46 protein-coding genes (2 of these 46 only partly in view) are annotated in these 57,671 nt (G+C 72.0%); 23 read left to right on the top strand and 23 right to left on the bottom strand.

Annotation, left to right across the window (positions count from 1 at the left end):
• From JK364_RS03635 to JK364_RS03650, 4 genes are all read right to left on the bottom strand, one after another.
• Positions 1 to 292, bottom strand: the 5' end (the start) of a protein-coding gene (locus JK364_RS03635) for a purine-cytosine permease family protein (protein WP_201847419.1). It extends 1,202 nt beyond the left edge of the window; the window shows 292 of its 1,494 coding nt (coding positions 1-292); its start codon is at positions 290 to 292; its stop codon lies off the left edge, out of view.
• 73 nt (positions 293 to 365) lie between these two features.
• Positions 366 to 1,373 carry an ADP-ribosylglycohydrolase family protein gene (locus JK364_RS03640; protein ID WP_201847421.1) on the bottom strand — a complete coding sequence of 336 codons (1,008 nt, stop codon included), beginning with the start codon at positions 1,371 to 1,373 and terminating at the stop codon, positions 366 to 368.
• Positions 1,374 to 1,435: 62 nt separating this feature from the next.
• Positions 1,436 to 2,203 (bottom strand): GntR family transcriptional regulator, encoded by a 768-nt coding sequence (locus JK364_RS03645; protein ID WP_201847423.1) that lies wholly within the window; start codon positions 2,201 to 2,203, stop codon positions 1,436 to 1,438.
• Between the two features lie 181 nt (positions 2,204 to 2,384).
• The gene (locus JK364_RS03650) at positions 2,385 to 3,119 is read right to left on the bottom strand and encodes an alpha/beta fold hydrolase (protein ID WP_201847425.1); all 735 of its coding nucleotides are present in this window, start codon (positions 3,117 to 3,119) and stop codon (positions 2,385 to 2,387) included.
• Positions 3,120 to 3,183: 64 nt separating this feature from the next.
• Here JK364_RS03650 and JK364_RS03655 point away from each other — a divergent pair, with 64 nt between their 5' ends.
• Complete coding sequence (locus JK364_RS03655; protein WP_201847426.1) at positions 3,184 to 4,254, top strand: helix-turn-helix transcriptional regulator; 1,071 nt, start codon at positions 3,184 to 3,186, stop codon at positions 4,252 to 4,254.
• Positions 4,255 to 4,297: 43 nt separating this feature from the next.
• On the opposite strand, the gene JK364_RS03660 is transcribed toward JK364_RS03655, so the two are convergent.
• Together JK364_RS03660 and JK364_RS03665 are read right to left on the bottom strand one after the other, a co-directional pair.
• Positions 4,298 to 5,260: a D-cysteine desulfhydrase family protein gene (locus tag JK364_RS03660; protein WP_201848882.1), complete on the bottom strand. Its 963-nt coding sequence runs from the start codon at positions 5,258 to 5,260 to the stop codon at positions 4,298 to 4,300.
• Between the two features lie 54 nt (positions 5,261 to 5,314).
• A complete protein-coding gene (locus tag JK364_RS03665) occupies positions 5,315 to 5,839 on the bottom strand; it encodes a winged helix-turn-helix transcriptional regulator (RefSeq protein WP_201847428.1) in 525 nt (174 codons plus the stop codon).
• 99 nt (positions 5,840 to 5,938) lie between these two features.
• Here JK364_RS03665 and JK364_RS03670 point away from each other — a divergent pair, with 99 nt between their 5' ends.
• Both JK364_RS03670 and JK364_RS03675 read left to right on the top strand, forming a co-directional pair.
• Positions 5,939 to 6,718 (top strand): SDR family oxidoreductase, encoded by a 780-nt coding sequence (locus JK364_RS03670; protein WP_201847430.1) that lies wholly within the window; start codon positions 5,939 to 5,941, stop codon positions 6,716 to 6,718.
• Between the two features lie 83 nt (positions 6,719 to 6,801).
• On the top strand, positions 6,802 to 7,158 hold the full coding sequence (locus JK364_RS03675; RefSeq protein ID WP_201847431.1) for a nuclear transport factor 2 family protein: 357 nt from the start codon (positions 6,802 to 6,804) through the stop codon (positions 7,156 to 7,158).
• A 6-nt stretch (positions 7,159 to 7,164) separates the two neighbouring features.
• On the opposite strand, the gene JK364_RS03680 is transcribed toward JK364_RS03675, so the two are convergent.
• Positions 7,165 to 8,214 (bottom strand): 2-hydroxyacid dehydrogenase, encoded by a 1,050-nt coding sequence (locus JK364_RS03680; protein ID WP_230991289.1) that lies wholly within the window; start codon positions 8,212 to 8,214, stop codon positions 7,165 to 7,167.
• A 330-nt stretch (positions 8,215 to 8,544) separates the two neighbouring features.
• Here JK364_RS03680 and JK364_RS03685 point away from each other — a divergent pair, with 330 nt between their 5' ends.
• Genes JK364_RS03685 through JK364_RS03710 form a run of 6 tightly spaced genes read left to right on the top strand, consistent with a single transcriptional unit; the run spans position 8,545 to position 14,780 of the window.
• Positions 8,545 to 10,059, top strand: coding sequence for an ABC transporter substrate-binding protein (locus JK364_RS03685; RefSeq protein WP_201847432.1), 1,515 nt, complete (start codon positions 8,545 to 8,547; stop codon positions 10,057 to 10,059).
• Position 10,060: 1 nt separating this feature from the next.
• On the top strand, positions 10,061 to 10,990 hold the full coding sequence (locus JK364_RS03690) for an ABC transporter permease (protein WP_201847433.1): 930 nt from the start codon (positions 10,061 to 10,063) through the stop codon (positions 10,988 to 10,990).
• A gap of 14 nt (positions 10,991 to 11,004) precedes the next feature.
• On the top strand, positions 11,005 to 12,003 hold the full coding sequence (locus tag JK364_RS03695) for an ABC transporter permease (RefSeq protein ID WP_201847434.1): 999 nt from the start codon (positions 11,005 to 11,007) through the stop codon (positions 12,001 to 12,003).
• On the top strand, positions 12,000 to 13,013 hold the full coding sequence (locus tag JK364_RS03700) for an ABC transporter ATP-binding protein (RefSeq protein ID WP_201847435.1): 1,014 nt from the start codon (positions 12,000 to 12,002) through the stop codon (positions 13,011 to 13,013). Before JK364_RS03695 ends, JK364_RS03700 begins: the two co-directional genes overlap by 4 nt.
• Positions 13,006 to 14,067, top strand: coding sequence for an ABC transporter ATP-binding protein (locus tag JK364_RS03705; protein WP_201847437.1), 1,062 nt, complete (start codon positions 13,006 to 13,008; stop codon positions 14,065 to 14,067). Before JK364_RS03700 ends, JK364_RS03705 begins: the two co-directional genes overlap by 8 nt.
• The gene (locus JK364_RS03710) at positions 14,064 to 14,780 is read left to right on the top strand and encodes a sulfite exporter TauE/SafE family protein (protein WP_201847439.1); all 717 of its coding nucleotides are present in this window, start codon (positions 14,064 to 14,066) and stop codon (positions 14,778 to 14,780) included. The genes JK364_RS03705 and JK364_RS03710 overlap by 4 nt, the downstream gene beginning before the upstream one ends.
• A gap of 76 nt (positions 14,781 to 14,856) precedes the next feature.
• Here JK364_RS03710 and JK364_RS03715 read toward each other — a convergent pair whose 3' ends face one another.
• From JK364_RS03715 to JK364_RS03725, 3 genes are all read right to left on the bottom strand, one after another.
• Positions 14,857 to 15,189, bottom strand: coding sequence for a hypothetical protein (locus JK364_RS03715; protein ID WP_201847441.1), 333 nt, complete (start codon positions 15,187 to 15,189; stop codon positions 14,857 to 14,859).
• Positions 15,190 to 15,256: 67 nt separating this feature from the next.
• Positions 15,257 to 15,952 carry a DJ-1/PfpI family protein gene (locus tag JK364_RS03720; RefSeq protein WP_201847443.1) on the bottom strand — a complete coding sequence of 232 codons (696 nt, stop codon included), beginning with the start codon at positions 15,950 to 15,952 and terminating at the stop codon, positions 15,257 to 15,259.
• Between the two features lie 179 nt (positions 15,953 to 16,131).
• Entirely contained in the window at positions 16,132 to 17,163 is a 1,032-nt protein-coding gene (locus JK364_RS03725) for a LacI family DNA-binding transcriptional regulator (protein ID WP_201847445.1), read from the bottom strand.
• Between the two features lie 109 nt (positions 17,164 to 17,272).
• Here JK364_RS03725 and JK364_RS03730 point away from each other — a divergent pair, with 109 nt between their 5' ends.
• From JK364_RS03730 to JK364_RS03745, 4 genes are all read left to right on the top strand, one after another.
• The gene (locus JK364_RS03730; protein WP_201847446.1) at positions 17,273 to 18,469 is read left to right on the top strand and encodes a phytanoyl-CoA dioxygenase family protein; all 1,197 of its coding nucleotides are present in this window, start codon (positions 17,273 to 17,275) and stop codon (positions 18,467 to 18,469) included.
• Positions 18,470 to 18,503: 34 nt separating this feature from the next.
• Positions 18,504 to 19,280: an SDR family oxidoreductase gene (locus JK364_RS03735; protein ID WP_201848884.1), complete on the top strand. Its 777-nt coding sequence runs from the start codon at positions 18,504 to 18,506 to the stop codon at positions 19,278 to 19,280.
• 113 nt (positions 19,281 to 19,393) lie between these two features.
• A complete protein-coding gene (locus tag JK364_RS03740; RefSeq protein WP_201847448.1) occupies positions 19,394 to 20,398 on the top strand; it encodes a Gfo/Idh/MocA family protein in 1,005 nt (334 codons plus the stop codon).
• A complete protein-coding gene (locus JK364_RS03745) occupies positions 20,395 to 21,417 on the top strand; it encodes a Gfo/Idh/MocA family protein (RefSeq protein WP_201847450.1) in 1,023 nt (340 codons plus the stop codon). The genes JK364_RS03740 and JK364_RS03745 overlap by 4 nt, the downstream gene beginning before the upstream one ends.
• 18 nt (positions 21,418 to 21,435) lie before the next feature.
• Here the strand turns inward: JK364_RS03745 and JK364_RS03750 are convergent, their stop codons facing one another.
• Positions 21,436 to 22,110: a TetR/AcrR family transcriptional regulator gene (locus JK364_RS03750; RefSeq protein WP_201847452.1), complete on the bottom strand. Its 675-nt coding sequence runs from the start codon at positions 22,108 to 22,110 to the stop codon at positions 21,436 to 21,438.
• Between the two features lie 253 nt (positions 22,111 to 22,363).
• Here JK364_RS03750 and JK364_RS03755 point away from each other — a divergent pair, with 253 nt between their 5' ends.
• The 5 genes from JK364_RS03755 to JK364_RS03775 all read left to right on the top strand — a co-directional run bounded on the left by JK364_RS03755 (position 22,364) and on the right by JK364_RS03775 (position 27,908).
• Positions 22,364 to 22,921, top strand: coding sequence for a (2Fe-2S)-binding protein (locus JK364_RS03755; RefSeq protein ID WP_044567454.1), 558 nt, complete (start codon positions 22,364 to 22,366; stop codon positions 22,919 to 22,921).
• A complete protein-coding gene (locus tag JK364_RS03760; RefSeq protein ID WP_201847454.1) occupies positions 22,918 to 23,910 on the top strand; it encodes an FAD binding domain-containing protein in 993 nt (330 codons plus the stop codon). The genes JK364_RS03755 and JK364_RS03760 overlap by 4 nt, the downstream gene beginning before the upstream one ends.
• Positions 23,907 to 26,057, top strand: a complete 2,151-nt coding sequence (locus JK364_RS03765) for a xanthine dehydrogenase family protein molybdopterin-binding subunit (RefSeq protein ID WP_201847456.1) — start codon at positions 23,907 to 23,909, stop codon at positions 26,055 to 26,057. The genes JK364_RS03760 and JK364_RS03765 overlap by 4 nt, the downstream gene beginning before the upstream one ends.
• 161 nt (positions 26,058 to 26,218) lie before the next feature.
• Positions 26,219 to 27,103: a DNA/RNA non-specific endonuclease gene (locus tag JK364_RS03770; RefSeq protein ID WP_201847459.1), complete on the top strand. Its 885-nt coding sequence runs from the start codon at positions 26,219 to 26,221 to the stop codon at positions 27,101 to 27,103.
• A gap of 133 nt (positions 27,104 to 27,236) precedes the next feature.
• A complete protein-coding gene (locus tag JK364_RS03775) occupies positions 27,237 to 27,908 on the top strand; it encodes a pentapeptide repeat-containing protein (protein ID WP_307841141.1) in 672 nt (223 codons plus the stop codon).
• Here JK364_RS03775 and JK364_RS03780 read toward each other — a convergent pair.
• Positions 27,866 to 28,210 carry a hypothetical protein gene (locus JK364_RS03780; protein WP_201847463.1) on the bottom strand — a complete coding sequence of 115 codons (345 nt, stop codon included), beginning with the start codon at positions 28,208 to 28,210 and terminating at the stop codon, positions 27,866 to 27,868. The genes JK364_RS03775 and JK364_RS03780 overlap by 43 nt on opposite strands.
• A 252-nt stretch (positions 28,211 to 28,462) precedes the next feature.
• Here JK364_RS03780 and JK364_RS03785 point away from each other — a divergent pair, with 252 nt between their 5' ends.
• Positions 28,463 to 29,329 (top strand): AraC family transcriptional regulator, encoded by an 867-nt coding sequence (locus JK364_RS03785; protein ID WP_201847464.1) that lies wholly within the window; start codon positions 28,463 to 28,465, stop codon positions 29,327 to 29,329.
• Between the two features lie 64 nt (positions 29,330 to 29,393).
• Here JK364_RS03785 and JK364_RS03790 read toward each other — a convergent pair whose 3' ends face one another.
• Positions 29,394 to 30,830: an APC family permease gene (locus JK364_RS03790; RefSeq protein WP_201847465.1), complete on the bottom strand. Its 1,437-nt coding sequence runs from the start codon at positions 30,828 to 30,830 to the stop codon at positions 29,394 to 29,396.
• Positions 30,824 to 31,627, bottom strand: a complete 804-nt coding sequence (locus tag JK364_RS03795) for a carbon-nitrogen hydrolase family protein (RefSeq protein ID WP_201847466.1) — start codon at positions 31,625 to 31,627, stop codon at positions 30,824 to 30,826. The genes JK364_RS03790 and JK364_RS03795 overlap by 7 nt, the downstream gene beginning before the upstream one ends.
• A 168-nt stretch (positions 31,628 to 31,795) precedes the next feature.
• Between JK364_RS03795 and JK364_RS03800 the strand changes: the two genes are divergently transcribed.
• The 3 genes from JK364_RS03800 (at position 31,796) to JK364_RS03810 (ending at position 35,747) form a co-directional block, all read left to right on the top strand.
• Positions 31,796 to 32,557 (top strand): FadR/GntR family transcriptional regulator, encoded by a 762-nt coding sequence (locus tag JK364_RS03800; protein ID WP_201847467.1) that lies wholly within the window; start codon positions 31,796 to 31,798, stop codon positions 32,555 to 32,557.
• Positions 32,558 to 32,853: 296 nt separating this feature from the next.
• On the top strand, positions 32,854 to 34,134 hold the full coding sequence (locus JK364_RS03805; RefSeq protein ID WP_201847468.1) for a YeeE/YedE family protein: 1,281 nt from the start codon (positions 32,854 to 32,856) through the stop codon (positions 34,132 to 34,134).
• Between the two features lie 182 nt (positions 34,135 to 34,316).
• A complete protein-coding gene (locus JK364_RS03810) occupies positions 34,317 to 35,747 on the top strand; it encodes a DUF3616 domain-containing protein (RefSeq protein WP_201847469.1) in 1,431 nt (476 codons plus the stop codon).
• A gap of 101 nt (positions 35,748 to 35,848) precedes the next feature.
• Here the strand turns inward: JK364_RS03810 and JK364_RS03815 are convergent, their stop codons facing one another.
• Positions 35,849 to 36,637, bottom strand: coding sequence for a hydrolase (locus JK364_RS03815; RefSeq protein WP_201847470.1), 789 nt, complete (start codon positions 36,635 to 36,637; stop codon positions 35,849 to 35,851).
• A 296-nt stretch (positions 36,638 to 36,933) separates the two neighbouring features.
• On the opposite strand from JK364_RS03815, the gene JK364_RS03820 reads away from it, so the two are divergent.
• Positions 36,934 to 37,341: a RidA family protein gene (locus JK364_RS03820; protein WP_201847472.1), complete on the top strand. Its 408-nt coding sequence runs from the start codon at positions 36,934 to 36,936 to the stop codon at positions 37,339 to 37,341.
• Between the two features lie 95 nt (positions 37,342 to 37,436).
• Here JK364_RS03820 and JK364_RS03825 read toward each other — a convergent pair whose 3' ends face one another.
• The 8 genes from JK364_RS03825 to JK364_RS03860 all read right to left on the bottom strand — a co-directional run.
• Entirely contained in the window at positions 37,437 to 37,817 is a 381-nt protein-coding gene (locus JK364_RS03825; RefSeq protein ID WP_201847474.1) for a winged helix-turn-helix transcriptional regulator, read from the bottom strand.
• Between the two features lie 65 nt (positions 37,818 to 37,882).
• Positions 37,883 to 38,767 (bottom strand): alpha/beta fold hydrolase, encoded by an 885-nt coding sequence (locus tag JK364_RS03830; protein ID WP_201847477.1) that lies wholly within the window; start codon positions 38,765 to 38,767, stop codon positions 37,883 to 37,885.
• 117 nt (positions 38,768 to 38,884) lie between these two features.
• Positions 38,885 to 39,493, bottom strand: a complete 609-nt coding sequence (locus JK364_RS03835; protein ID WP_201847479.1) for a TetR/AcrR family transcriptional regulator — start codon at positions 39,491 to 39,493, stop codon at positions 38,885 to 38,887.
• 71 nt (positions 39,494 to 39,564) lie between these two features.
• A complete protein-coding gene (locus JK364_RS03840; RefSeq protein WP_201847481.1) occupies positions 39,565 to 40,599 on the bottom strand; it encodes an ACP S-malonyltransferase in 1,035 nt (344 codons plus the stop codon).
• Positions 40,596 to 42,032 carry a class I adenylate-forming enzyme family protein gene (locus JK364_RS03845; protein WP_201847483.1) on the bottom strand — a complete coding sequence of 479 codons (1,437 nt, stop codon included), beginning with the start codon at positions 42,030 to 42,032 and terminating at the stop codon, positions 40,596 to 40,598. Before JK364_RS03845 ends, JK364_RS03840 begins: the two co-directional genes overlap by 4 nt.
• A gap of 130 nt (positions 42,033 to 42,162) precedes the next feature.
• Positions 42,163 to 49,071 (bottom strand): SDR family NAD(P)-dependent oxidoreductase, encoded by a 6,909-nt coding sequence (locus tag JK364_RS03850; protein WP_372461910.1) that lies wholly within the window; start codon positions 49,069 to 49,071, stop codon positions 42,163 to 42,165.
• 113 nt (positions 49,072 to 49,184) lie between these two features.
• The gene (locus JK364_RS03855) at positions 49,185 to 55,499 is read right to left on the bottom strand and encodes a type I polyketide synthase (RefSeq protein ID WP_201847485.1); all 6,315 of its coding nucleotides are present in this window, start codon (positions 55,497 to 55,499) and stop codon (positions 49,185 to 49,187) included.
• A gap of 53 nt (positions 55,500 to 55,552) precedes the next feature.
• On the bottom strand, positions 55,553 to 57,671 hold the final stretch of the coding sequence (locus JK364_RS03860; RefSeq protein WP_201847487.1) for a type I polyketide synthase. It continues 8,237 nt past the right edge of the window; only the last 2,119 of its 10,356 coding nucleotides appear in the window; the start codon falls outside the window, past its right edge; the stop codon is at positions 55,553 to 55,555.

Raw genomic sequence — 57,671 nt, forward strand, 5'->3', positions numbered from 1 at the left:
CGCGGGAGAGGGTGAGGGCGGGTGCTCCGCCCCGCTTCCCGGCGATGCTGAGGGCGCCCACCAGGGCGAAGGAGCCGAAGGAGCCGAGGATGGCCACGACGGCCGCCTGCCAGATGTTCAGGCCGCGGAAGCTGACCAGCGCCGCGCCGAGCGGCAGGCCGAGGATGCTGATGTTCGCCGCGAACCAGGTCCAGAACATCTGGCTCGCGTGGCCGTGGCGCTCGGCGTCGGGAACCGGCTCGATGCCTCTGGTCTCCACGGAACCGACGCGGTCGTTCTCTGAAGCCGCCATGGTGGTACCTGTCTTTCTGTCCGGGGGCGCTCCGGTGCGGATGTGGGGGCGGAGGTGTGTGCGGAGGTGTGTGTCATTCGGCCGTGTCGGCGCGCAGCGCGAGCAGGGCCTTGGCCAGCGGTTCCAGGTCGAGGTCGTTGACCGAACGCAGGGTGGCGAGGGCGTCGTCGGGCAGGGCGGACGCCCCGCTGACGGCACCGGCGATGGCACCGGCGATGGCACCGATGGTGTCGCAGTCGCCGCCGAGGTTGGCCGCCAGCAGGCAGGCCCGCCATGGCTCGCCCTCGGCGAGGGACAGCACGGCGAAGGCGGCGGGGACCGACTCCTGACTGGCGACGCTGGTGCCGACCAGGTCGCAGACGCGGTCCAGGGCCTGCCGCTCGGGCAGTCCGCGGACCAGGTCCACGGCCCAGCCGATGCGGGCGGCGATATCGGCCCCGGCGACCCAGTGGCCGCGCTCGGCGCCGGCCGCGGCCGCCGTGATCGCCGCGCCGACGGCGTCCTCCAGGCCACCGCCGTCGATGCCACGGCTCACCGCGGCGGCCACGGCGGCGGCGGAGGCGATGCCGATGGAGGTGTCATGGGTGACCTGGCACGCCTCCGCGACCCGGTCGAGGAAGGGCTCCAGGGGTGTGTCGGGGAAGGCGACGCCGACGGGGGTGATCCGCATCGCCGCGCCGTTGGTGGCACCGGACTTGCCGGCCTCCTCCGGCGGTACGCCGCGGGACACGGCCTCCAGGGCGGCCTTGGTGGAGGGGCCGAGCAGATCGAAGGAGCCCTTGGCCTTCATGGCGCGCTCCCACTCCAGGAGCTCGTGCGCGAGCCGCAGCGGGTCGATCCGGCCACCGGACCCGGTCAGCAGCCGGCCGACGATGACGGCCTGATCGGTGTCGTCCGTGACCGAACCGGCGGGCATTCCGGCGCTCACCGGGTTGTCCTCCGGGCCGGGTTCGAAATCGGTGACGGTGCCGAACCGGGCGACGATGGACCGCCGGGACATGATCTGGGTGGGCATACCGAGGGCGTCGCCCATCGCCAGGCCGTAGAGGGCGCCGAGCGCGCGGTCGTGCTGGTGGTTCATTCGGATTTCCTGTCAGTGCGCGAAGGCGGTACGTGGGGCGTGGGCGGGCGCGGTGTGCGGTCTCATCGGGGCCGCTTCTTCGCGGCTGCCTCATTGCCGCTGCCCAGGGCCGTCTCATCGGGGCTCTCGCCGAAGCCGAGGTGCAGTTGGAAGCGGGCGGGGTCCAGGAGGCTGGTCACCTGCTCGACGATCCGGCCGTCGGGCCCGCGGCTGACCCTGCGGGTGTTGAGCCAGACCTCTCCCACCTGGCGGCGGAGCAGGGTCGCCTCGTCGGCGGCCAGTTGACGCACGGACGCCCACTCGTCCCCGTGTGTGGCCCGGATGCCGACCGCGGCGAGGGTCTTGGTCAGCGAACCGTCGAGGAGCCCGCCGAGCGGGACGTCGGCCAGGGCCGCGACCATCGGGACCCGGCTGCGCTCCAGCGCGACCGGAGTGCCCTCCGGCAGCACCCGCAACCGGTCGAGCGCCATGAACTCGACTCCCTCGATGCCGAGTTCACCGGCCAGCCGGGCATCGCGCACCGCTTCGAGACGGAGCACCTCGGTGGTGACCTGGGCTCCCTGGTCGGCCAGCGCCCTGGTCCACCCCAGCCGGTTGTCCAGCAGGCCGCCGTCGAAGGTGACGAACGAGCCGACACCCGCGTGGGTGGAGATCAGCCCTTGCTTGCTGAGCTCGTCCAGCGCCTGGCGGACGGTGGCCCTGCTGACCGCGAAGCGCCGGGTGAGCGCGTGTTCGCCGGGCAGCCTGCTGCCCGGCTCCAGGGCGCCGCTGTGGATCTCACGGGCCAGGACGCGGGCGATGCGCTGATGCTTGAGTACCTGTTTAGGCATGTCCGGAAGTTAGCCATACATGTTCAGTCCTGTCTAGAGTCGCAAGCACGCGAATCGGAAACTGATCACCCTTGGTCCGGGGACGCCGATGGCAGCGGGAACCGATGGCAGCGGGAAAGCTGATGGCACGGCCCGCCGTGAAGCGGGCCGTGCCATCGGCGAGCAACAGCCAGGGGGCTCGTCAGGCCGCGTCGTGCAGGATCGCCGCCAGCTCACCGGGCCGGTCGAACATCGGCCAGTGCCAGCCGGGCAGCTCCCGGTACGCCGACCCCTCGGTCGCCATATGCCGGAAGGCCGGAACGACGCCGATCCGCGCCCGGACCTCTGCCACCGGGAAGCTGCACAGCACATGCAGCCGCGGCAGCTTCTCCCATGCCCCGGTCAGCCGGACCGGGGTGGTGGCGGTGGCCCACGGCTGCGGGGCGGACAGCCGCACCAGCCGTTCGAGCGTGTCGTCCGGCAGCCCGGACACCTCCGAGGCCAGCTGCCGCCACGGCGGGGGCGGCAGCCGCCAGCCGTCCCCCTCCGTACGAACCAGCTCGGCGTCGCGCGACCGCTCCTCCGGCGGGGAGAACTCCAGGTGGGACATTCCGTCCGGCAGCGGTCCACTGTCGATGAACACCAGGCGGCTGATCCGGTCGGGCATCCGGTCCGCCACGCTCGGGGCCACCACCGCACCGGCATAGCTGTGCCCGACCAGCACCACATCGTGCAGGTCCTCGTAACGGATCAGGTTGAGCACATCGGTGATGTGGGTCTCCAGGTCGGTGTCGGGCCGGGCCAGGTGCGCCCGTTCGCCCATCCCGGTCAGGCTGAGGGAGTGGACGTCGTGCCCACGGCCGCGCAGGTCATCCGCCACCGGGCGCCAGGCCCAGGCGCCGAGCCAGAACCCGGGAAGCAGTACGTAGGTCGCCATGGCTCAGACGCTAGAAGCGATACCGGACAGGGTCCGCCCGGTATTCGCGGAATACTTGCCCGGTATGAACCGACCGACCGCCCGCGTGCTCGCCCTGCTGGAGATCCTCCAGGCCGGTGGCACCCGCACCGTCGCCGATCTGGCCGACCGGCTCGGCGTGGACGAGCGCACCGTCCGCCGCTATGTCGGCCATCTGATCGACCTGGACGTCCCGGTCCGGTCGGTGCGCGGCCGCTACGGCGGCTACCGGCTCGCCCCCGGCTATCGGATGCCGCCGCTGATGCTCACCGACGAGGAGGCGCTGGCCGTGCTGCTCGGCCTGGTCGCCGGCCGCCGGGCCGGGCTGGTGACCACGTCCGTCGCGGCGGCCGAGAGCGCCGCCGCCAAGGTGCGCCGGGTGCTGCCCGAGGCGCTCGGCCGCCGCCTGGACGCGCTGCTGGCGACCGCCGACTTCACCGCCCCCGCCCGCCCGATGGCCATCCCGGAGACGGGCGTGCTGCTGATGCTCGCGGAGGCGGCGCGGGACCGCCGTCCCGTCGCCATCGGCTACACCGCCTGGAAGGGGCGGCGCAGCGAACGCACCGTGCATCCGTACGGGGTCGTCGCGCACTCCGGGCGCTGGTATGTGACGGGGGCGGACTCGGCCAGCGGCGAGGTGCGCACGTTCCGGCTGGACCGGATCGAGACGGCCTCGGTGCTACCGGGGTCGTTCGATGTGCCCGAGGGGTTCGATCCGGCGGCCCGGGTGCTGGCCGGGCTGGCCGGGGTGCCGTATCTGCACGAGGTGTCGCTCCGGGTCCAGGGCACGGTCGAGCAGGTCCGCCACCGGCTCCCGCCCGGGCTCGCCACCGTACGGGAGCTCCCGGCCCGCCCGGCGCGGGACGCGCCCGCCGCCTCCGGGGAGGACGCGGCCGCCGCCTCCGGGGAGGGAGAGGGCACCGCATGGGTGCGGGTCGAGTTGCGGGCCGAGCGGCTGGAGTGGGTGCCCTCCGTACTCGCCTGGCTGGACCTCCCGTTCGTGATCGAGCGTCCGGACGCGCTGCGCGACCAGGTGCGCGCCCTGGCCCGCCGACTCGCCACGTGCGCCGACGCGGTCGCCGACGCCACCGAGGGGGCGGAGCCCCGCGCGGAGTGACACCGGATCGTTGAGACACCCCGGGGTCGTGCCGGTGCGACGCTCAGCCGCGGGGCCACCGTACGGCGGTGTCGGCCACGGCGGAACGCGCCCGCGCCAGTGTCTCGGGGTGCCCGAACAGGCCCGGCAGTCCGCCGGTGTGCACGAAGACCGTGCGCTGCCCGGGGCGCACCTGGCCGTCGTGGACGGCCGCGATGAGACCGGCCAGGGCGCGGCCGGTGTAGACGGGGTCGAGGACGATGCCTTCGGTGCGGGCCGCCGTGGTGATGGCGTCCATGACCGGTTCGGTGAGCGCGGAGTAGCCGGGCCCGACCTGATCCAGGCGCAGCCGCGGGGACGTGGCCGCGGGCCGTCCGGCCAGCCCCTCGACCAGGTGGCCGACGGTGTGCTCGGGATCGGCGACGGCGCCGCAGTGCACCCCCAGCACCCGCTCGGCTCCGAGGGTGTGGACGAGCCCGGCCATGGTGCCGCCCGATCCGACCGCCACGACCGCCGTGGTCAGGTCCGGGTCCTGTACCAGGAGTTCGGTCCCCGCCTCGGCATAGCCCTGGGCGCCCAGCACGCTGGAGCCGCCGAAGGGGATCACCGCGGACCGGGCGCCCCGCTCGCGCAGGTCCCGGGCCACGTCCTCCACCGCCGCCGCGAGTTCCGCCTCGCTCACCTCGCCCGCCCATACGACGCGGGCGCCGAAGAGACCGTCGAGCGCGATGTTGCCGGTCATGCCCTCGGCCGGGGCACCGGCGAGGACCAGGACCACGTCCATGCCCAGCCGGGCCCCGGCCGCTGCCGTCAGACGGGCGTGGTTGCTCTGGGCGGCCCCGCTGGTCACCAGCGTGGTGGCGCCCTCGGCGCGGGCGGCACCGGCCGTCCACTCCAGCTTGCGGACCTTGTTGCCACCGCCGCCCAGCCCGATCAGATCGTCACGCTTGATCCACAGGTCATCGGGGTCCAGCCCGATGGCACGGGCCAGGCGTGGCGCGGGCTCGAGCGGTGTGGGCCGGCTCATCAACTCGGCCCGAGTGGTGTCCTGACGTTCTTCTGACACGATCGCCGCCTTCGTCTACTCAGATGCGGAAGGGTCGGGCTCGGGTCGCCGCCGCTCGAGTTCGGTGTAGCGGGCGCGCATCGCCTCACTCGCGGCCGGGCCCGCGGTGAACACGTACATCTCGCTGTCGTCGAGGCTCCGGCCGGTGCGCGCGTCCACCACGACGGGTTCGGCCTCCTCGCCGGTCCGGGCGTCGACCAGGATCATGGCGCGCTCCTCCGGTGCGAGGTGCTGATTGCCCCAGGCGGCCAGTGCGACGACCACGGGCCGCAGCGAACGGCCGCGCTCGGTCAGCACGTACTCATGGCGGACCGGGTTGGTCTGGTAGGGGCGCCGCTCCAGCAGGCCGTCCGCCACCAGGGTCTTCAGCCGCGTGGTGAGCATGCTGGTGGAGATGTTCAGGCTCTGCTGGAACTGGTCGAAGCGCGTATAGCCGTCGAAGGCGTCGTGGAGGATCAGCAGCGTCCACCACTCCCCCACGTGCTGAACCGTGGTCGACAGCGGGCACTCACGGTCCTCCAGCCTGATCCGGCTTGCCATTGCGACACCCTCCCGAGTTACTGCTAATGTGAAAGTTACTTGCTTCTATTTTAGCAGTCACAAGGGGTGCGCCCTGCGCGCATTCCGGAACGGACAGCCTTGCCCACACCCAATGACTCTCTCTCCGGCCGCCGCGCCCTCGTCACCGGTGGCACCAAGGGCACCGGAGCGGCGATCGCGGCCCGGCTGCGGACGGCCGGTGCGACCGTACTGGTCACCGCCCGCTCCCGGCCCGAGGACGTCCCCGACGACGACTTCGTGGGCGCCGACCTGACCACGCCCGAAGGCGCGGAACACATCGCGCGGGAGGCGCGGCGGCGGCTGGGCGGCGCGGACATCCTGGTCCATACGCTCGGCGGCTCGGCCGCGCCCGCCGGTGGCTTCGAGGCGATGTCCGAGGAGATCTGGCAGCAGGAGCTCAACCACAATCTGCTCGGCGCCGTCCGCCTGGACCGCGCCCTGATCCCGGGCATGATCGAACGGGGCGGGGGCGCGGTGGTCCATGTCTCCTCGATCCAGCGGCGGATGCCGCTGTGGAACGGCACGCTGGCCTACGCCGCCGCCAAGGCCGCGCTCACCACCTACAGCAAGGGCCTGGCCAACCAGGTGGCCCCGCTCGGGGTGCGGGTGAACACGGTGTCCCCCGGGTTCATCCGGACCAGCGCGGCCGACGCACTCATCGACCGCATCGCCGAGCAGACCGGTGACCGGGAGTCCGCTCTTGCGTCGCTCATGGACTCCCTCGGCGGCATCCCCCTCGGGCGTCCCAACCGGCCCGAAGAAGTCGCCGAACTCGTCGCCTTCCTCGTCTCCGACCGGGCCTCCGCCATCGTCGGCGCCGAGCACGTCATCGACGGCGGCACCGTACCCGCCGTCTGAGCACCGCCCCACCGAGAACCCACCGAGAACCGACCGAGAACCGACCGAGAATCCCCATCCGACAGACCATCAGCGAGGCAGCCATGACCGACCACACCACCCCCCTCGACGCCACCGATCTGCCCGACGCCGTCAAGCGGTACCTGAAGGCACACAATGAGCGCGATGCGTCCGCGGCCTCAACCGCGCTGGCGCCGGACGCGACGGTCGTCGACGACGGCAACGCCTACGAGGGAATCCCCGCCATCGAGCGGTGGCTGGGCCGCGCCACCTCCGAGTTCACCTACACCACCACTTTCCTCGGGGCCGAGCACGAGGGCCCGGACCGCTGCACCGTCACCCAGCGGCTCGAGGGCGACTTCCCCGGCGGCACCGTCGACCTTCGCTATCGCTTCACGCTCCATCAGGGCCTGATCAGCCACCTCACCATCGCCCCCTGAGCCGCTTCAGACACTCTCCACCGCGGGGCCGGCGGGCACGGCCCGCACCCGCCCGGCGCGCACCACGTTGCTGAGCGGGCTCCCCGCCTCCAGGCGGTTGATGTTGGCCGCGATATCCGTGGCGCGGGCGGCGAACGTCTCCTCCGTGTGGCCCGAGTTGTGCGGTGTCATCACCACATTGGGCAGTGTGTGGAACGGCAGCCGGCTCGGCGCGTGGGGCGGGCCGGCCCACCACACATCGAGGGCCGCCCCGGCGATGGTGCCGGCCGACAGCGCCTCGTACAGCGCCTCCTCCCGCACGACCGGGCCACGGGCGACGTTGACCAGGAGGGACCGCGGGCCCATCGCGGCGAGTTCGGCCGGTCCGATCAGTCCGCGGGTCGCGGGGCTCAGCGGCACGGTCACCACGACGATGTCGGAGTCCGCCAGCAGTTCCGGGAGCCGGTCCGTGCCACCCACCCAGTCGGGGCGCAGATCGTCGGGGAGCGGGGCCGACGGGTCGCGGCGCACGGCCCGTACGCCCAGGCCGACCGCCTGGCACAGCCGGCCGATCTCCCGCCCCGTCTCGCCGAAGCCGATGACGCCGACACGGCGGCCTCGCAGGGTGTCCCCGAAGGGCAGCGTGGCGTCGACGGCGACGTTCCGCCACCGACCGGCCCGCAGTTCCCGGTCGGCCGTGAGCACCCGCCGGGACAGCATCAGCACGCACATCAGGACGTGTTCGGCGATCGACGCGCCGTGGTGAAAGGTGTTCGCCACGGTCACATCGGGCCCCAGCGCCTCCAGGGGAATGCCGTCGTAGCCCGCGCCGACCACGTGGACGAGGCGGAGGCGCTGGGCCCGGCGCGCGTGGTCCTCGGAGAGCTGTGAACCCACGTACACATCGACGGAGGCGATGGCGTCGGCGATCCGCGCCGCGTCCCAGTCGCAGACGTCCAGCCACTCGTGCCGGTCCTCGGTCCGCTCCCTCAGCCGTTCGCCGAACCTGCTCAGGATCCGGTGGCTGAGCATGATGCGCATCCCTCGGTCACCCTCGGGGGCAGCCTTTCCGGCCATGACCACCGTCCTCATACATAGGCGCTGTCTTCATTTGTGCACGCTCCCCATGAGGCTGTCAATGATCGGGTGGCCGCGACCAAGAACCGCTCTACCTGCGCTTGTTGTCAGATCCCTTGACGCCCCGGCACCTCCGGTTTAGCTTCGGCGTCCACAAATGCAGACCGGGTACGTAAGTGTAGACAGCCATGTCGATCGACTGTCGTTCTCGGGCGGCACCCCGCCAGCACCCTCGGAGATACGCCGACGATGAAGTCCTCCGTACCCTCCAGCCCGCGCCGGGAACGGGGCCGGGCCCATACAGTTCTCGCCCTTCTCACGATCGGCACGATGCTGCTGACCAGTGCGTGCGCCGTGGCGAACAGTGACGCGGCGGGTGACGCCGGCAGCGCGGACGGCCGCACCCTGCGGCTCGTCCTCACCCAGGAGCCCCCGACGCTGGAGCCCTGCGAGTCATCGCTGACCGCGACCGGTGTCGTCGTCCGCTCCAACATCACCGAGCCGCTGGTGGAACGCGACCCCACCTCGGGGAAGCTGGATCCGCTGCTGGCGACCGGGTGGCGGCAGACCAAGCCCACGACCTGGACCTTCGACATCCGCCCCGGTGTGACCTTCCAGAACGGGCAGCCGTTCACGGCGAAGGACGCCGCCTTCTCCATCGACCGCGCCGTCAACTCCGATCTCGCCTGCAACGTGGACGGCTACGTCTTCGGCGACGAGAAGCTCGAAGTACACGCCGTCAGCCCCACCCGGCTGACCGTCACCACCGAGAAGACCGACCCCATCCTCCCCCTGCGACTCAGCTTCGTCGAGATCGTGCCGCGCACCACCAGCACCAAGGCCAAGGTGCGGATACCGATCGGGACCGGCCCCTACGCCGTCACGTCATGGCAGACCGGTGTCTCCATCTCCCTCGCCCGCAACGAGAACTACTGGGGGAAGGCGCCCGCCTATCCCCGGGCCCGGTACGTCTGGCGCAGCGATGCCAGCGTCCGTGCCGCGATGATCGACAAGGGCGAGGCCGACATCGCGACGGCGCTGGACCACACCAGCGCCGACAAGGGCAACACCGTGGCCTACCCCAACAACGAGACCACCGCCCTGCGTCTGGACGGCCGCGAGGCGCCGCTCAACGACATCCGGGTGCGCAAGGCGATCGGCATGGCCGTCGACCGCGAGGGCATCATCGAAGCGCTTCTCGGCGGACTGGCCAAGCCCGCCGCACAACTCGTCCCGCCCGGCGTGGTGGGCCACAACGACGACCTCGCCCCCGTCCCGTACCGCGTGGCCGCCGCCCGCGCGCTGGTGAAACAGGCCGCCGACGACGGTGTCCCCGTGCACCGGCAGATCACCCTCGTGGCGCGCAACGGCATGTTCGCCGGGATCTCGGAAGTGGCCGAGGCCCTGCAGTACGAGATGGACCGGGTGGGGCTGAACGTGCGGATTCGCATGGCGGACACCGCCACCCACCTGCAGTACCAGCTGCGTCCGCTGCCCCGAAACGTCGGGCCGGTGGCGCTGCTGATCATGCACGGCAACCAGGCCGGGGACGCGGCCTTCACCACGAGTCAGTACCTGGTGAGCGACGGCCCGCAGTCCACCTTCGGCACCAAGGAGCTCGACCGGCGCATCGCCGCGGCGGACGCGCTGTCCGGCAAGGCCCGCGAGAAGGCGTTCGCCGAGGTGCTCGGCTACCAGAACGAAACGGTCGCGCAGTACGCCTATCTGGCCCATATGCGCGGACTGCTGGGGCTGTCGCCGAAGGTGCGGTACCGGCCGGACTCCGCCACCGGGGACGAGATGCGGCTGGCCGAGGTCGGCCCCGCGCGGGCGGGGAGGCACTGAGATGACGTCCTTCCTGCGCAAGCGCATCATCTCCAGCGCGATCCCCCTGGTGTTCGTGGTGCTGGGCGTGTTCTGCCTGGCCCGCCTGACCGGCAGCCCCGTCGATCTCTACCTCCCGCTGAGCGCCACCCCGCAGCAGCGGGCCGAGTTCTCCGCCGCCCACGGCTTCGACGACTCCATTCCGGTGCAGCTGTGGGACTACCTCACCAACGCCGCGCAACTCGACTTCGGGACCTCGCTGCGCACCGGGGAGCCGGCCGGCACGATGGTGCTCGACGCCTTCCCGGTCACCCTCCAACTCGCCGGTGTGACCATGCTGTTGGCGATCCTCGGGGCGCTGCTGGTCGGAAGCCTCGCCGCGTACCGGCCCAACTCGCTCATCGACCGGATCGCCGGTCTGCTGTCGATGACCGCGGCCAGCATCCCCGACTTCTGGTTCGCGATCGTGGGTGTGCTGGTCTTCGGCGTGGGCCTGGACTGGCTGCCGACCTCCGGCACCCTGGGCGGTCCGGAGATCTGGGTGCTGCCCATCGCCACTCTGCTGATCCGCCCGTTCGGGGTGCTGGTGCAGGTGGTCCGCGGCAGCATGGTCGGCGCGCTGTCCGCGCCGTATGTGAAGGTCGCGCGCAGCAAGGGGGCCGGCCCCAAGCGCGTGGTGTTCGGACACGCGCTGCGCAACTCCATCACGCCCGTTCTGACCGTCGCCGGGGACCTGACCGTCGGCCTCGTCAACGGCGCGGTGATCGTGGAAACGATCTTCGGCTGGCCCGGGATCGGCAAGCTCATGATCGACTCGATTCTGCAGCGCGACTTCGCGGTGTTGCAGGCCGCCGTCCTGCTCACGGCGGTGACGATCTTCGCGCTGAACATCCTCGTCGACGTCTGCCACGCCCTGATCGACCCCCGAGTGCGCCAGGCGGTGCCGGCGTGAGCGAAGGAGCCACCATGACCGACCCCGCCGACCCCACCGGCTCCACCGACCCCACCGACTCCGCCGACCGGCCCTCCGGCGCGGCAGCCGTCCCGTCGCGCCAACGCCCGCCCCGCTGGTGGCTGCTGCTCGGCCGGGACCGGGCCGCGGCCGTCGCGGCCGTCATCCTCGCCGGGGTGTTCCTGGTCGCGCTGTTCGGCCGGCTGTTCATCGGGGACCGAGCCGTACGGCAGGATCTGCGCGCCTCGCTGCGCCCGCCCTCCCTCGACCACGGCTTCTACGGGCTGCTCGGCACGGATGTGCTGGGGCGCAGCGTGCTGGCCCGGCTGGTGGACGCCGCCGGGACGACGCTGTCCATCGCGGTGCCCGCGGTGCTGTGCTCGCTGCTGATCGGCTCGGCGCTGGGGCTGTGGGCCGGCTACCACGGAGGCATGCGCGAGAACGTCGCGATGCGGGTCGCCGATGTCATCCTCAGCTTCCCGTCCCTGCTGATCGCGGTGGTCGTGCTGTATGTCTTCGCGCCGAGCGCGATGAACATCGTGCTGATCCTCGCCGTCGCACGCGTCCCGGTCTATCTGCGCACCGCCCGCGCGGAGTCGGCCGAGCTGAGGAGCCGTCTGTTCGTGGACGCGGCCCGGACCTTCGGCACGCCGAGCCGGAACATCATCTACCGGCACATTCTGCCGATCGCGCTGCCGACGCTGCTGACCGTGGCCACGCTCGACTTCTGTTTCGTCATGCTGACCGAGTCCAGCCTGAGCTTCCTCGGCATCGGCATCCAGCCCCCCGATGTGAGCTGGGGGCTGATGGTGGCGCAAGGGCGCCAGTACCTCCAGACGGCCTGGTGGATCGCCGTGCTGCCGGGTGTCGCGATCGTGCTCACCACGGTGTCGGCCACGGTGCTCGCCGCCTGGGTCCGCCTGGCCACCGACCCGGCCCAGCGCTGGCGTCTGACGTTGCCCAGGAAGCGGCGCGGCAACCGGGCCGCTGTTCCCTCGGAGATGATCGCGTGACCCCCTCCACCCTGCCCGCGCCCGCCGGGACCGGCGGCCCCGCACTCGAAGTCGAGGGGCTCTGTGTCGACTTGCGCACCCCCTCCGGGACCGTCCGGGCGGTGAACGGTGTCGGCTTCCAGGTGCGCAAGGGGCGCACGCTGGCGCTGCTGGGCGAGTCCGGCTGCGGCAAGTCGATGACCGCGCTGTCCATCGTCGGGCTGCTCGAGCCGACGGCCGAGGTGACGGGCGGATCCGTGAAGGTGTCCGGCACCGATGTGCTGCGGCTGGGCCAGGCGGGGCGCAGGAAGCTCGCCGGGCCCGTGCTGTCGATCGTCTTCCAGGACGCGCTGACCGCGCTCAACCCCGTACAGCCGGTCGGCAGGCAGCTCGCCGAGCCGTTCCGCATCCATCGCGGGATGTCGCGCCGCGATGCCCGGGAGAAGGCGGTCGAGCTGATGACCCGCGTCGGCATCCCCGAGCCCCGGCTGCGGGCCCGCGCGTATCCGCATCAGTTCTCCGGCGGTATGCGCCAGCGGCTGCTCATCGCGATGGCCGTCGCGCTGGACCCCGATGTGCTCATCGCCGACGAGCCCACGACCGCGCTCGATGTCACCGTGCAGGCGCAGATCATGCGGCTGCTGCGGGATCTGCAGACCGAGCGGGACATGGCGCTGGTGCTGATCACCCACGATCTGGCGGTGGTGGCCCAGCGCGCGGACGATGTCGTGGTGATGTACGCGGGCAATGTGGTGGAGACCGGCCCGGTGGCGGAGGTGTTCTCCCGCCCCCGCCACCCCTACACCAAGGGCTTGCTCGACTCGGTCCCCGAACACGCCGTCAGGGGCCGCCCGTTGCCCGCCGTACCGGGGAGCCCGCCCGAGCTCAGCGCGGTCCCGTCCGGCTGTGTCTTCCGGGCCAGATGTCCGCTGGCCCAGGAGCGCTGCGCCCAGGAGCGCCCCCGTCTGGTGTCCGTCGGGGCCTCGCGTTCGGCCGCCTGTCACTTCTCCGAGGAGCTCGACCGTGCCTGAGACGCCCCTCACCGACGCCACCGCCGCCGGCCCGCGGGCCGAAGGCTCCGCCACTCCCCCGCCGCTGCTCGAGGTCCGCGGCGTGACCAAGTCGTTCGGCCATGGCCGCCGGCGCCTGACCGCGCTCGACGGCGTCGATGTGCGGGTCGAGCGCGGGCAGACGCTCGGGCTGGTGGGCGAGTCCGGATGTGGCAAGTCGACCCTGGCCAGAGTGGTGCTCGGGCTGGAGCGCCCGGACTCGGGCACGGTGCGCTTCGACGGCACCGATCCGTTCACCCTCAAGGGCAGGGAACTGCTGGCCTGGCGGCGCCGGGTGCAGATGGTGTTCCAGGACCCCTTCGCCTCGCTCAACGCCCGGATGTCCGCGGCCGACCTCATCGGCGAGCCGTGGCGCACCCACCGCGACATCGTGCCCACGGCACAGGCGCGGCAGCGACGGATCAGTGAGCTGCTGTCCCTCGTCGGACTGCGGGAGAGCGACGCCGACCGCTACCCGAACGAGTTCTCCGGCGGGCAGCGGCAGCGCATCGGCATCGCCCGCGCGCTCGCGCTGGACCCCGACCTCATCGTGTGCGACGAGCCGGTGTCCGCGCTCGACCTGTCGGTGCAGGCCCAAGTGCTCAATGTGCTCTCCGAGTTGCGTGAGCGGCTCGGTGTCTCCTACGTCTTCATCTCCCATGACCTCTCCGTGGTCAGGCATGTCTCCGACCGGGTGACCGTGATGTACCTGGGCAAGGTCATCGAGCACGGCCCCGCCGAGGACGTCTTCGACCGGCCCGTGCATCCCTACACCGCCGCCCTGATGTCCGCCGCGCCCACCCTCGACGTCTCCGGGCAGGCCCAGGACGACGAGATCCAGCTGCGCGGGGAGATCCCGTCCCCGTACGACATTCCGTCGGGCTGCCGGTTCCGCACCCGCTGCTGGCAGAGCGAGGCCCGGTGCGCCGAGCTCGCTCCTCCTGTCGTGATCCGCGACGGCACGGCGGACACCGGGCGGGAGCCGCACGAGGGCCTGTGCCACTTCCCGCTGGGCGCCGGGCCGATGGAAGCATGAGCCCGCCGGAGTTCACCCTGCTCTTCATCACGGTGGCGGTCGGGGCGCTGCTCCAGGTCTCCATCGGCTTCGGGCTCGGCCTGCTGGCCGCCCCGGTGATCGCGATATTCGACCCGTCGCTCACCCCGGTGGTGGTCCTGCTGCTCGCCACCGGGGTCACGGCCGCGGTGCTGATGCTGGAGGGCGGCCACCTGGACCTGCGGGGCGCGGGGTGGGCGCTGATCGGCCGGGTGCCGGGGGTGCTGGGCGGCGCGGCGCTGGTGGCCGTGCTGCCCGCCCGGTACCTCGCCCTCCTCGTGGCCGCGGTCGTCCTCACAGGCGTGGCGGTGAGCCTGCGCGGCTTCGTGCCCGCGCCGCGGCGGCGGTCGGTGCTGCTGGCCGGTCTGATGTCGGGGCTGATGGGCACGGCGACCGCCATCGGAGGGCCGCCGATGGCCATGGTCTGGCAGCGCCTGAGCGGACCGCGGCTGCGCGCCACGATGAGCGGGTTCTTCCTGGCCGGTTCGGTGATGAGCCTGGCCACCCTGGCGGCGACGGGAGCGGTGCACACGTACAGCCTGTGGCACACCGCCCTGCTGGCCCCGGCCGCGGCGATCGGGGTGCTGCTGGCCCGCCCGCTGTCGAGCCGGCTGGACATGCGGCGCACCAGGGCCGTCGCCATGGTGCTCGCGGTGGCGAGCGCGACCGTGCTGGTGGTCCAGCAGTTCCGCTGAACCGGTCGGCTTCCGTTGAGAGTTGGCACTGCCGCTGACCGGGCCATCGGCCCGGTTCCCTCATCGGCGTCTCCGGTCAGCTCTCCGCTGCCACGGGGACGGCGCGGCGCTGTCCGGTGACCTTGGAGGAGGGCAGCCGCCCGGCCTTGGAGGTGCCGGTCATCGTCTCGCCCTCGACCGTCATGGTGAACGCGAGGTTCAGCCGCATCGGCTTGGTGATGGTCTGACGCCAGATGAGCTCGTCACCGTCGAGCGCCACATCGGCCAGCGGGACCTCCTCCCCCGCACCGTGGGCCGTACCGGTCAGGGTGCCGCCCTTGTCGCGGAGTTCGATCACGGCCTTGATCCGGCCGATGGGTGTGGAGATGGACAGATCCCAGGTGCCTTCGACGGAGTCTGCGACGGGCATGGTGGTGTGTTCCTTACGGTGGGTCGGGGCGGATGGCGGTGGGGCGGGTGGCGGTGGGGCGGTGTGGTCACAGGGCGACGGGCGACGGCCCGTGGTGGCGCCAGGGGGTGCCACGGCGCTCGTAGGCGAACAGTTCCTCGACGGCGTGGGCGATCCGCGGCCCCAGTTCGCGCTCCAGCAGATACAGGCCCAGATCGAGTCCCGAGGTGACACCGGCGCCGGTGACGAGATCGCCGTCGTCGACGACCCGGGCCCTGATCGCGTTGACGCCGGTGGCATCCAGCATGTCCAGGCCCATGTGGTGGGTGGTGGCGTAGCGGCCCTCCAGCAGACCGGCCATGGCCGGCACGAGCGAGCCGCCGCACACCGTGGCGACGGTCACCTCCGGGCGGTCCATGGCGGCCTTCAGCAGCCCCGGCAGCCCGGTGTTCAGGGTGCGGCCCAGCAGGACGGGGATGAGCTCGTCCTCCCGCCACTCACCCGGGTCCGCGTCCGCGTCGTGGTCGGGGACCTCGCCGGGCTCGCCGACCCGGCCGGCGGCACCGGGGACCACCACCAGGTCCGCCCTCGCCGGATCCAGTGCGGCCGTGGCGGGCAGCGGTACGCCGCCGACCCCGCTCACCACCTCACGCGGCCCCTCGGCGGACACCAGCTCCGCGCGCAGCGCTCCTCCGGAAGCCATGCCACCGGCGTGCAGCACTTCGTAGGGGGCGAGTACATCGAGGAGGTCGAAGCCGTCGAACAGGACGATCTGGGCGAGCATGAAAATGTTCCCTCACATGCGGTGACGGCCAGTCCATCTGGCCCTTTTCCGACGCTATGCGAGGGCGGAAACGGCTCCCAGTGGCACGAGCGACATGGTTCAACGGGATCTCGCCAAGCGGGCCGGAGGGTGCCGGCAGATGCCCGGCAGATACCCCGCAGATGCCGCGATCAGGTGTCTCAGACCACGTCGGACGGCATGTTGTACGGCGTGACGACCTGGATGGGCGAGGGCAGGGAGGGGCCGTCGTCGGGGAGGGCTCCGTGGGCCCGCATGATGATCTGGCAGGCGCGGCGCATGTCCTGGCGCAGGTCGTGGTGGAGCACCGCGGACAGCCGGCGTTCGCGCAGCAGCCGGGTGTTGTCGTGGTCGAGGTCGTGGGCGATGAACACCTCGTAGCCGCGGCCGAGTTCCTCGAAGGCTTGGATCGTCGCGGTGTTGCCGCCGCCGATCGAGTAGACCGCCCGGATGTCCGGGTCGCGTCGCAGCGCCCGCAGGACCAGGTCGCGCTGGGTGGCGTCCAGGCCGTCGCTGTCGGTGACCTCCACGAGCGTGCGCCCGGGGTGTGCGTTGCGCAGCGCGCTGCGGAAGCCCATCTCGCGTTCCTCCTCGCCGCGGAAGAAGCCCCGGCTGATGGTGGTGAGCACATTGCCGGGGCGGTCGCCGAGCCACTGGCCCATGAGATACGCGGCGGTGGCTCCGGCGGCGCGGTTGTCGATACCGACGTAGGCCCGGCGTGCGCTGCCGGGCAGGTCGGTCACCAGGGTCACCACCGGTAGCCCGAGGGCGGTCAGGCGGCCGACGGCCGCCGTGACCTCCGGGGTGTCGGGCGCCTTCAGGACGATCCCCTGGCAGCCGCCGCGTTGGGCGACGCGGTCCAGCGTGGCGATCAGCTCCTCCACCGGACCGGTCTCGCGGAAGTGGAAGCGCGACCGCAGCACCGCCGGGCGCAGCGAGGGCAGCTCCGCCTCCAGGGCGGCGCGGACCGCCGAGGAGAAGCGCTCAGGGGCCCGCATCACGATGTCGATCATGAAGGTACGGCCGCCGATGCGGACCTGGGTGCGCTGCCGGTCCAGGTCCTTGATGGCCTGGTGGACCTCCCGGGTGGTGCTCTCGCGCACCCCGCCCCGGTTGTTCAGCACCCGGTCGACGGTGGCCTCGCTCAGGCCCGCCTGCCGGGCGATCTCCCGGATGGGATACGGATGGGCCATCGGCGCGCCTCCCTGAGGGGTTTTTGATGGGCTGCTGAGGATTGCCCGATGCTCGGCCGATCACAACACTGACAGAAAGCCGCAGCCCACGGGAAGGATCGGTTAAGCAATGCCCCTCATCGCTCCGAGGTCTCCGAGGTCTCCGAGGTCTCATACCTGGCTCAGTGAGGCCGACTGCTCCCTCGATGCCTTCCGCACCCTGGTCGAGCGGACCACCGACCCCGGCGACCACCCCGGTGCCGACGCCGTGGAGCACAACGTCCCCGTCTACGACGGCGACCGCCTGCGGGCCCGCGCCGCCACGGCGCCCGGCCGCCGGGAGGCCCAGGCGGAACTGGTCCACGCCCTGCTGGACGGCCCCGGCATCGTGGTGTTCAAGGGCGCCTTCCCCGACGCGTCGGTCCTGGACCGGGCCACCGAGGCGTTCACGGCGCTGATCGAGCGGGAACGGGCGGCGGGCCCCGCCCGCGGTGATCACTTCGCCAAGCCCGGCGCCAACGACCGGGTGTGGAACGCGCTGGAGAAGCTGGCCCTGAGCGCACCGGAGGTCTTCGCCGACTACTACGCCAACGACCTCATCGCCCTCGTGGCCACCGCCTGGCTCGGCCCCGGCTACCAGGTCACCTCACAGATCAACCAGGTCAACCCGGGCGGCGCGGCGCAGAGCGTGCACCGCGACTACCACCTCGGCTTCCTCTCCGAGGCGCGGGCCGCGGCCTATCCCGCCCATGTCCACCGGCTCTCCCCCGTGCTGACCCTTCAGGGCGCGGTCGCCCACTGCGCCATGCCGGTCGAGTCCGGCCCGACGCTCTACCTGCCGTACTCACAAGCGTACGAGCCCGGCTATCTGGCCTGGCGCCGCCCGGAGTTCATGGCCTACTTCGCCGAACACCACGTCCAGCTGCCGCTGGAGGCGGGCGACGCGGTCTTCTTCAACCCCGCGCTCTTCCACGCCGCCGGACACAATCGCTCCACGGACATCCGGCGGATGGCGAACCTGCTGCAGATCTCCTCCGCCTTCGGCCGCGCCATGGAGACCGTCGACCGCGAGGCGGTGGCCAACGCGGTCTTCCCCGTACTGCGGCGGCGCAAGGCCGAAGGCGCCACCGAGGACTGGCTGCACAACGTGATCGCGGCCTGCGCCGAGGGCTACCCCTTCCCCACCAACCTCGACCTCGACCCGCCGGTCGGCGGCCTCGCCCCGGACTCCCAGGCCGACACCCTCCGGCGCGCCCTGGAGCGGGACTGGACCCCGGAGACCCTGCGTACGGAACTGCGGGCCGGCGCCGAGCGCCGCCAGAGCTGAAGGAGACGGACCGCTGATGGGACTGGTTCAGGAGATGGGACTGCTTCAGGACAAGATCGTCCTGGTCAACGGGGGCAGCCGGGGAATCGGCGCGGGCATCGTCCGCGCCGCCGCCCGCGAAGGGGCCACGGTGGCATTCACCGGACGCCGCCCCGACGCCGGTGAGCAGCTGGCCGGGGAGCTCGCCGCGCAGGGAGCCACGGCCGCCTTCCTCCGCGCCGACCTGGCCGATCCCGCGCAGGCACGCGGCAGCGTGGAACAGGTGGTGGCGGCCCACGGCAGGATCGACTGCCTGGTCAACTCCGCCGGGCTCACCTCGCGCGGGACACTGCTGGACACCACCCCCGAGCTCTTCGACGCGCATGTCGCGATCAATCTGCGCGCCCCGTTCTTCGCGATGCAGGCCGCCGTCGCCGACATGGTGGCCAGGAAGGCCCCGGGCACCATCGTCAACATCATCTCCAACTGCGCACACGGCGGATATCCGTTCCTGGCGCCGTACTCCGCCGCGAAGGCCGGGCTCGCGGGCCTGACCCGCAACGCCGCCCACGCCCACCGCTGGGACCGCGTCCGCGTCAACGGCCTCAACCTGGGCTGGACCGACACCGAGGGCGAGGACGCCATCCAGCGCGCCTTCCACGGCGCGGGCGACGACTGGCGCGAGGAGGCGGCCCGCGCCCAGCCGATGGGCAAGCTCGGCCAGGTCGACGAGATCGCCGATTTCGTCGTCCTCCTCCTCTCCGACCGCAGCGGGGTCGTCACCGGCTCGGTCATCGACTGGGACCAGAACGTCCTCGGCGGACTCGGCTGACCCGCCGCATCGCCAGAAGCAACACCCACCCAGAAGCCACACCACCCAAAAGCCACATCACCCATAAGCCTCACCGTCAGCACCCGCACCATCAGAAAGGGACACAACTCCCCATGCGTATCGGCATCATGGGCCTGGGCCGGATCGGCGCCTTCCACGCCGAGACCCTGTCCACGCTCGACGCGGTGGACTCCCTCGTGGTCACCGACCCGGTCGCCGCGGCCGCCGCCACCGCCGCCGAGCGCTTCGGCGCCCACGCGGTCGACTCGCCGGAGGCCGTACTCGCCGCCGGTGTGGACGGCGTCGTGATCGCCGCGGCCACCGACGCCCACCCCGAGCTCATCGTCGCCGCCGTGCGGGCGGGCGTACCGGCCTTCTGCGAGAAGCCCGTGGCACGCACGATCGAGGAGAGCCTCGATGTCCTCCGCGCCGTGGAGGGCGGTGGGGTGGAGGTCCAGATCGGCTACAACCGGCGGTTCGACCCCGGGTACGTGGCCGCGCGGGCGGCGGTGGTCAGCGGTGAGCTCGGGCCGCTGCACACCGTGCGGTCCACCACCTTGGACCCCGAGCCGCCCCCGGCCGCCTATGTGGCCGTCTCCGGCGGCATCTTCCGCGACTGCGCCGTGCATGACTTCGACACCGTCCGCTGGATCACCGGCCGCGAGGTCACCGAGGTCTACGCGACCGGCGCCAACCGCGGCGCCGAGTACATCGCGGCCGCCGGAGACGTGGACACCGCCTCCGCCCTCCTCACCCTGGACGACGGCACCCTCGCCGTGGTCTCCAACACCCGGCACAACCCCCGCGGTTACGACGCCCGCCTGGAGCTCCACGGCATGACGGACAGCGTGGCCGCGGGCCTGGAGGACAGGCTGCCGCTGCGCTCCGTCGAACCGGGCGCCACCTTCCCGGGCGGCACACCGCACCACTTCTTCATAGACCGCTTCGCCGCCGCCTACCGGGCCGAGCTCACCGCCTTCACCGAGGTCGCGGCGGGCCTGCGGCCCTCCCCCTGCACCGTCGCCGACGCCGTCGAGGCCGGCTGGATCGCCGAGGCCTGCACGCTTTCGCTGCGCGAACACCGCCCCGTGACCATGGAAGAGGTACGCAAGGCATGACGACAGCCGAGCCGCTGCGCATCGGGGTCCTGGGCGCCGCCCGGATCTCCGAGCTCTCCCTCGTCGGCCCCGCCCGTGCGGGCGGCCACCGCCTCGTCGCGGTGGCCGCCCGCTCCCGTGGCCGGGCCGACGCCTTCGCCGCCGAGCACGGTGTCGAGCGCGTCCTGGACTCCTACGCCGATGTGATCGCCGACCCCGATGTGGAGGTCGTCTACAACCCGCTGGCCAACAGCCTGCACGGGCCGTGGAACCTCGCCGCGCTCGCCGCGGGCAAGCATGTGCTGACCGAGAAGCCCTCGGCGAGCAACGCCGAGGAGGCCGCCGAGGTGCGCGACGCGGCCGCCAAGGCGGGCACCGTGTTCATGGAGGGCTTCCACTACCTCTTCCACCCCGTCACCCGCCGCCTCCACGAACTGCTCGACTCCGGGGAACTCGGGGAGCCGCGGCACATCGAGACGATGATGTCCATGCCCGCCCCGCCCGGGTCCGACCCCCGCTGGTCCCTGTCCCTGGCCGGAGGCGCCCTGATGGACCTGGGCTGCTACAGCCTGCACGCGCAAGCCACCCTCGCCCCCTGGGCCGGTGGTCCCCCGCGCCTGGTCACCGCCCGGGGTGGCGCCCGGCACGGCGCACCGGAGGTGGACGAGTGGCTGGACGCGGACCTGGCCTTCCCCAGCGGCGCCACCGGATCCGCCCGCTGCCATATGGCACATGAGGAGTGGCGGATGAGCCTCAGGGTCATCGGCTCGCGGGGGGAGGCGACGGCAATGAACTTCGTCCAGCCGCATCTGGACGACCGGGTCGTGGTGCGTACGCCCGCGGGTGAGCGTACGGAGGAGCTGGGCAAGCGGTCGTCGTACACCTACCAGCTGGACGCGTACGCCGCGCACCTGCGGCACGGCACATCGCTTCCGCTGGACGCGGAGGACGCGCTGACCACCATGTCCCTGATCGACGCGTGCTACCGCGCCGCCGGGTTCCCGCCCCGGCCGCGTACCGTGCTTCCGGTCCCGGGCTGATCCGCGGGACAGCCCGCGCTACGGAGCCACGGAGCTACGCAGGCCCCCGCCCGCCGATGCACGGGGGCCTCCGGCCGGCTCAGCTCTCCCCGTCGGCTGCCGCCCCCGGCCCGCCCCCGGCCCGGGCGCGCCCGTGCGCAGCCCGTCCATGACCAGGTCCAGCAGCCGTCGGGCGCGTGCCTGCCCGTTCTCGTCGGGGCCGATCTGCCACAGGCCGGCGATGGCGAGCAGGAAGTCGTCGGTGGTGACGCCCGGGCGGATGGTGCCGACCTCCTCGTTGGCCCGCAGCAGGAGCGCCACGGCCTCGGTCATCTGGCCGTGCCCCGGTTTCTCCTGGCCGCAGGACGCGCTGATGGCCTTGTGCAGCGCGTCGGCGAGCCCGGCCTTGGCCATGGCGAACCGGGCCAGGTGCCCCATCCACTCCCGCAGGGCCTGATCCGGCGCGCGGGTACGCAGCAGCTCGGCCGCGGTGTCGGCCACCTGCCGCATCTCGTGGCGGTAGATCTCCAGGACGAGGGCCTCGCGGCTGGGGAAGTTGCGGTACAGCGTTCCTTGCCCGACGCCCGCCTTCTTCGCGATGGCGCTCAGCGGGACGTCCGCCGAGCGTGTCAGCTCCACCAGCGCCACTTCCAGGATGCGCTCGCGGTTCGCCTGCGCGTCCGAGCGCAGACGCGCCTCCCTCTCTGCCCGCACTCCCCCTCCTTCCGGGCCCCGCCGTAGCGCCGACCTTGCTCACCGGACAGCTGTCCGCTAAGTTTCATGGACAGCGGACACTTGTCCGTTTAGGTCCACCTTACCGGCTGATACGGCCAGTGTGGATGGCCGAAACCGAGCGCCGACGGGTATTGTCCCGCATCCCCTATCCCCGGGACCCCCTCCCCAGGGCCCCGGGCCCCCTCCATCGGACGACTTCAACGCGCCCCACACCCGCGAAAGAAGGCTGATCATGGCCCCATCGACGTCCAGCGTCATCACGCTGACCATCAACGGCGAGAAACACACGCTGCCCGTCGACCACCGCACCACCCTGCTCGACGCCCTGCGGGAGCAGCTCGACCTCACCGGTACCAAGAAGGGCTGCGACCAGGGCCAGTGCGGTGCCTGCACGGTGCTGATCGACGGCCGCCGGGCCGTCTCCTGCCTCCAGCTCGCGGTGGCGGCCGAGGGCCGTGAGGTCACCACGATCGAGGGCGTGGCCGAGGGCGACGAACTGCACCCGGTGCAGCAGGCCTTCCTCGACCTCGACGGCTACCAGTGCGGTTACTGCACCCCGGGGCAGATCTGCTCCGCCCTCGCCGTGCTCGAGGAGCACGCGGCGGGCTGGCCGAGCGCCGCCACCGCCGACGTCCGCCCCGAAGCGGGACCGCCGCCCCTCAGCCCGGACGAGATCAGGGAGCGGATGAGCGGCAACCTGTGCCGCTGCGGCGCCTATGTGTCGATCGTGCAGGCGGTCGCGCGGGCCGCCGAGGCGCGCACGGCCGGGACCGAGGAGGCCCTCGCATGAAGGAGTTCGGCTACCAGCGGGTCCTCGAGGTCTCCGAGGCGGTCTCCGTGCTCGGCGCCGACCCCGACGCGCGTTTCCTCGGCGGCGGCACCAATCTGGTCGATCTGATGAAGACCGGTGTCGAGCGGCCGGGACGCCTGGTCGACGTACGCGAACTGCCCCTGGACCACATCGAGGTGACGCCGGACGGGGCCTTGCGCATCGGGGCCACCGTCACCAACAGCGATCTCGCCGCCCACCCCGAGGTGCGGCGCCGCTACCCGGCCCTCACCCAGGCCGTCCTGGCCGGTGCGTCCGGGCAGCTGCGCAACATGGCCACCGTCGGCGGCAATCTCCTCCAGCGCACCCGCTGCGGCTACTTCACCGATGTGGCCGGGCCCTGCAACAAGCGCCTCCCCGGCAGCGGCTGCCCGGCCATCGAGGGTGAGCACCACAACCACGCGATCTTCGGCGCCTCCGAGCACTGCGTGGCCACCCACCCCTCGGACATGGGGGTCGCGCTCGCCGCCTTCGACGCCGTCGTACGGTACGAAACCACCGACGGGCCGGGCGAGTTGCCGCTCGCGGACTTCTATCTTCCGGTGGGCGACACCCCGCACCTGGAGACCGCGCTGCCGTCCGGCGCGCTGATCACCGGTATCACCCTGCCCCCGGCCCCGGTGGCCGCCCACTCCCGCTACCGCAAGGTCCGCGAGCGCGCGTCCTACGCCTTCGCGATCGGTTCGATCGCCGCCGCCCTCGACGTCCGCGACGGGGTCGTCCACGAGGTCCGCCTCGCCTTCGGAGCGGTCGCCTCCCGGCCGTGGCGGGCGCTGGAGGCCGAGCGGGCGCTGACCGGAGGCCCGGCGACCGCCGAGGCGTTCGCCGCCGCCGCGGACGCGGAGCTGGCCGCCGCCGAGGCACTGCCCCACAACGGATACAAGGTGCCGCTGATGCGCAACCTCGTCGTGGCCCTGCTGACCGAACTCACCGAGGAGGCCGCCCGATGACCACGACGACCGGAACCACCACGACGACGGGCGCCTTCGGCACCGCGCGCACCCGCGTGGAGGGCCGGGAGAAGGTCACCGGAGCGGCCCGCTACGCGGGCGACATCCCCCTGCCCGACCTCGCCCACGGCTGGATGGCGCTGTCCACCGTGGCCCGCGGCCGTATCACCGCGGTCGAGTCCGAGCCGGTGCTCGCCATGCCCGGAGTCCTCGCGGTCATCCACCACGAGAACGCCCCGCGGGTCAACCTGGACTACATGGGCATGATCGGGAAGCCCGACCCGATCCTCGGGGTCTTCCAGCACGACCGGGTCCCCTTCATGGGCTGGCCGGTGGCGCTGGTCCTCGCCGAGCGGCCCGAGCAGGCCAGGGAGGCCGCGGAAGCGCTGGTGGTCCGGTACGACCAGGAGCCGCACGACATCGGCTTCACCGCCGGACACCCGGATATGTACACCCCGCCGGATTCGCCCTTCGGACCGGCGGTGGCGACGAAGGGCGACGTCGAGGCCGAACTCGCCGCGTCCACGTTCGTCGTGGACTCCGAGTACACCACCCCGGAAGAGCACCACAACCCCATGGAGCCGCACGCGGCGACGGCCCACTGGGACGGCGGCCGGCTCGAGGTCTTCGACTCCAACCAGGGCAGCACGATGGTGGCCGCCGAGCTCGCGCAGATCTTCTCCCTCGACGCGGAGTCGGTGCGGGTGCGGTCGGAGCACGTCGGCGGCGGCTTCGGCTCCAAGACCACCCGCCCGCACCAGGTGGCCGCCGCCATGGCCGCCACCGTCCTCCATCGCCCGGTGCGCGTCGTCATGACCCGCCGCCAGATGTTCTCGACGATCGGCTATCGCAGCCCCACCGCGCAGCGGGTCAGGCTCGGCGCCGACGAGTCGGGGCGGCTGCGGGTGCTCGACCACCGGTCCGAGTGCGTCACGTCGACCGTCCACGAGTTCATCGAGCGGAGCGCCACGGTGGCCCGCGTGATGTACGACGCCGACGCGCACTACACCAGCGACCGGGTCGTACGGCTCGATGTGCCGAGCCCGACCTTCATGCGCGCGCCCGGCGAGGCACCGGGCTCGTTCGCGCTGGAGTGCGCCATGGACGAGCTCGCCGAGAGGACCGGCATCGACCCGATCGAGCTGCGCGTCCGCAATGAGCCCGACCGGGGCCCGGTCTCGGGTCTGCCGTTCAGCAGCCGCAATCTGGTCGCCTGCTACGAGGAGGGCTCCCGCAGGTTCGGCTGGGCCGACCGGGACCCCCGTCCGGGGATGCGCCGCGAGGGGCGCTGGCTGCTCGGGACCGGTATGGCGGCGGCCAGCTTCCACTCCGGGGCCGGCCCGTCCACGGCGGCCGTGACGGCGGAGGCGGACGGCACCTTCACCGTGCGCATCAACGCGGCGGACATCGGCACCGGTGCCCGGACCGCCATCAACCTGATCGCCGCGGACGCGCTGGCGGTGGATCCGGAGCGGGTCCGGGTGGTCATGGCGGACAGCGACCTCGGCCCGGCGATGCTCGCCGGTGGCTCGATGGGCACGCGCTCCTGGGCGTGGGCGGTGGGGATCGCGGTGAGCGAACTGCGCGAGCGGCTGGCCCTGGGCGGCGACATCCCGCCCGAGGGGATCACCGCGCGGTCCGACACCACCGAAGCCATCGGCGCCCTGACCAGTAAGGAACGCCACTCCTTCGGCGCGCAGTTCGCCGAGGTCGCCGTGGACGTCACCAGCGGAGAGGTCCGGGTGCGACGGATGCTCGGCATCTTCGCGGCGGGCCGGATCGTCAACCCGCTGACCGCGCGCAACCAGCTCGTCGGCGGAATGATCTGGGGCATTTCCATGGCCCTGCACGAGGAGGCGGTCAGGGACCGGGCCTCGGGCGGCCTCGTCTCTCCCGACCTCGCGGGCTATCACTTCGCCGCGAACGCCGATGTGCCGGTCGTCGAGGCGGACTGGGTGGACGACCCGGACCCGGACGATCCGGTCGGCATCAAGGGCGTCGGTGAGGTCGGCATCGTGGGGGCCGCGGCGGCGATCTCCAACGCGGTGTGGCACGCCACCGGCGTCCGCCACCGCAACCTGCCGATCCGCCCGGACCGGGTCCTGTCGGCGGGGACCAACGTGCCGGAGCCCGGCCACGCGGGCTGACCCCTTCACCGTCGGGTGCTCGGCGCCGGCCAGGTTTCCCACCTGGCCGGCGCCGATGTCGTACGTGGTGTGACCTTGTGGGGCGAGTCCGTTCGACCATACGGGCGGCATGGGAGGTCCAGTCCGATTATGTGATCGGGTGGCACGGTACCGACAACGTCATGGCCACTCCCCCCGATCCCCCGCAGAACGCGGAAACCGCGAGCCCCGCATCCCTGGTGGACCGCGAGGGCTACAACGAGCGCTTCCTGGGCCCCTCCCTGCCGCTGCCCCGCCCGACCGGCCCCGACACCGCGACAACGGTCCTGCCCTACACCAACTTCAGCGTCGTCTTCCGCCCGGACCGCCGGCTGGCCGCGGCGACGGCCGTCACGATCGACGGCGCGCACCTCGTCGATGTGCCACGCGAGGACGAATGGCGCTTCGACCCCCGCCTGCCCGAGACCCAGCAGGCCGGTCACCCCGTCTACCAGGACAACCCGCTGGACAAGGGACATCTGGTCCGCCGCCTCGATCCGGTATGGGGTCCGGAGGCGTCCATGGCGAACGACGACACCTTCCACTACACCAACGCCGCTCCCCAGATGAACGTCTTCAACCAGGGCAAGAAGCTCTGGCAGGGGCTGGAGAACTTCCTGCTGGACCACGCCGAGGAGTTCGACCGGAAGCTGACGGTGTTCACCGGGCCCGTGCTCGAGGACTCCGATCCGCCCTACCGGGGCATCCAGGTGCCGCTCCGGTTCTGGAAGGTCGCCGCCTTCATGCAGGACGGTGAGCTGGCGTCCACCGCCTATGTGCTCGACCAGAGCCCCGACCTCAGACGGGACGCCGCCGCCCGGGTCATGGCGGAGGCCGCGCGAGCCGGAGACCCTCCCCCGCTCGGGGCGTTCCGCACCTTCCAGGTGCCGGTCTCCGACATCGCCCGCCTCACCGCCCTGGACCTGGGCCCGCTCCCGGCGGCCGACCGGCTGACCGCCGGAAGGCGCGCCGCACCCCGCTGGACCCGCCTGGAGTCCTACGACGACATCACCGTGCACGCCGCATGAACCCCTCGCCCAAGCCGAGGAGAGCAGAGAGGGCACCGATGAGCGACGACTTCGTGCTGGACGTGACCAGGATCCGCGACGACGCCCGCCGCAAGTGACCACGCGGTGGCCCCGCTCGCTCTCCTGCCTCGTCGTGACCGCCGCCCTGTCCTCGGCCCTGCTCGCCGGGTGCGGGAAGGACGACGACCACGGCCGGAGCTGCTCCGGCCGTACGGGCAAGGACCTGTCCAGCCGCACCGTGGCCGGTGGCGATCTGTGGCAGAAGAAGCTGCGGTGCGTCAACCTCGAACGCTCCACCCTGACCGGGCTGGTGTCCGAGGCCAATCTGCGGCGCGGCAATCTCTACGCGGCACGGCTGGCCGCGGTGTCGCTGGAGAACGTCGATCTGCGCGGCGCCGACCTCCGGCGGGCGGACCTCACCGCCGCGACCCTCTCGCAGGTCGATCTGCGCGGCGCCGATCTGAGCGGCGCCAGGCTCGGCAGGGGGCTGCTCACCGATGTCAGTTTCGAGGGCGCGCAGTTGGACGGCGTGTATCTGCGGGCGGCGTCCCTCACCCATGTCGGCCTCAACGGAGCGGATCTGAGCGGCGCCGATCTGGCCGGAGCCGAGGTGTCCGACTCCGATCTCCGCGGCGCGCGGCTGCGGGATGCCGATATCTCGACGACGAGTTGGGAGAACGTCCTCTGCCCGGACGGCTCCCGGTCGAGCGCACGGGTCTCCTGCGCCGACCATCTGGACCGGGCGGCGGACCGGGCCTCGGGTCAGCTTCCCCCGCCGTCGGCCGCCTTGTCGGTCTCCCCCTGAGGGGTCTTCCGGGCGGCGCGGTGCGCCTGTTCGAGACCTTTCATATAGGCGTCCAGGTAGTCGGCGTCCGACAGCCGGGCGCAGGGCGCGGGGACGGGGTGGGAGCGGACCGCTCCGCCCTTGTGGGCGGCGGCCCGGTCGGCGATGGCATCGACACAGGCCCGGGTGGTCTCGGCCTTCCCGGCGGCGGCCGGGGTGCTGCTCGGGGTGGTCTTGTCGCGCACGTCACCGCCGTTGGCGCAGCCGGTCAGGAGCAGGGTGATGGCGATGACTGCCGCGGCTTCGACGGTGCGGGTGCCCATGTGTCTCCCAGGTGCATGGATGGTGGGGTGCATCATCCGGCGCGGGCGCGGCGAAGTGGGAGAGCCGTGTATGCGTTGTGATGAAATGGTGACCGAACGTACGTACGGATGAACCTACGGTAGAACCCGGGCAAAGAGACGGCCGGGACGGCTCTCGGCGAACTGGCATACCCGACCGGACCGGGCACAGGATGTCGGGTCCGGCAGGGTGCCGGCTTCCTAACGTGATCAGCGTCAAGGAAGGAGACCGAGGTGCTGGAGCGGCTGAACGAGGCCCTGGACCACATCGAGTCGCGGCTGGATCAGCGGATCGAGGTGGCCGAGTTGGCGCGGATCGCGATGACGTCGGAGTACCACTTCCGGCGGCTGTTCTCCGCGCTGGCGGGGATCTCGCTGTCGGAGTACATCCGGCGCAGACGGCTCACCCTCGCGGGGGCCGAGGTGCTCGCCGGGGAGCGGACGCTCCTGGAGATCGCGGTGCGCTACGGCTACGGCTCGGGGGAGGCGTTCGCGCGGGCCTTCCGGGCCATGCACGGTGTGGGCCCGGGTGCGGCCCGGCGGGCGGGTGCCTCGCTGAGCTCCCAGCCGCGGATGTCCTTCCGCCTCGTCGTCGAAGGGAGCAGCAGCATGCGATACCGGGTCGTGGAGAAGGAGCGGTTCCAGGTGGTCGGCAAGAAGGTCCGTGTTCCGCTCGTCCATGAGGGGGTGAATCCGGGGATCGCGGAGTTCATCCGGGGGATCGGCCAGAAGGGGATACGGCGGATCGCCGCTCTGTCCGACCAGGAGCCGGAGGGGATCCTGGGGGTGAGCGACAACCTCGACCCGAGCCGGGCCGAGGGAACCGAACTCGACTACTACCACGGGGTGGTGACCGGGGCCGCCGCGCCGGCGGACCTGGACACGCTCGCCGTCCCCGCGGGGACATGGGCCGTCTTCGAGAACTCCGGGCCGTTCCCGCAGGCGCTCCAGTACCTGTGGCGGGACGTCTTCACGCAGTGGTTCCCGTCCAACCCGTACCAGAGCAGGCCGGGTCCGGAGATCCTGCGCACCCGGCTGTCGCAGGACGGGGCGCGGGCGGACGCGGAGCTGTGGATCCCCGTGGAGCGGACGGCGGTCTGACGTTCCGTACCGCGGTCCGGTCCGGCCGCCCGTGCCTTGCCCGGGCGGCCGGACCGGGCGCTTCTCAGCTACGCTCCCGCGCGCCGCGGTCCCCCCGGACCAGGCCCGCGACGAGGGCGAGGAAGGGGATGACGCCGAGGACGACGCTCGCGCCCACGCCGACGCCGGTGACGAGGGTGAAGTTGGAGAAGACCAGCCACAGCGCGGTCAGCAGTCCGGCCACGGCCAGCACCGGCGCGATCCGGGTCTGCCAGACCCTGCCCGAGGCGAGCCCGGCCTCGTGCGCGAAGAAGGCGACCACGGCGATGGACGTGATGAGCATGAGCAGGATCATGCCGACCGTCGCCACCCCCGCCATGGAGCCGAAGACGCCCACCAGCGGATCCAGTCCGGCGACCGCGCAGCACACGACCAGGACCAGCGCGGTGACGGTCTGGACGACCGAGGAGACGGACGGCGAGTGGTGGCGCGGATGGACGGCGCCCAGCCGTGCGGGGAGGAGGTCCTTACGGGCGAGGGTGAAGGTGTAGCGGGCGATGACGTTGTGGAAGGAGAGCACACAGGCGAAGAGGCTGCTGAGCAGCAGCACCTGCATGACGTCCCGCAGCGCGGTGCCGACATAGGCCTGGGCGGTGTCCATGAGCATGTTGCCCTGCCCGTCCAGGGTCTTCTGGGCCACGGCCGGGGCGTCATCGGTGCCCGCCGCCAGGACCAGCGCCCAGCAGGACAGCGTGTAGAACCCACCGATGATCAGGACGGCGAGATAGGTGGCCCGGGGGATGGTCCGCTCCGGGTCGCGGGCCTCGTCCCGGAAGACGGCGGTGGCCTCGAAGCCGATGAATCCGGTGATGGCGAAGAGCACGGCCACGCCCAGCGGTCCGGAGAGGGCCGCATGCGGGGTGAACGACTCGACGTCGACACCGTGGGCGCCGCCCCGGGCGAAGATCCCGGCGTCCAGGACGAGCACCACCGCGATCTCCAGGACGAGTGCCACACCGAGCACCTTGGAGCTGAGGTCGATATGGCGGTAGCCGAGGAAGGCCACGATGGAGAGCGCCGCGAGCGCCCACACCCACCAGGGCAGGGACGGCCCGCCGAAGGTGTGGAGGACGTCGTTCACGGCCCATCCCAGATAGCCGTAGACGCCGACCTGGATCGCCGTGTACGCGACGAGCGCGACGGCGGCCGTGCCCACTCCGACCCGGTCCCCCAGGCCACGGGTGGCGTACGCGTAGAACGCCCCGGCCTGCGGAACGTGGGGCGTCATGGTGACGAAGCCGACCGCGAACACCAGCAGGACCAGCGAGGCGAGGGCGAAGCCGACGGGGGCTCCGGCGCCGGGTCCGCCGGCGATGGCGAGCGGGACGTTGCCGCCGACCACCGTGAGGGGCGCGGCGGCGGCGATCACCATGAAGACGATGGCGCCGGTGCCGAGCCGCCCCGAGAGATTCGTCCGGGTCGGTTGCGCGGTGGGTTCGTGCACATCGGGGTCGGTCAGCATGACGGGTCCTTGGTGGCGCGGGCGGACGGGGTGAAGAGGTCCGGCCGGAGGTCGGCCAGATACGGATTGGTCTTGCGCGCTGTCCGGACCGTGTGCGGTTCCACGGTGGCGAAGAGCAGCCGGTTGCCGTGTTCGACGCTGTCCAGCACGGTCGCCGACGGGCTCACGATGGAGCTGCGGCCGACGTAGCGCAGTGAACCCTCGTCGCCGTCATGGTTGACGTAGGCGATGTAGATCTGGTTTTCCCAGGCCCGCACCCTCAGCAGGTGCTCGGCGATGAACTCGTACGGTTGCATCTGGGCGGTCGGGACCGCGACGAGGTCCGCGCCGGCGAGGGCGGCGGCCCGTACGTTCTCGGGGAACTCCACGTCGTAGCAGATCAGCATCGCGATCCGGACGCCCGCGTAGTCGATGACGGGAGCGGTCCGGTCGCCCGGTGTGAAGTACTTCCGGTCGAGTTCGCCGAAGAGATGGGTCTTGCGGTGGCGGCCGAGGATCGCTCCGGCCGGGTCGATGAAGAAGGCGCTGTTGTAGTAGGCGCCGTCGTCGTACTCGGGGGCTCCGAGGACGAGCGCGATGCCGTGGGCGGCGGCGATCTCCCGGGCCGGGGAGAGCGGATCGGTGCGGGCCAGGTCCCGGACGGCGTCGCCGATGTCGTAGCCGGTGATGAACAGCTCGGTGGTGATCAGGAGTTCGGCGCCTTCGGCACGGGCCCGGCGGCATGCCGCGTCCAGTTCGCGGAGGTTGGCGTCGACGTCGCCGGGCGTTCCCGCCGTCTGCAGTCCGGAGATCTTCATCAGTGCCTTCGGCAGTGGGCGTCCAGGGGTGAATGCGAGCCATGAAAACATGCTCACTTTGATCAGGTAAACCCCCGGAGGTCCCCCGGAGGTCACGGTTCCGCAAAGCGGCGGCCCCCGTACCGGGACCGTGGGGAGGCCGCGGGGCGGGATGCCTACGCTGAGGGAATGGCGACCCAGGAACCGTCCGGCGCACCGAGCGCCCTGACCAGCAGCGCCCTCGCCGCGATCCGCCGGACCAGCGCCGTCGACACCGTGCGGGCCCGGATCTCGCTGGCGGTGGACCTGGGCCTGCTGGCGCCCGGCGAGCGGCTGCCCAATGTCCAGGCCACGGCGGCGGCGCTCGGAGTCGGCGAGATCACCGTCCGCCGGGCCCTCTCCACCCTGGAGCGCGAAGGCGTCGTCCAGCGGCGCCCTGGGCGTACGGGCGGGACCTTCATCGCGGAGCGGCCGCGCCGCCGCACCGTGGCGCAGGTGGCCGCGTACCGCGAGGACAGCGCACGGGTGCACCGGCTGATCGACGAGCGCATCGTGCTGGAGGCCGGTTTCGCCCAGCTGGCCGCCGAACGGCTCGATCAGCCGGGGCTCGACCGGCTCGACGAGTGCGTCCGGGAGATGGACGCGGCCGAGAGCTGGGCCGAGTTCCACGCCAGCGACAAGCGGTTCCACCTGGCCCTCGCCGAGGGCGCCGGACTGCCCTCCGCGCTGGGGATGTACGAGCGGATCACCGCAGAGCTGTACGCGTACTTCCTGCCGTATCCGCTGGACTACCTCCGCGGCAGCAACGAGCAGCACAAGGCCATCCGGGCGGCGCTCGCCGCGCGGGACGCCACCTCGGCGGCCACCCTCCTCCGGGACCATGTGGCGGAGCTGCACCACTCGATGTACGTCGGCCTCGCGGACACCGCCGAGCGGGGCGAGGGCGGCTGACCCGAGGTCATCCGCGGCTGTGGCCGAATCTGTGGCTGACTCCACAGATCGCATGGTGAGACCGGGGTCCACTTATTGAAATCCGGACCATATGCTGGAGTACATGTCCGCACCCGCCCGGCTGCTCTGTCTCGCGCTGTTCGCGAGCTCGGCGTGGTGCGTCGACGATGGCCTCTGTCGCCGCTGAGCCGGAACCAGCCGGTTTCCCCCACCGCGCGCCGCCTCGGTGCCGCGCCGTCCGGCCGGGCCCTCCCGCCCAGCGTCATCCCCCTCCCGCCCAGCTCCGGAGTCCGCACGTGACCACCGCTCCGCCCGCCGATGCGGCGAAGACCGCCGCACTGCTGTCCCCCTCCCCCACCTCCGTGCCGCGGCCGGAGGCACCCGCCGCGCCGCCGGTGCGGCCGGTGCCGCTCGCCGTGTCCGGGCTGCTCGCCGCGGCGCTGACCGCGTACGTATGGTCCGCCCACGGGGCCAAGCCCGGCGTCCTGCTGCTGCTCGGCCTCGCCCTGGGCGTCGCCCTTTTCCACTCCCGCTTCGGCTTCACCTCCGCCTGGCGGCAGTTGGTGGCCGTCGGCAACGGCACCGGGCTGCGCGCCCACACCCTGCTGCTCTCCACTACGGCCACGCTGTTCGCCCTGCTCATCGGCACGAAGACCGGGCTGTTCGGATCCGTGCCGGCGCCCTCGGCCGGGCCGCTGGGGTTCGGGCTGCTGATCGGCTCGTTCCTCTTCGCCGTCGGCATGCAGCTCGGTGGGGCCTGCGCCTCCGGCACCCTCTTCGCGGTCGGCTCGGGGCAGACGTCGATCGTGCTCACGCTCGGCGGTTTCATCGGCGGCGCCACCCTCGCCGCCTGGCAGTTCGACCTGTGGAAGGACCTGCCCTCGCTGGAGCCGGTCGTCATGGCGGACCACATCGGCTGGTTCGGCTCGTGGGCGGTGACCATCCTCGTGCTCGCCGCCATCGTCCTGGTCAGCCGTCGCGTCCAGGCCCGCCGCAACCCGCCGCCGATCGGTCCGGTGCCCTCCGCGCGCGGCGCCGCCGCCCGTGTGCTGCGCGGCTCCTGGCCACTGGCGGTCGGCGCGCTGGCGCTGGCCGTACTGGGCGCCGGTGTGCTGCTCGTCTCCGGTGGCGCGTGGGGCGTCACCAGTGCCTTCAGCCTGTGGGGCGCGGAGCTGGTACGCGCGCTCGGCGGCCATCCGGAGAGCTGGAGCTGGTGGCAGCAGCCCGGGAACAAGGAGATGCTCGCGGGGCCCGTGCTCGCCGACAAGACCAGCCTCACCGACATCGGCATCATGATCGGCGCGGCGGTCGCCGCGGCGCTCGGCGGCACCTGGACCCTGCACCGCGGTGTGCCGTGGCGTACGGCGACCGCGGCGGTGCTCGGCGGGGTGCTGATGGGCATCGGCGCCCGGCTCGCGGGCGGCTGCAACATCGGCGCCTACCTGGCGGGCATCGCCTCCGGCAGCCTGCACGGCTGGGTCTGGGGTGCCTTCGCCCTCCTCGGCACCTGGGCCGGGCTGAAGCTGCGGCCGTTCTTCGGGCTCGGGAACCCGAAGCCGGGCGACGGCGTCTGCTGACGGCGGTGGGCCCGTGGGCCTGGGCCGTGGGCCGGGCCCGTGGACCGGGGTCGCGGGGAGTCCACGGGCCGTGAGCGGTTCGTGTTCGATGATCGTTCATGCTCACGCCATGTAGATGATCCATCGTCAGGGCGGTGTGCCGGTCCGCCGATCGGCCCCGCAGCCGACGAAGGGTACTCACGATGGTCCCGTCCCATGCCGCTCCCCCGCGCCGTATCCGCCGGGTCCTCCCCGCCGCCGCGCTGGCGCTCGTGGCCGGCGCCGTGACGCTGTCCGCGCTCCCGGGCTCCGCGATGGCCGGGAGCACGGGCTACGGCACGCCGACCATCAAGCTCACCACCGCGTACCTGTCCGGCGCCGTCGGCGCCACCGGCGACCCGACGGTGACCGTGAAGGTCGGCCAGAGCGGCGCCGAAGCGGGCGCGCTCACCGTGTCCGCCACCGCCACCACCCGCGGCTCGGTCGCCCAGGCCGGGGACGTCACGGTGACCGGCACCGGCGCCACCCGCGAGGTGGCCGTACGGGCACGCGGCAAGGGCTACGCCGACCTCACCCTCAAGGTGACCGGCCTCGGCGGCAAGAGCGCCACCACCACCCTGCACTACGCGGCCTCCGGCGCCGTGCGGAACGCCGCCGACACCCGCTACCTGACCGGCTCCAGCGACTCCTCCGCCGCCGTGGACGTCGGCGGCGGCTACATGGTCGTCGCCGACGACGAGTCCAACGTCCTGCGCCTGTACCGGCGCGACGCGTCCGGCGCGCCGGTGCGCACCTGGGACGTCGGCTCCGACCTGAACGTCGACAAGGAGATCGACATCGAGGGCGCGGCCCGCGTCGGCGACACCATCCACTGGACCGGCTCGCTGGGCAACAACAAGGACGGTGAGCCGAAAGAGGACCGCTTCACCCTCTTCACCACCACCGTCTCCGGCTCGGGCGCCGGCACCGACCTCGAGGTCGACGGCTCGTACCAGGGCCTGCGCGACGACCTGGTGGACTGGGACAAGGCCCACGGCGACCGGCTCGGCTTCGCCAAGGGCACCGCGGACGGCCAGGTGCCCAAGCAGATCGACGGATTCAACGTCGAGGGCCTGGAGTTCGCGCCCGGCTCGGGATCCACCGCGTACATCGGCTTCCGGGCGCCGCTGGTGCCGCCCGCCGACGGCGGCAAGGCGCTGCTGGTCCCGGTCACCAACGCCGACAAACTGGCCCGGTCCGTGGGCGACAAGGACACCCACGCCACCTTCGGCGACCCGATCACCCTCGACCTCGGCGGCCTGAGCGTCCGCGACATCCGCCGCAACGACAAGGGCCAGTACCTGATCGTGGCCGGTTCCTGGGCCGCCGAGGACAACAGCGCCCCGTACGCGCTCTACTCCTGGGACGGCGTCGCCGGACACCAGCCGGTCAAGCGGCTCGACCTGCCGACGACCGACCCGGGCGGCTGGGAGATCGTGGTGGACGTGCCCGACCTCGCGGCGCCCGGCGCCCGCGCCCAGGTCATCACCGACGGGGGCTCGGCCGACCTGTACGGGGACGGCACCGAGGCCAAGGACCTGGAGCACGAGGAGTGGAAGAAGTCCCGGTCGGTCAGCTTCCCCCTGAACCCCTGATTCCCTGAACCCCTGAACCCCTGAACCCCTGAAGCCCTGGACCTCCGCACCCCTGATCCGATGGGTCCGGCGGGAGCCCGGACACGGTTTCTGACGGCTGGTCAGCAGCCGATACGGGAGGTGCCGACGGCCACGTCGTCGTACCAGAGGGTGTCGTCGCCCTCGCCGTAGCTCTCCCAGCCCAGCCGCAGATCGGCCGGGGCGGGCCGCCACCCGCCCCGGTTCAGCCACTGCTGGTCGACGTCCTGGGTCGGCGTGCCGTCGACCACCAGGCCGGTGACGAGCCCACCGTTCACCCAGGTGTCCAGACGGCCCGCGGTGCGGTCGAGCCGGAACTCCAGACAGGTCCAGGTGTTGACGGGCAGCGGGGTACTGAGCGCGACGCCCGCCGGGCTCTGGGCGGGGAGGGTGGCGTCGTCCGACTCGCGGTTCCACTGGAGCGCCTTGTTCTGGCCGCCCATGCGGAGGTCCTTTCCGTTGTCGTTGGTGTCGCGCAGGGCGGCGAACGTGACGTGCTGGGCGGGCAGCGCGGTGGTGTGGCGGACCCAGAAGCGGGTGTAGAGGTCGCCGCCGGACGGCAGGCCGGACAGCGAGGTGCCGGCGAAGGCGTGGTTGCAGTACCCCGCCTTGCCAGTGATCCGCACAGACTTCGTGCCGCCGTGCGCCATCGTGGTGTCCACGGTGGCGGTGCCGGTGCCCGAGCAGTTGGCGACGGCCGTGGTCCAGCGGCCCGCGGGGGTGGTCCCGGTCTGGGACTCGAAGTCCTCGCAGAAGCCGTTGGCGGCGCAGGCAGCCGGTTGTGCCGAGGCCCGTGGCGCGGCCGGGGCGGTCAGCGCCACCGCCACGGCCACCGCGGCGACGGCCAGGGCGCGGTGTGGTGTGGGGGTCATGGGAGATCCTTCGGCTGGTCGGGAGGATCGGGAGCGCCTGGAGCTTGGGAGCGCTCCCACGCATCCCTCGCACTGTAGCCCGTACATGACAAGCCCGGAAGACCGGACGCCCGCGCGAGCGGTGCGCGAGCCGCTTCACCCCGTCGGTCACCAAAAGGTTCCTCGGTCACCGAAAAGTGCGTTCTTCCATGTCAGAGGCCACTCTCTTACGGTTTCCGAGTAACTACCAGAGAGCGCGGACTCTTGGATTCCGTGGCAGCGAGCCCGTGGGCTCCCCTGACGAGAAGGCAGGCAGCATGGCCATCACCCTGGTAAACCCCAGCGGACTGCCGGAGATCGACGTGTACCGGCAGGTGTCGATCGCGACCGGGTCGAGGCTGATCCACATCGCCGGACAGGTGGCCTGGGACGCCGATGGGGTCACGGTCGGCGAAGGCGATCTGGCCGCTCAGGTCGAGCGGTGCTACCTCAACATCGCCACCGCCCTGGCCGAGGTCGGTGGCTCCTTCGACGATGTGGCGAAGCTGACCGTCTACGTCGTCGACTGGACCCCCGACAAGATGCCCCGGTTCCTGGAGGGGGCCGCCCGGGCGGCGGCGAAGCTGGGGGTCACCCCGGTCCCGCCGGGCACACTGCTGGGCGTCGCGGCGCTGGACGTGCCCGAGCATCTGGTCGAGATCGAGGCCACCGCGGTCCTCGACTGAGCGTGGCCGCGCGGTGGCCCCCACGTCCATGGGGCCACCACGCGGCTCGGGCGAGTGCTCCGCTTGTGCTCCGCCCGGGCGAGTGCCCCGCTCGTTCAGGTGCCGAAGCGGCGGCGGGATTCCTCGATATGACCGAGGTACGTATGCGTCCAGCCGCACATTCCATCGACCGTCGCCCGCAGGGCCCGGCCCGCCTCGGTGAGGGTGTACTCGACCCGTGGCGGCACGGTGGGGTGCACCTTCCGCTCGACCAGGCCGTTGCGCTCCAGCATGCGCAGGTTCTGGGTGAGCATCTTGTGGCTGATGCCCTCGACCTCGTTCCGCAACTCGCTGAAGCGCAGGGTGCGTTCACCGAGGAACTCGATGATCAGGAACGCCCACTTGTTGGCGACATCCGCGAAGATCTCCCTCGCCAGCGAGTCCGCGCGCATCAGATCGGCGTCCTCGGGCGAGCCCGTGTACTGCTTGGTCCCCATAAGGTCACTCTCCTACAGTCCCCGACTCACCACAAGAGAGCACGGACACGGGGAGCCGACCCGGATCAGGCGAGCCGGTCGGTCAGGAACGTCAGCAGCACCTCGGCCACCTCGTCCGGCACCTCCTCGGCGAGGTCGTGTCCGGCCTCGAAGACATGGCCGGTGACGTCATGGGCGAGGAGCCGCATCTGGGCCTCGTTCCGGTCGCCGATGAACGCGTCGCCGCCGAGCGCCAGCACCGGGATGTCCAGCTTCGTCCGCGCCGCCTCCCGGTTCTGCTCGGCGTCGACGAGCATCGCCCGATAGACCGCCAGCATCGAGCGGATACCGCCGGGCATGGAGTAGCAGCGCACATATTCCTCGATCGCGTCCGCGGTGGCGGTGTCGGGGTAGCTGCGCTCGTCCTTCAGCATGTAGGTGATGAGCTCGCGCTCATGCCCGGCGATCAGCATCTCGGGTACGTCCGGCTGGAAGTAGAAGCCCAGATGCCACAGGAACATCCCGCCCGAGACGTTCTCATGGGTCAGGGCGGTGTGGTCCTCGAAGCCGAACCCGGGCAGCAATGCCTCGGCGAACACCAGGGCCTCGACGTGGTCGCGGTGCCGGGCGGCGAGCTGATAGCCGACCACCGCCCCCCAGTCCTCCCCCATCACGGTGTAGGTGTCGTGCCCCAGATGGGCCATCAGCGCGGCGATGTCGTCGCTCATCGTGGCGCAGTCGAAGCCGTCCGCGGGGTGGGCGGAGTCGCCCAGACCGCGGAGGTCCGGCACGACGACGGTGTGCCGTGCCGTCAGCTTCGGGACCAGATGCCGCCAGTGATAGCCGGTCTTGGGCACGCCGTGCAGCAGTACCACCACCGGGCCGGAGCCGGCCGTTCGGTAATGCAGCTTCGTCCCGTTGACGGCGACGCGGCCGGTGCGGACGGGTGCTCCACGATGGTCGGAAATCATTGCTTCTCCATAATCGATCCCAGGGTTTCGGGACTGAGTAGTCTCGAATGAACGCAGACATGAGCCATTGGCGACCACAGACGTCTTCCGCGTTCGCGCGGCCGCGGATCGCCGCCGTCAGCCGGTGCCGGCGGCCGCCGGTGGGGTCAGCATCGCCATGACGGCGTCGACGGAGGTGGTGATGCGGTCGCGCTGGTCCGCGCCCGCGCACGACAGCACCTTCAGGCCGCTGTTGAGCGAGGCCAGCATGGTCGCCGCCGATCGCGGATCGACGCCGGGGGCCAGCTCGCCCTGCGCGTGGGCCCTCAGCAGCGCGCCGTAGAGCGCGGTCTCCAGGCGGCTTCGGTTGCCCTCGAGGCGCCGTGCGATCTCGGGGTCGGAATCGCCGTGCTCCACCGTGGCGTTGACCGCGAAGCAGCCCTGGGGGGTGTCCGGTTCCGGGGCCGCCGCGCTGGTCTCCAGGAGGTCCCGGACGGCGTCCAGAGCCGATGTGCGCGACGCCAGGATGTCGGCCGGGCTCGGCCCCGCGGCGCCGGAGAGGAAGCGGTCGAGCGCGGCCAGGTACAGTCCGCGCTTGGATCCGAAGGTCCCGTACAGACTTGCCCGTGCGATGCCCAGCTCGTCCACCAGATCGCTGGTGGACGTCCCCTCGTAGCCATTGCGCCAGAACAGCCGCATCGCGGCGTCCAGCGCGACCTCCGGATCGAATTCCTTCCTCCGTGCCATACCGGCACGCTAACTCTTTTGAGATCGATCAGTCAATTACACGGGGGCGCTGCCCGGGGGCAGCGCCTCCATCACCGCCTCGCCCGGCGGGCACTCCTCTGCCGGACGCGCGGGCGCATCGCCTTGCGGGCGTCGATGGCCACGACCTCGAAGTTGTCCACGGTGCGGTTCACCCGGCCGAAGAGGTTGTCCGGACCCGCGATGCAGACCTTGGTGATGCCGTGCTCCCGCATCGTGTCCACCATGTCCGGCCAGCGGATCGGGCGGTTGAAGGTGTCGAGCAGCATGGTGCGCACACCCTCCGCGTCGGTCAGCAGCGCGCCGTTCTGGTCGGCGACGACCGGCAGCTTGGGGTCGGCCACCTCGAAGGTGCCGAGGACCTCCTCCTCCGCCTTGCGGCGCAGGGCGCCGAACGCCGGGGCGTGCACGGGCGGCCACATGGTGTACATGTTGTACCCGCCGAGCTCGCCGATCCGCTTCTTGAACCGGTCGAGCACGGGCTCGCGCAGGGACACGAGGTAGAAGCCCTGGTCGATATAGCCGGAGACGTCGTGCCACTCCTCCTCGGCGTCCAGTTCGGCCAGCGCCTCCTGAAGCCGCTCCTCGGGGGTGTGGATCACGCAGTGGGTGACCGCCTCCCGGTGCTCCTGCCGGAAGTACTCCTCCTCGCAGCGCGCCAGCTCGGCGGTGAGCCGCACGGTCTCCTCGAACGGCAGGGACCCCGCGTAGGTCACCGCGGCCCGCTGGCCGAAGCTCGGCCCGGCGCACAGCTCGGGCCGCTCTCCCAGCTCCTCCTCCGCCCAGTCGGCGAGGGAGAGACAGACGGTCAGGAAGGCGATCTGGGTGTGCGCGGCGTACTGCGCCTCCTCATCGGCGTCCGACTGGCGGTACCGGTCGAACACGGAGTACCCCACGACCTCGTCGGCGATCGCGAGCCGGCGCCGGGCATGGGGGTTGGTCAGCAGGAACTCGCCCACGTCGGTGAAGCGGAAGGGGCCCATCCCGGGGAAGACCACCGCCGTACGGCTGGTCTCCGGATCGGATGGCCCCGGATCGGATGTCCGCGCCTCTGTGGCCTGTGGTTCGGTGATCTGCCGCTCTGTCATGCCTTCGCTCCCGGCGCCAGGTCGAGAGCCAGCTGCTCGAGCTGTCGTTTGTCGGGCTTGCCGTTGCGGTTCAGGGGGAATCGCTCCAGGACGTGAATGCGGTTGGGGTGCTCGAAGTCGGGCAGCAGGGCGTTGATCGGCTCCCGCCAGTGCCGCGGCTCCCGCTGCTGCTCGTCCTCCACGAAGAAGAGGAGCTGGCAGCCGCGCTGTTCGTCCGGGACGGGGACGACCTTGACGAGGCAGCCGCCCGCGGCCAGCTTGTGCTCGATGATCTCGGGGTAGAGCGTGTGGCCGTTGCGGTGCACCGCGGCCTTCCTGCCGAGGACGAAGAGGTTGTCCCCGCCGTCCAGATAGCCGAAGTCGCCGGTGGGGTACCAGTCGGTCTTGGCCGGGTCGACGGGGGCGACCGTGCCGTCCTCCGCCAGGTAGCCCTCCATCAGGTCGGGCGAGTGGACCTGGATCTCCCCGACCTCGCCGGAGGTGAGCACGGCGCCCTCGTCGTCGACGATCCGCAGCTTCAGACCCTCGACGGCCCGCCCGCAGGCGACCACGTTGTCCTCGGTCGCGAAGGCCACGTTCCCGGCCTCGGTGCTGCCGTAGCTGTCCAGCAGGGGCAGTCCGAACCGCTTGACGTAGTCGGCGACCAGGCCCGGGTCCAGCGGGGCGGCCCCGCTGCAGAACATGCGGACACCGGAGAGCTCGTCCCCCAGGGCGGGCTTGCGGCCGATCATGTTGAGCATGCTGCGGTAGCTGGCCGGGGTGGCGTCCACCACCGTGGCCCCGCATGTGCCCGCCATGGTCATCGCCCGGTCCAGCCGCCGGTAGGGCGCGATGACCAGCGAGCACTTGACCAGCCAGGCGATGAGCACCATGGACAGCCCGTACTGGTGGGAGAAGGGCAGCAGCGGCAGCAGGACGTCATCGGGGCCGTGGCCCACCTGCTGGGCGTTGCGCTCCAGGTTCTTCAGGAACTTCGCCCCGGTCTTGACGACGCCCTTGGGCTCACCGGTGGACCCGGAGGACCACATGATCAGGCCGTCGGGCAGCTCGCACCAGGTGTCGAGGGACAGCCGCTGCTCGGCGGGGGTCTGCTCCATGGACGCCACGAGCAGCTCGTAGACGGTGACCCGGGCCGGGCCGCTCTCGGGCATCGGGGTGTCGTCGTCGACCACGCAGATCTTGACCCCGGCCCGGTCGCAGATGCGCTGGGTGGCCTCCGCCCGCTCCTGGTGGTCGACCATGACGATCGACGCGCCGGTGTGCATCAGGGCGAGGAGGGCCCCGACAAAGCCGGCGGAGTTGCCCGCCTTCAGCATGACCCGGGTGCCGTCGCTGACGCCGCGCTCGCGGAGCGCTTCGGCGATGGCCAGGGCCCTCTGTTCGAACTCGGGAAGCGAATGCACCGCTTCCGTCGCAAAGACCTTTGCGGTCATCGGGTTTCACTGAGCCTTTCTTCTTCTTGAAGTCTCTTGGGGTGAGAGCCACCCGCGACGCCGACGCACTGCGAGATGTGGCCCGGCACCGCGAGTCCCCCCGGAGGTCTCCGGGGGGACTCGCGGGTCGTCAGCTATCGAGATCCCCGAGCATCATGTCGATCAGGTCGTCGTCGTCCATCGCGTCGATGGAGTCCGTCTCCTTCTCCTCGGTGTCCTTCTCGTCCCGGTCCTTGCCGCTCGCCAGCTCGGTGAGCGTGTCGAGCAGACCGGCGCGGCGCAGCCGCTCCAGCGGAATCGACGCCAGAAGGGCACGGATCCTGGCCTCTTCCGGATCCAGGTCCGACTCGGCCGGGCCGTCCGTCGCCACCCGGCCGCGCAGATACTCGGCGAGCGCCGCGGGCGTGGGGTTGTCGAAGATGAGCGTGGAGGGAAGGCGGAGCCCGGTGGCCGAGTTCAGCCGGTTACGGAACTCCACGCCCGCCAGTGAGTCGAAGCCGAGGTTCTGGAAGGAGCGGTCGGGCTCGATGGACTGGGCGCCGCTGTGCCCCAGCACCATCGCCGCGCTGCCGCGCACCAGGTCGAGCAGCGCACGGTCGAGTTCGGCCCCGGACAGACCTGCCAGCTGCACCTTGGCCGACTCGGGAGCGGCCGCCTTCCCGTCGGCCGCCGCCTTGCTCCGCACCCGGACCACACCCCGCAGCAGGGTGGGGATGTCGGTCTGGCCGCTGAGCGCCGAGGTCTCCAGCCGCATCGGCACGAGCAGGGCGTCCTCGCTCGTCCCGCCGGCGTCCAGCAGACGCAGACCGCCGGCCATGGACAGGGCCGCCATGCCCTCGCGCGCCATGCGCACCATGTCCGCCTGGCTGAGCGTGCCGGTCATGCCGCCGCCCTGCTCCCACGGGCCCCAGGCCAGCGAAACGGCGGGGAGGCCGAGGGTGCGCCGGTGTGCGGCGAGCGCGTCCAGGAAGGAGTTGGCCGCGGCGTAGTTGCCCTGTCCCGGACTGCCGAACACACCGGCGACGGACGAGAACATCACGAACTCCGCCAGGTCCAGATGGCGGGTCAGCTCGTGCAGGTTCCACGCCGCGTCGACCTTCGGCTCGAAGACCGCGTCGATCCGCTTCGGCGACAGGGTGTCGATGACACCGTCGTCGAGTACGCCCGCCGCGTGCACGACCGCGGTCAGCGGGTGGTCGGCGGGTATGCCGGACAGCACCCGCTCCAGCGAGGCGCGGTCGGCCACGTCGCAGGCCGCCAGCGTCACCGACGCGCCCGCCTCGGTCAGTTCGGCCTTGAGGTCGGCCGCGCCCTCCGCGTCCGGCCCGCGCCGGGAGACCAGGACCAGGTTGCGCACTCCGCGCTCGGCCACCAGATGGCGTGCCACCTCGCTGCCCAGGCCACCGGTGCCACCGGTCACCAGCACCGAACCCTCGGGGTTCAGGGCGTGGGGCATGGTGAACACGTTCTTGCCGATGTGCCGGGCCTGGCTGATGTACCGCACCGCGTCCGGGGCCCGCCGCACGTCCCACGCCGTCACCGGGATGGGGTTCAGCGCGCCGCGGTCGAAGAGGGCGACCAGTTCGACCAGCATCTTCTGGACCCAGTCGTAGTCGGCCGCGACCAGGTCGTACGCCGTGTACTTCACTCCGGGGTGGTCCTGCGCGACGACCTCGGGGTCCCGCACATCGATCTTGCCCATCTCCAGGAACCGCCCGCCCCGGGGCATCAGCCGCAGGGAGGCGTCCACGAACTCGCGGGCGAGCGAGTCCAGCACCATGTCCATGCCCTGGCCGCCGGTGGCCTCCGTGAAGCGGCGCTCGAACTCCAGGTCACGCGACGAGGCGATGTGCTTCTCGTCGAATCCCATCGCCCGCAGGGTGTCCCACTTGCCGGGGCTGGCCGTGGCGTACACCTCGGCGCCGAGGTGGCGGGCGAGTTGCACGGCCGCCATGCCCACACCGCCGGTGGCGGTGTGCACCAGGATGGTCTCGCCCTCCTGGAGGTTGCCGAGCTCCACCAGGCCGATGTAGGCCGTCAGGAAGACCACCGGCACCGACGCCGCCTGCGCGAACGTCCAGCCGCGCGGCATGGGGACGATCTGCCGCCGGTCGGCGACCGCGACCGGCCCGAACGATGCGTTGATCATGCCCATGACCCGGTCACCGGGTGCCAGGTCGGTCACTCCCGGGCCGACCTCCAGGACCACACCGGCGCCCTCGCCGCCCATCGTGGCGTGGTCGTCGGGGTACATGCCGATGGCGATCAGCGCGTCACGGAAGTTCAGACCGGCGGCGCGCACCGCGATGCGGACGTACCCGGGTGCCAGCGGCTCCTCCGCCGCCGGGTCGGGCTGAAGCGAGAGGTTGTCCAGGGTGCCGCCGCCCGTGGTGCCGAGCTTCCACGCCGAGGCGCCGGCGGGAGCCTCGAGCACCCGCCCGGCGGCGTTCCTGGCGAGCCGGGGAATCAGCCCCTGGCCCACGCGGAGCGCCACCTCGCGCTCGCCCGCCGCGATCGCGGCCGTCACCACGCCGGCGGCCGCGTCGGCCGACTCGGCGTGGCGGTCGATGTCCACCAGCTGGATCCGGCCCGGGTTCTCCGTGGCCGCCGAGCGCACCAGGCCCCAGACGGCGGCGTTGGACAGTCCGGCGACGCCCTCGCCCGGACCCGTCGCGACCGCGTCGGTGGTGACCACCACCAGCCGGGACCCGTCGAACCGGTCCTCCGCGAGCCAGGACTGCAGCAGGGCCAGCGCCCGGTGGGCCGCCTTACGAGCCGCGTCGGCGAGGTTCCCCGCGTCCGGCCCGGCGGGCTCGGCGCCACACCAGGCCCAGACCACGTCCGGCACCGCGGCACCCTCGTCGACGGCGGCGATGAGCGCGTCCACGCCGGTGTACTCGGCGTATTCGACACCGGAGGTGGTGAGCACCTCGGCCACCCGCGCCCGGTCGGCGCCGATCACCGCCATGGACGCACCGTCCACGGACCGCTTGCCGTCTCGCGCGGCGCCGAACACATCCCAGTTGGCCCGGAACAGCGTTCCGTCGCTGCCGGTGGCGCGCGGCCCGGACGCGAACCGTTCGGCCGCCACCTCCCGCACCACCAGCGACTCCACCGAGGCGACGGGAGCGCCCGTGGCGTCGGTCACCAGCAGCTCGACCGTGTCCTTGCCCCGCGGGCGCAGCCGCACCCGCACCCGTCCGGCGCCCACCGCGTGGAGGGTCACCCCGGTGAAGGAGAACGGCAGCGTCACGCGTCCGCTCTCGCCGCCGAAGTCGCCCATCTCCATGGCGTGCAGAGCGGCGTCGAGCAGGGCGGGGTGCAGGCCGAACCGTCCGGCTTCCTGGGCGGCCGAGTCCGGCAGCGCCACCTCGGCGTAGACGTCGCCGTCCAGCCGCCAGACCGACTCCAGCCCCTGGAAGACCGGACCATATCCGTAGCCGACCTGGGCCAGGCCCTCGTAGAAGTCCTCCATCGGCACCTGCTCGGCGCCCGGGACGGGCCACTGCAGCAGGCTGTCGGTGACCGCGGCGCCGGTGTCGGCCTCGAGGACGCCCTGGGCGTGGCGCACCCACTCCTCGCCCGGCTCGTCGCTGTCGGAGCGCGAGTACACGCCGAGGGGCCGTACGCCGGACTCGTCGGTGGGGCCGACCACGAGCTGGACCCGGACGCCGCCCTGCTCCGGCAGCAGGAGCGGGGTCTCGAGGGTGAGTTCGCCGAGCCGTCCGGCCCCGGTCTCGGTGCCCGCGAGCAGCCCCAGCTCGACGAATCCGGTGCCGGGGAAGAGCACTCCGCCGGCCACGGCGTGGTCGGCGAGCCACGGGTGGGTCTGCAGCGACAGGCGCCCGGTCAGCACCGTGCGGTCGCCCTCGGCCAGTTCGGCGAGGCCGCCGAGCAGCGGGTGGTCCACCCTGCCGAGGCCCACGCTCCGGGCGTCGCCGGACACGGCGCCGCCCGACTCGAGCCAGTACCGCTTGTGCTGGAAGGCGTAGGTCGGCAGGGCGACCCGGCGGGCGCCACGCCCGGAGTACACCGCGTCCCAGTCCACGCCCACACCGTTCGCGTACAGCGTGGCGACCGCCTCCGCCAGCGTCTGGGCCTCGGCGCGCCCGGAGCGGGCCAGGGGCACGAAGGCCGCGTCGGCGTCGATGGCGTCCAGGCAGTCCTGGCCCATCGCGGTCAGCACGGCGTCGGGGCCGAGCTCCACACAGGTCGTCACGCCCTGGTCGGCGAGCTGCCGCATGCCGTCGTCGAAGCGGACCGCCTCCCGAACGTGGCGGACCCAGTACTCGGAGGTGGCCAGTTCGGCACCCGCCACCTCGCCGCTGACGTTGGAGATGACCGGGATCGCCGGGGCCGAGTACTCCAGGCAGGCGGCGATCTGGCCGAACTCCTCCAGCATGGCGTCCATCCGGGGGGAGTGGAACGCGTGGCTCACCCGCAGCCGCTTGGTCTTGCGGCCCTGGGCCTCCCAGTGGCCGGCGAGTTCGAGCACCGCGTCCTCGTCGCCGGAGAGCACCACCGAGGTGGGGCCGTTGAGCGCCGCCAGCGACACCTGGTCCTCGCGGCCCTCCAGGCTCTCGACCACCTCCTGCTCGGACGCCTGGACGGCCACCATGGCGCCGCCCTCGGGCAGTTCCTGCATCAGCCGTCCACGGGCGGCCACCAGGGCGCACGCGTCCTCCAGGGACAGCACCCCGGCGACGTGGGCCGCGGCGATCTCGCCCACCGAGTGCCCCATCAGGAAGTCGGGGCGCACGCCCCAGGACTCCAGCAGGCGGAACAGGGCCACCTCGAAGGCGAACAGCCCGGCCTGGGTGAACATCGTCCGGTTGAGCTCGTCACCGGTCGCGGCCGCGTCGTCGTCCTCCGGGCCGAAGACCACGTCGAGCACGGAGGTGCCGAGGCGCACCTCGAGGTAGTCACACGCCTCGTCGAATACGTCGGCGAAGACCGGGTAGGTCTCGTAGAGCTCGCGGCCCATGCCCAGCCGCTGAGCGCCCTGACCGGTGAACAGGAACGCCACGCGCTGTGCCGTGGACCTGCCCAGCACCAGGCCCGGCGAGTCGGTCTCCTCGGCGAGCGCCGCGAGGCCGCGCAGCAGCCCCTCGCGGTCGGAGGCCACCACCACGCCACGGTGCTCAAGCGCGGCACGCGTCATGGCGGACGACCATCCGACGTCGACCGGCCGCGCGTCGGGGTGACGCACCACATGCTCGCGCAGCCGCGCGGCCTGCGCCCGCAGCGCCTCCTCGCTCCTGGCGGACACCAGCCACGACACCGGCTGGGAGGCCGTGTCCGCGTCGGTGTCGTCGTCCGTGGCGGGGGCGAGATCCTGCGGCGGGGCCTGCTCGATGATGGCGTGGGCGTTGGTGCCGCTCATGCCGAACGAGGAGACACCGGCACGGCGTGGCCGCCCGGTCTCCGGCCAGGCGCGCTGCTCGGCGAGCAGTGCCACGCCGCCCGACGACCAGTCCACGTGCGGGGTGGGCACCTCCACGTGCAGCGTCTTGGGCAGGACGCCGTGGCGCATGGCCATCACCATCTTGATGACCGCGCCCGCACCGGCCGCCGCCTGGGTGTGGCCGATGTTCGACTTGAGGGAGCCCAGCCACACCGGCTGCCCCTCCGGGCGGCTCTCGCCGTAGGTGGCGATCAGCGCCTGCGCCTCGATGGGGTCGCCGAGCGAGGTTCCGGTGCCGTGCGCCTCGATCACGTCGATCTGGTCCGCGGCCAGTTCGGCGTTGGCCAGCGCCTGGCGGATGACACGCTGCTGGGAGCGGCCGTTGGGGGCCGTCAGACCGTTGCTCGCGCCGTCCTGGTTGACGGCGGTGCCGCGCACGATCGCCAGCACCTCGTGGCCGTTGCGCCGGGCGTCCGAGAGCCGCTCCACCAGGAGGACGCCGACGCCCTCGGCCCATGACGTGCCGTCGGCCTCGGCGCCGAACGCCTTGCAGCGCCCGTTGGAGGAGAGTCCGCGCTGGCGGCTGAAGAGGATGAAGTCACCCGGGGTGGGCATCGTGGCGACACCGGTGGCGAGCGCCAGATCGCATTCGCCCTGGCGCAGCGAGTGCGCCGCCTGGTGCAGGGAGACCAGCGACGAGGAGCACGCGGTGTCCACGGTCCACGCCGGGCCCTCGAAGCCGAAGGTGTAGGCGATGCGCCCGGAGGCGACGCTGCCCGCGATGCCGGTCAGCGCGTAGCCCTCGAGGCCGCTCTTGGTGCTCTGCAGGTGGGGACCGTAGTCGTGGTGCTCCGCGCCGGTGAACACGGCGGTCCTGCTCCCCCGCAGCTTGGTCACATCGATGCCGGCCCGCTCGAAGACCTCCCAGCTGGTCTCCAGCAGCAGCCGCTGCTGCGGGTCCATGGAGAGGGCCTCACGCGGCGATATGCCGAAGAACTCGGCGTCGAACTCGGGGGCGTCGTGGATGAACCCGCCCTCGGTCGCGTAGCTGGTGCCGGGCTGGTCCGGGTCCGGGCTGTAGAGCGCCTCCAGGTCCCAGCCCCGGTCGGTGGGGAACGGGGTGATGGCGTCCACGCCCTCGGAGACGACCTTCCACAGGTCCTCGGGGCTGTTGACGCCGCCGGGGAAACGGCAGCTCATCCCGACGATCGCGATGGGGTCGTCCGAGCCCACGACGGCACGCGCGGGGGCGGTGTCGTCCGTGGCCACGGGGAAGATCTGCCGGTGGAGGTGGTCCACCAGTTCGCTGGGCGTCGGGAAGTCGTAGGCGAGCGACACCTCGAGCGTGAGCCCGGTGGCCGCCACCAGTCCGCGGTGCAGATTGACCGCCGCGAGCGAGTCCAGCCCCAGGTCGAGGAAGGAGCTCTCGGCGTCGAGCGTGCGCGGCGACTCGGACCGCAGCGCCGCGGCGACGTGTGCGCGTACCAGGTCGAACAGGACCCTGCGCTGTTCGAGGTCCGGCAGTTCCCTGAAATCCGGACCGAGTGACGGCAGTTCGGGACCCTCGTCACGATCCGGCCCAGTCTGCGCGATCGACTCTCCCGAGTCGCTGGACCCGTTCAACATGGTGCTCACCTAACTCCTGCCTTAAGGAAGACCCTGCGTCAAAGCTGTGTGTGCCGCGCCGACCGCGGCTTCGGCGTGGGCGCCCGCCCGGCATTCATCGGTGCCGGGCGGGCGCGTGGCCGCTAAAGGTTGGCCACCCAGTCCTCGACGGCCTGGGCGGTGGTGTCCGCGTGCTTCTCCATCATGCTGAAGTGGTTTCCGGGCACGTCGACGGTGGAATCGGCGGGCCAGTCCGCCTGCCAGTTCTGCGCCGCCGAGTCCGGGTCCGTCCGCAGCACCGTCTCGGTCGCACGAACGTGGAGACTGGGGACCGAGATCTCCGGCGGCTGCCACAGCGCCAACAGATGCGAGTACCAGCCCATGGCGGACATCCGGACGCCCTCCATGGAGACGAGCTCGTCCCGCTCGTACATTTCGCCCACCCAGGCGTCCTCGAATTGGCCGAGCTTCGTGGTGTCCGGACGGTAGGTGTCCAGCAGGACGACTCCGGCGGCCGGTGTGCCCTCGCGCTCCATGGCGGCGGCCACCGAGTGGGCGAACATCCCCCCGGCCGAGGAGCCGCACAGTACGACCGGGTCGCCTTCGGCATACTCGGCGACGACCCGCGCCTGCAAGCGGAACAGCGCGTCCAGAGTAGCCGCAAGGCGCTCACCCTGGACGGACCCCACGGTGCCGAGGGCCGCCACGTCCCGGTTGCCACGGAACAGCGCGGCGAACCGCGCGTACTGGTGAACGCCGCCCAGGGCGACGTGGGAGGCGAAGCACATCAGCCGGGGACGCCCAGGGCCCCGGGAGAGCCGCGCGGGCCTGATGTTCCCCTCGAAGTCGGCCGGGTCCTCGAAGGTCGGACGGATCCGCGCCGCGTTCACCAGCAGATCCATGCCGAGCTTGTGCTTGCCCTGCTCCGCCGCCTGCCGGTAGAGAGCGCCGAGGGTGTCGGACGCGTCCGCCTGCGGCGCCGGGGGAACGGGCGCGGCCACGGGCGCGGCGACCGGAACGGCCGGGCCGGGCCGCTCCTGGACCTGGCGGGCGGCGGGACCGGACGCGGCCTCGGCCGCGAGCCGGGGCCGCAGATGAGCCACCATCTCGCCCGGGCTCGGGTAGTCGAAGACGACAGTGGTGTTCAGCCGGAGGCCGGTGATGGCGGCGAGCTGGTTACGGAATTCGACCGCGGAAGTGGAGTTGAAGCCCATCTCCATGAACTCGTGGTCGGTGTCGATGTCATTGGGCGATGCGAACCCGAGCACGGCGGCGGCCACGGTACGCACCACTTCGAGAAGCACCTCGTCCGTCCCGGCCTCCGACAGCCCGGCCAGCTGCTGCCGCAGCTGGGTGGACTGGTCCACCTCGGACTTCGCCGTCCGGGCCGCTCGGCGGACGGGGGAATCCGGGACGAGGGAGCGGAACACGGTGGGCAGCGCGGCGCCCTGGGCGCGCAGCGCGCCCAGGTCCAGCCGGGCGGGAACCACCACGGCCGTGTCGGAGATGACACCCGCGTCGAAGAGCTCCATACCCTCCGCGGCGGAGAGCGGTGCCAGAGCGGTGCCCGCCGCATCGTCCCGCCCGGGCGGTGTCACGCCGCTGTCCTGGGCCCACCGGCCCCACGCCAGCGAGACACCGGGCAGTCCTCGAGTGCGACGCCACGACGCGAGGCCGTCCAGGAACACGTTCGCCGCGGCGTAGTTGCTCTGCCCGGCCGCGCCGAGCAGACCCGCGGTCGACGAGAACAGCACGAACGCCGACAGGTCCATGTCCGCGGTCAGCTCATGCAGATTCCAGGCCGCGTCCGCCTTCGCCCGCAGTACCGCGGTCGCCCGCTCGCGGGTCAGCGATGCGAACGGCCCGTCGTCGAGCACCTCGTCCGCATGCACCACGGCGCTCAACGCGAGTTCCGCGGGCAGTTCCGCCAACACCGCGGCCAGCGCCGCACGGTCCGCGGCGTCACCCGTCGTGACGGCCACCTGGGCGCCCGCGGCCTCCAGTTCGGCCCGCAACGCGGCCGCACCGCCCGTCTCCGCACCACTGCGGGACAGCAGCACGAGCTTCTTGACACCGTGCCGGGCCACCAGGTGCCGGGCCACCAAACCGCCCAGGGCACCCGTGCCCTCCGTCACCAGCACGGCACCGGAACCGAACACCCCCGGCTCGGGAGCGTCGCCCGCGGGCAGGGAGCGGGCCAGCCGCGGCAGGCGGACCTCGCCCGAACGCACCACCAGCTGCTCCTCACGAGTGGCCAGCACCCCCGCGAGAAGTGCCACCGCACGCTCGACATCATCCGTGTCGACAAGCACCAGCCGTCCCGGGTGCTCCGCCTGCGCCGACCGCACCAAGCCCCATGCGCTCGCGGCCGCCAGATCCGTCACACCGTCGCCGGTGTCAACGGCGCCCTGTGTCAGCACCACCAGCGGAGTGTCCGCGAACCGGTCGTCCGCCACCCACGACTGAACGGTCTCCAGCACCTCGCCGACCCGGGTGTGAACCTGGTCCACCACGGCGGGGCCGTCGGAGGCCACCGGCAGGACCACCATTCCGGGCATGTTCGTGCCCGCCGCCACGGTGTCACTCAGCGCCGCGGGGTCCGTGTACACGTCGGCGGGGAAGAAGCCCGCCGCCTCCAGGGCGTCGCCCACGCCGAGGCAGTCGTCGACCAGCACCGCCCACCAGCCGGGCGCCACGCCCTCGGCGGGCTGCGCGGCGTCCGCCGTCCACTCCATGCGCAACAACGCGTCACCGGCCGTCCGGCCCACCTGTCGCAACGCGGCGGCCTGCACGGGCCGGAGAACGAGGGAATCGACGGAGGCCACCGGTCGGCCGGAGGTGTCGGCGATGGCCAGCGACACGGCCTGCCGACCGTCCGGGATGATCCGGACACGCAGCGCCCCGGCACCGACGGCCTCCAGGGAGAATCCCCGCCACGAGAACGGCATCAGAGTCCCCGCGCTCGGCGCGTCGTCACCTCCGCGCAGCGCGTTGTTCGCGCCGATCGCCTGGAGGGCCGCGTCGAACAGGGCCGGGTGCAGACCGAAGTACTTCGCGATGCCGCGCTGATCCTCGGGCAGCTCCACGTCGGCGAACACCGCGTCGCCGCGCTTCCAGGCGCGCCGCAGCCCGCGGTACGCGGGACCGTAGTGCAGCCCGTACTCCTCGGCGTGCTCGTAGCCGCCGGAGACGTCGACGGGCTTGGCCCCGGAGGGCGGCCACTTCGCGAAGTCGAAGGAGGCCGCCGGGGCGGGCGGCGTGAGCACACCGTGAGCGTGCCGCACCCACGGCTGCTCGAGGTCGGCCTCGTCGTCGGCCGGCTCCACCCGTGAGTACACGCTGACGTCGCGATGGCCCAGGGCGTCGGCCTCCCCCACCTCGACCTGGATCTGCACCCCTCCGCGCTCGGGCATCGCCAAGGGCGCCTCCAGCACGAGCTCTTCGACGCGGCCGCACCCGACCTGGTCCCCCGCTTGTGCGGCCATCTCCGGGAAGGCCGTCCCCGGCACCAGCGCCACGCCCTGCACCGCGTGGTCGGCGAGCCAGGGGTTCGTGGCCAGCGACAGCCGCCCGCTGAGCAGCACTCCGCCGCCGCCCGCCAGCGAGACCGCGGCGCTCAGCAGGGGGTGCGCCACCGCCCTGAGGCCCACCGATCCCACGTCGCCGACGGCTCCAGCCGAGTCCAGCCAGTAGCGCTGGCGCTGGAAGGCGTAAGTCGGCACGTCGACCCGGTGGGCGCCATGGCCTTCGAGCGCCTTCCGCCAGTCGACTCCGACGCCGCTGACGTGGAGTTCGGCGGCGGAGGTCAGGAACCGCTCGGGCCCGCCCTCATCCCTGCGCAGTGTGTCCACGACCACCGCCCGCGCCTCGGCGGCCTCCACCGTCCGCCGCACCGGCCGGGCCACCACCGGATGGGGGCTCACCTCGATGAACACGGTGTGCCCCGCATCGAGCAAACGACGAGTCGTGGACTCCAGCTCCACGGTCTGCCGCAGGTTGCGGAACCAGTACTCCGCGTCCAGGCCGGCCGTGTCCACCACTTCACCGGAGACCGTCGAGTAGAACGGCACCTTCGAGGAGCGCGGCTCGATGTCGACCAGGACCTTCAGCAGCTCCTCGCGGATCTCCTCCACGTGGGCGGAGTGCGAGGCGTAGTCCACCGGAACGCGATGAACCTCGACCTTCTCGTCCTCCAGCCGCGCCACCATCTCATCCAGCGCACCCGGGTCACCGGAGACCACGACGGAACCGGGGCCATCGACCGCGGCGACCGAGATCGCGCCATCCCAGGCGGCGATGCACTCCTTGGCCTCGTCCGCCGACAGGCCGACCGACACCATGCCACCACGACCCGCAAGGCCCCTCGCGATCGCCTGCGACCGCAAGGTCACCACCTTCGCGGCGTCCTCCAGCGACAGCGCACCCGCGACACACGCCGCGGCGATCTCACCCTGGCCGTGACCCATCACGGCATCGGGCTCGACGCCCACCGAACGCCACAGCTTCGCCAGCGACACCATCACCGCGAACAGCACCGGCTGAACGACATCCACCCGGTCAAAACCAGGGGCACCGTCAACCCCACGCAGCACATCCGTCAGCGACCAGTCCACATACGCCGACAGAGCCGACTCACACTCGCCGATCGCCTCCGCGAAGACCGGCGAGGACTCCAGCAGCCCCACCGCCATACCGGCCCACTGCGCCCCCTCGCTCGGGAACACGAAGGCCGTCCTGCGCCCCTTCGCCGCCCGCCCGTTGACCACGCCCTGGGCCACCTCGCCCTGGGCCACGGCCCGCAGGCCGCGCAGCAGGCTTTCGCGGTCCTCGCCGATCACGGCGGCGCGGTGCTCGAACGCCGAACGGGACACCGCCAGGGAGTAGCCGATGTCCGCTACGGACGCCGCCGTGGAATCGTCGCCCTCGGCAGGGCCTCCGACCGTCAGATGGGCGTACAGCCGCTCGGCCTGCGCCCGCAGCGCGGCCTCGCTCTTGCCGGAGACCAGCCATGGCACGACGGAGGAGGCGAGGGGGCGGGGAGCCTCGGCCTCGGAGCCGGCCGACTCCGGTTCCCCGGCTTCGGTGGCCTGCTCGATGATGGTGTGCGCGTTGGTGCCGCTGATGCCGAAGGAGGAGATCCCCGCCCGGCGGGGCCGGCTCGTCTCCGGCCAGGGCCGGGCCTCGGTCAGCAGCTCCACGGCCCCCGCCGACCAGTCCACATGCGGGGTCGGCTCGTCCACGTGCAGCGTCTTCGGCAGGACGCCGTGCCGCATGGCCATCACCATCTTGATGATGCCCGCGACACCCGCCGCCGCCTGTGCGTGCCCGATGTTGGACTTGATGGATCCCAGCCACAGCGGCCGGTCCTCCGGCCGGTCCTGGCCGTAGCACGCGATCAGCGCCTCCGCCTCGATCGGGTCCCCCAGTGAGGTGCCCGTGCCGAACGCCTCCACCACGTCGATCTCGTCCGGGGTGAGTCCCGCGTTGTCGAGCGCCTGACGGATCACCCTGCGCTGCGACGTGCCGTTGGGGGCGGTGAGGCCATTGCTGGCACCGTCCTGGTTCACCGCGGAGCCGCGCACCACGGCCAGTACCGGGTGGCCGTGGCGGCGGGCGTCGGACAGCCGCTCCACCAGCAGCACGCCGACGCCCTCGGACCAGTTGGTGCCGTCCGCGGCCGCCGCGAAGGGCTTGCAGCGGCCGTCGGACGAGAGTCCTCCCTGACGGCTGAACGCGGTGAACGCCTCAGGGCCGGCCATCACGGTGACGCCGCCGGCCAGGGCGAAGTCGCACTCGCCCTGGCGCAGCGCCTGCGCGGCCAGGTGCAGGGTCACCAGGGACGACGAGCACGCCGTGTCCACCGTCACCGCGGGGCCCTCGAGACCGAGGACGTAGGAGACCCGGCCGGAGGTGACGGAGGAAAGCCGCCCCGTCACCAGATAGCCCTCGGCCTCTTCCGCCTCGATCGGGCCGGCCGCGCCGTATCCCTGGAAGGCGGCGCCCATGAACACGCCGCCGGTGGTGCCCTTGACGGACTGCGGGTCGATACCCGCCCGCTCCAGGACCTCCCAGGACGCCTCCAGCAGCAGCCGCTGCTGGGGGTCCATCGCCAGCGCCTCACGCGGGGAGATCCCGAAGAACACGGGGTCGAACATCGCGGCGTCGTGCAGGAACCCGCCCTCGTTCACATAGGTCGTGCCCCGGCCGTCGGCGTCCGGGTCGTACACCTCCTCGTGCCAGCCGCGGTCCTTCGGGAACGGTGAGAGGCCGTCGGCGCCGTCGGCGACCATGCGCCACAGCTCCTCCGGAGAGCTGACCCCGCCGGGGAAGCGGCAGCTCATCGCGACGATCGCGATCGGCTCCCGGTTCTTCTCCTCCACCTCCCGAAGGCGCAGACGAGTGCGGTGCAGATCAGTCGTCACCTTGTTGAGATAGTCGCGGAGCTTTGTCTCGCTCACTGTTTTGCCGTCACTTTCTCTACAGTCAGGGTCAGAGGGCGCTGGAGACCGGTTCAGGACAGCCCGAGCTCGTTGTCGATGAAGTCGAACAGCTCGTCGTTGGAGGACGATCCGATCCGTTCGGCCATCTCGACGGTGGAGTCGGCGTCGTCGGAAACCTCGCCCAGCTTCTCCAGGAGCCCCTTCAGTCGCTCGGCCACCTTCGTGCGGGTCTCGCCGTCGTCCATCACGTTGGAGAGCAGCGGCTCCAGCTTGTCGAGCTCGGCGAAGACCACCGGCTCCCCCGTGTCGCCGTCCGGCAGGAGCTCCTCCCGCAAGTGGTCCACCAGCGCCGTGGGGGTCGGGTGGTCGAAGACCAGCACGGCCGACAGTCGAAGACCCGTCTCCGCGTTGAGCCGGTTGCGCAGTTCCACCGTGGTCAGGGAGTCGAAGCCCATGTCCTTGAAGGCCATGTCCGGCTCCACCGTCTCCGGCGAGCCATGGCCGAGGACCGTCGCCACCTGCACCCGCACCAGGTCCAGCAGAGCCCGGTACTGATCGGCCGCGGAGAGGCCGGCCAGGCGGTCCCGCAGCGATCCGGTGCCGGTCTGCGCGGCCTCCGGCGCCGTGACCCGGCGCCGGGGGACACGCACCAGGCCGCGCAGCAGAGCGGGCACATCACCGGTGCGGGCCTGGACGCGCAGGGCGGCGAGGTCCACATGGGTCGGCACGAGCACGGTCTCATCGGTCCCGAGCGCGTCGTCGAACAGCGCGAGGCCCTCTTCCGAGCTGAGCGCGTTCAGCCCGGCCCGCGCGATGCGCTGGAGGTCCGCCTCGCCGAGATCCCCGGTCATCTCGCTGCGCTGCTCCCACATGCCCCAGGCCAGCGAGACCGCGGGGAGGCCGAGCGCGCGGCGCTGGTGCGCCAGGGCGTCCAGGAAGGCGTTGGCCGCGGCGTAGTTGGCCTGGCCACCGCCGCCGAAGTTGGAGGAGGCCGAGGAGAACACCACGAAGGCGGCGAGGTCGAGGTCGCGGGTGAGCTCGTGGAGGTGCAGCGCGGCGTCCACCTTCGGACGCAGCACCTTGTCCACCCGCTCCGGCGTCAGCGACTCCACCACACCGTCGTCCAGCACACCCGCCGCATGCACCACGGCCGACAGCGGACGCTCCGACCCGATGCCCGCCAGCAGACTCTCCACCGACGCACGGTCGGCGACATCACACGCCACCGCCTCCGCCTCGGCGCCCAGCCCGGCCAGCTCCGCCACCAACTCCGCCGCACCCGGCGCCTCCGCGCCACGACGACTCGTCAGCACCAGACGCTCAACCCCGTGCTCCACCACCAAGTGCCGGGCCAGCAAGGCACCCAGACCACCCGTACCTCCCGTGATCAGCACCGTGCCACGGCCGTCGAACGGCGTGGTCTCGGGCTCGGGCCGGTCCTCGGCCCGAGCCACCCGGGCCAGACGCGCCGCGAGCACCCGTCCGTCGCGCACGGCCACCTGCGGCTCCTCGGCGGCCAGGGCCGTCCGGAGCACCGTGGACGCATCGCCCTGGTCCTCCGGGTCCAGGTCCACCAGGGAGAACTTGCCGGGGTGCTCGGTCTGCGCGGAGCGCACCAGGCCCCATACGGCGGCCTCGGCCGGGGTGCGCACCTCGTCGGAGGAGCGGGCGCCCATCGCGCCGCGGGTCACGAACACCAGGTAGGAGTCGTCGAACCGCTCGTCGGTGACCCATGTCCGCACCAGCTCCAGCGCGCGGTACGTGGTGCCACGCACCTGTCCCGCCAGGTCCGCGCCGCCGTCGATGCCGGCCGCCGCCGCGGCGCCCGTCACCATGACGACGTCCGGCGCCGTGGCCCCGGAGTCGACCGCCTCGCGCAGCGCGGCCAGATCCGGGTACGCCACCACGTCCGCGCCCGCGGCCTCGAAGCCGGAGCGCACCCCCAGGTCGTCGGTGCCCAGCACGGCCCAGGTGCCTTCGGAGGCGGGGGCCGGCGCGCCGACGGGGACGGGGGTCCAGTCCAGCCGGAAGAGCGAGTCATGCCCGCCCGCCGAGGAGCCGACCGACTGGATCTGCCCCTCCGCGACGAGCCGCAGCACCAGGGAGTCGACGGTGGCCACGGAGCGGCCACTGGTGTCGGCCACCGTGAGGCCGATCGAGTCGGGCCCGAGCGAGCCGAGGCGCACCCGC

This window comes from Streptomyces endocoffeicus, from assembly GCF_016741935.1.
Taxonomy (GTDB): domain Bacteria; phylum Actinomycetota; class Actinomycetes; order Streptomycetales; family Streptomycetaceae; genus Streptomyces; species Streptomyces endocoffeicus.

What these genes read in the sequence shown, in the direction of transcription:
- JK364_RS03640 (WP_201847421.1), bottom strand. Translation starts at nt 1,373, where the DNA reads ATGAACCACCAGCACGACCGCGCGCTCGGCGCCCTCTACGGCCTGGCG.
- JK364_RS03645 (WP_201847423.1), bottom strand. Translation starts at nt 2,203, where the DNA reads ATGCCTAAACAGGTACTCAAGCATCAGCGCATCGCCCGCGTCCTGGCC.
- JK364_RS03650 (WP_201847425.1), bottom strand. Translation starts at nt 3,119, where the DNA reads ATGGCGACCTACGTACTGCTTCCCGGGTTCTGGCTCGGCGCCTGGGCC.
- JK364_RS03655 (WP_201847426.1), top strand. Translation starts at nt 3,184, where the DNA reads ATGAACCGACCGACCGCCCGCGTGCTCGCCCTGCTGGAGATCCTCCAG.
- JK364_RS03660 (WP_201848882.1), bottom strand. Translation starts at nt 5,260, where the DNA reads ATGAGCCGGCCCACACCGCTCGAGCCCGCGCCACGCCTGGCCCGTGCC.
- JK364_RS03665 (WP_201847428.1), bottom strand. Translation starts at nt 5,839, where the DNA reads ATGGCAAGCCGGATCAGGCTGGAGGACCGTGAGTGCCCGCTGTCGACC.
- JK364_RS03675 (WP_201847431.1), top strand. Translation starts at nt 6,802, where the DNA reads ATGACCGACCACACCACCCCCCTCGACGCCACCGATCTGCCCGACGCC.
- JK364_RS03680 (WP_230991289.1), bottom strand. Translation starts at nt 8,214, where the DNA reads ATGGCCGGAAAGGCTGCCCCCGAGGGTGACCGAGGGATGCGCATCATG.
- JK364_RS03685 (WP_201847432.1), top strand. Translation starts at nt 8,545, where the DNA reads ATGCTGCTGACCAGTGCGTGCGCCGTGGCGAACAGTGACGCGGCGGGT.
- JK364_RS03690 (WP_201847433.1), top strand. Translation starts at nt 10,061, where the DNA reads ATGACGTCCTTCCTGCGCAAGCGCATCATCTCCAGCGCGATCCCCCTG.
- JK364_RS03695 (WP_201847434.1), top strand. Translation starts at nt 11,005, where the DNA reads ATGACCGACCCCGCCGACCCCACCGGCTCCACCGACCCCACCGACTCC.
- JK364_RS03710 (WP_201847439.1), top strand. Translation starts at nt 14,064, where the DNA reads ATGAGCCCGCCGGAGTTCACCCTGCTCTTCATCACGGTGGCGGTCGGG.
- JK364_RS03715 (WP_201847441.1), bottom strand. Translation starts at nt 15,189, where the DNA reads ATGCCCGTCGCAGACTCCGTCGAAGGCACCTGGGATCTGTCCATCTCC.
- JK364_RS03720 (WP_201847443.1), bottom strand. Translation starts at nt 15,952, where the DNA reads ATGCTCGCCCAGATCGTCCTGTTCGACGGCTTCGACCTCCTCGATGTA.
- JK364_RS03725 (WP_201847445.1), bottom strand. Translation starts at nt 17,163, where the DNA reads ATGGCCCATCCGTATCCCATCCGGGAGATCGCCCGGCAGGCGGGCCTG.
- JK364_RS03730 (WP_201847446.1), top strand. Translation starts at nt 17,273, where the DNA reads ATGCCCCTCATCGCTCCGAGGTCTCCGAGGTCTCCGAGGTCTCATACC.
- JK364_RS03735 (WP_201848884.1), top strand. Translation starts at nt 18,504, where the DNA reads ATGGGACTGCTTCAGGACAAGATCGTCCTGGTCAACGGGGGCAGCCGG.
- JK364_RS03740 (WP_201847448.1), top strand. Translation starts at nt 19,394, where the DNA reads ATGCGTATCGGCATCATGGGCCTGGGCCGGATCGGCGCCTTCCACGCC.
- JK364_RS03745 (WP_201847450.1), top strand. Translation starts at nt 20,395, where the DNA reads ATGACGACAGCCGAGCCGCTGCGCATCGGGGTCCTGGGCGCCGCCCGG.
- JK364_RS03755 (WP_044567454.1), top strand. Translation starts at nt 22,364, where the DNA reads ATGGCCCCATCGACGTCCAGCGTCATCACGCTGACCATCAACGGCGAG.
- JK364_RS03760 (WP_201847454.1), top strand. Translation starts at nt 22,918, where the DNA reads ATGAAGGAGTTCGGCTACCAGCGGGTCCTCGAGGTCTCCGAGGCGGTC.
- JK364_RS03765 (WP_201847456.1), top strand. Translation starts at nt 23,907, where the DNA reads ATGACCACGACGACCGGAACCACCACGACGACGGGCGCCTTCGGCACC.
- JK364_RS03770 (WP_201847459.1), top strand. Translation starts at nt 26,219, where the DNA reads ATGGCCACTCCCCCCGATCCCCCGCAGAACGCGGAAACCGCGAGCCCC.
- JK364_RS03780 (WP_201847463.1), bottom strand. Translation starts at nt 28,210, where the DNA reads ATGGGCACCCGCACCGTCGAAGCCGCGGCAGTCATCGCCATCACCCTG.
- JK364_RS03790 (WP_201847465.1), bottom strand. Translation starts at nt 30,830, where the DNA reads ATGCTGACCGACCCCGATGTGCACGAACCCACCGCGCAACCGACCCGG.
- JK364_RS03795 (WP_201847466.1), bottom strand. Translation starts at nt 31,627, where the DNA reads ATGAAGATCTCCGGACTGCAGACGGCGGGAACGCCCGGCGACGTCGAC.
- JK364_RS03800 (WP_201847467.1), top strand. Translation starts at nt 31,796, where the DNA reads ATGGCGACCCAGGAACCGTCCGGCGCACCGAGCGCCCTGACCAGCAGC.
- JK364_RS03810 (WP_201847469.1), top strand. Translation starts at nt 34,317, where the DNA reads ATGGTCCCGTCCCATGCCGCTCCCCCGCGCCGTATCCGCCGGGTCCTC.
- JK364_RS03815 (WP_201847470.1), bottom strand. Translation starts at nt 36,637, where the DNA reads ATGACCCCCACACCACACCGCGCCCTGGCCGTCGCCGCGGTGGCCGTG.
- JK364_RS03820 (WP_201847472.1), top strand. Translation starts at nt 36,934, where the DNA reads ATGGCCATCACCCTGGTAAACCCCAGCGGACTGCCGGAGATCGACGTG.
- JK364_RS03825 (WP_201847474.1), bottom strand. Translation starts at nt 37,817, where the DNA reads ATGGGGACCAAGCAGTACACGGGCTCGCCCGAGGACGCCGATCTGATG.
- JK364_RS03830 (WP_201847477.1), bottom strand. Translation starts at nt 38,767, where the DNA reads ATGATTTCCGACCATCGTGGAGCACCCGTCCGCACCGGCCGCGTCGCC.
- JK364_RS03835 (WP_201847479.1), bottom strand. Translation starts at nt 39,493, where the DNA reads ATGGCACGGAGGAAGGAATTCGATCCGGAGGTCGCGCTGGACGCCGCG.
- JK364_RS03840 (WP_201847481.1), bottom strand. Translation starts at nt 40,599, where the DNA reads ATGACAGAGCGGCAGATCACCGAACCACAGGCCACAGAGGCGCGGACA.
- JK364_RS03845 (WP_201847483.1), bottom strand. Translation starts at nt 42,032, where the DNA reads ATGACCGCAAAGGTCTTTGCGACGGAAGCGGTGCATTCGCTTCCCGAG.